Origin of the sequence: Pseudomonas sp. HY7a-MNA-CIBAN-0227, from assembly GCF_040310325.1 — a bacterium.
Classification (GTDB): domain Bacteria; phylum Pseudomonadota; class Gammaproteobacteria; order Pseudomonadales; family Pseudomonadaceae; genus Aquipseudomonas.
The window spans coordinates 173,015-230,685 of sequence record NZ_JBEOPT010000007.1; the positions used below are offsets into that span (position 1 = coordinate 173,015).

Sequence of the window (57,671 nt, forward strand, 5' to 3'; positions counted from 1 at the left end):
AGGCTGACGCGATTTTGCAGGACATCGGCCTCAAACTGCGCGGCGATCTGGCTGGCGCCCTCCCGGGCCAGGTCGTAGATGCGCTGGTGATAGTCGTCGAGGCCGACTTCAGCCAGACGTTCGCTGATGGTTTCGGCCTGCCCTTCCATTTGCACAGCGGCCTGCGCCAGTTGTCGGGTTTGCTGGTCGCTGACGGTCAAATCGCTGCGCATCTGTTCCACCGCATGGAACAAACTGTCGAGTTGCTCGCGGTTGGTGTCAGTGCCCTGGGCGATCTCGCCGACCTGGCCTTCCACATCCGCTGCCAGGGTGGCAATACTCTCCAGTTGCTGGCCAGCCTGTTCCACCTGCTCTACGCCGGACTGCAAATCCGCCGACAGCTGGCGGATCTGCTCCACCACCTGGCCGGTGCGTTGCTGAATATCGGCGACCATCACCCCGACTTCATCGGTAGCGGTGGCCGTTCGACCGGCCAGCCCGCGCACCTCATCGGCCACCACCGCAAAACCGCGACCGTGCTCACCAGCCCGGGCCGCTTCAATGGCGGCATTCAAGGCCAACAGATTGGTTTGGCTGGCGATGGACTGGATCACCAGCGTGACCCGCTGGATTTCTTCACTGCGCAGGCTCAACGCCTCGATCAACTGGCGGCTGTCATTGGCGCGCTGGCTGAGCTGATGCATGCGGGTGATGGACTCGGCCAGCACCATGCGGCCTTCGGTGCTGCGCTGGTGAGCCTGGCTGGCGGCGCCCAGGGCCTGGCGGCTGAGTTGGGAAGTGACCTGCTCGGTGCCGATCATGACTTCGGCGCTGCTGACAATCTGCTGGGCGGCGCTCAATTGCGACTGCAGCCTAGCGGCCAGTTGCTTGACCGAATAGGCCACGCCAGCGGCCGACAGAGCGTTGTGGCTGGTGGTGTAGGACAGATCGCGAGTCAATTCACCCATGGCGTCGTGGGCCACCGCTGGCGCGGCGCTGGGTGTTCGGGTTTTCAGGCGGGGCAGCCAGATCAGCAGCAGGGCCACCGGCAGGCAGAGGTAAATCGACAGGTTGGCGAATGCCAGGCCAAGCAGCAACAGCACCAGGGCGACGCTTTGCAGCAGTGGTGTCACCCAACCGGGCAGATGGCGAGCCACCGTTTGCGGCGGCACCGCTGCGCCTGTCAGAGATCCGTCCCCAGCCATGTTGTCACCCCACTGCTTGTCGTTATTGTGTCTGCATTAAACGCCACTATCCGGCCATTATCCATGGGCCTTTGGTGTTAGGGAGCGCAGCAGATCAATAGACGGGAGAGGGGCAGGGTCTATAGGCCGAACGGTTCTGTAATGAGCGGGCAAGCCCGCTCGCCACGCGCATCAAGCTTGACGCTGATGCTTGTCGATTTGCTCGTGGCGCTCTTGCGCTTCGATGCAGTACTTGGTGGTCGGGCTGATCAGCAGGCGCTTAAGGCCAATAGCCTCGCCGCTGTCGTCACACCAGCCAAAGGAGTCATCATTGATGCGACCCAGGGCCTGTTCCAGTTGCGGCAGCAGGCGCTGGTCGCGATCGATGGCGTTGACCAGCCAGGTGCGCTCTTCTTCCACAGAAGCAGCGTCAGCCGGATCAGCCGGGGTGTCCAGGCTTTCAATGGCGATGCGGTTCTGCTCAATGCGCTCGTGGTGCTCGACTTTCATGGCTTGCAGCAACTTTTCAAAGAAAGCGTGCTGTTCGGCATTCATGTAGTCATCCGCCGGCATGGCCAGCAACTTTTCCTTTGTCATTGATTTCTCTATAAAAAATACGTGCATCAAGGCGAATAAGGGAGCGTTCCGGTCGACCTTTGCAGGTCTCGGAAAGGCGCCGTCCATTTCAAGCGCCTCCCGGCACTCAATTTACGAGGGGCGGCAGTCTAAGGCCGACTTGAGGGCTCAGCAACTGAAATGACAGGCAATTTGTCCGACACTTCCCCAAAAGGCACCAGGACGGGCTCGGCAGGCAGTTATCGGAGTGCGTTTATAGCAAGAAATTCAATCGGGCAGCTATAAGCATTAAGCTGCAAGCGACAAGCTGCAAGCTTCACATGGCTTGCAGCTTATAACTTGCAGCGTGTCGCAGCTCTTCAGCGCTTTAGTTTGCGCTTGTTGCGATACTGGTCGATCACTACCGCCACCACGATGATCAGGCCCTTGATGATGTCCTGGATATAGGCATCCACCCCGACAAAGGTGAACCCGCTGGCCATCACCCCGAGGATCAGCGCGCCGATCACGGTGCCGGTGATGCGCCCTACCCCGCCCGCCAGGCTGGTGCCGCCGATCACCGCAGCGGCAATCGCGTCCAGCTCATAAGACATGCCCATCCCGGCCTGCCCGGTGGCCGCCCGGGCCGATGCCACCACGCCCGCCAACCCGGCGAGCAAGCCGGCGATGCTGTAGACGATGATCAGGTGACGCTTGACGTTGATGCCCGACGTACGCGCCGCCTGCATGTTGCCGCCGATGGCGTAGGTGTATTTGCCGTACTTGGTGTAGCGCAGGGCAATGTGAAAAATCACCGCCACCACCAGAAAGATGATCACCGGCATCGCGCCATGGCCGATGGCGGTGTAGGAATCCGAGAGCATGCTCACCGGCTGGCCTTCGGTGTAATAACGAGCCAGGCCACGGGCCGAGACCATCATGCCCAGCGTCGCAATAAACGGCGGAATGCCGGTGATGGCAATGATGCTGCCGTTGATCGCCCCCGCCAGTAGCCCGACCCCCAACCCCACTACCACCGGAATCCACACCGGCAAGTCGGTCAGCGACGGAAACACCGCCCGGGAAAAATCGGACGTCTGCGCCAGGCTGGCGGCAATCATCGCCGACAACGCCAATACCGAGCCGGAAGACAGGTCAATACCGGTGGTGATGATCACCTGCGTCACGCCAATCGCCAGCAACCCGATGATCGACACTTGCAGGATCATCAGCACCAGGCGCTGGGAGTTCATCAAAAAACTCTGGTCACGGACGATCCAGCCGAACACTTCGAACACCAGGCCGATACCGATCAGCACCAGGAAGATGCTCAGTTCCGTGGGGAACCGCCGACGGCTCTTGACCGGCGCCGTGAGTGGTTTGTTTTCCGCCGGCTTTTTTTCCGAAGATTGGTTTTCCAGTATCGCGTTCATAACCACTCACCTTTTTTATTCCGTTGCGCCAGCCAACCGCAGGCTCGCGCGCTGTGTTCGTTAGTGGACCGCCGTCATACCGGAAGCCAGTTGCATGACTTTTTCCTGGGTCGCCTCAGCGCGGTCCAGGGTGCCCATCAGGTCGCCTTCATGCATAACCATCACCCGGTCGCTCATGCCCAGCACTTCCGGCAGCTCCGAAGAAATCATGATCACTGCCATGCCTTCGCTGGCCAGGTAGGAAATCAGCCGGTAAATCTCGGCCTTGGCGCCAACGTCGATACCACGGGTGGGTTCGTCGAGAATCAGCAAGCGCGGGTTGGTCATCAGCCAGCGGGCCAGCAAGGCCTTCTGCTGGTTGCCACCGGAGAGAGTATCAATGCACTGTTCAAGGGACGGGGTTTTCACCCGTAGCTTCGTACACATGTCTTCGCACAGCGCCCGCAGGGCTTTCTGCTGGATAAAGCCGTTGCCCGAATAATGCGGTATCACGGCCATTTCCATGTTTTCCAGGACCGAGAGGCAAGGGAACAGGCCACTGAGCTTGCGGTCCTCGGTCAACAGCGCAAAGCCTTTCTCGATGGCCATGTGCGGGTCGCTGATGCGCACCACCTGGCCGTCGAGCTGGATTTCGCCACCGCTGCTGGGGGTGATGCCGAAAATGGTTTCTGCCACGTTGGTACGACCCGACCCCATCAGCCCGGCGATGCCGAGGATCTCGCCGGCATGCAGATCAAAAGACACGCCCTTGAACACACCGTCCAGACGCAGGTCGCGCACCGACAACAGCAAATCGCCAATGGGTTTCTCGCGCTCCGGGAACAGCTGGCTCAGCTCACGGCCCACCATCATCGAGATCAGGCTGTCGCCGTTCATGCTGTCGGCCCGCTGCAGGCCGATATAGGCGCCATCGCGAAACACTGCCACTTCATCGGCAATGGCAAACACTTCGTTCATTTTGTGGGTGATGTAGATGATGCCTTTGCCCTGGGACTTGAGGTCGGCAATGATCGAAAACAGATGGGCGACTTCCTTGTCGGTAATCGCCGAGGTGGGTTCGTCCATGATCAGGATGTCGGAGTCGTAGGACACCGCCTTGGCAATTTCCACCATCTGCCGCTCGGCGATGCTCAGGTTGCCGACCTGCTCCTCCGGGTCCAGGTTGATGCGCAGGCGCTCCAGCAACTGCGCGGTGCAGCGGTGCATTTCCCGGTGATTGACCATGCGCAGGCTGTTGAGCTGTTCGCGGCCGATCCAGATGTTCTCGGCGATGCTCATGTGGGGCATCAGGTTGAGTTCCTGGTGGATCATCGCGACCCCCGACTGCAATGCCGCTAGCGGCGTGTCGAAAACGATCGGTTTGCCCCGCAGGCGGATTTCACCGGAGTCCGGCTGGTAGATGCCAGCGATGATCTTCATCAGCGTCGACTTGCCCGCGCCGTTCTCGCCCATCAGCGCCAGCACCGAGCCCGGACGCACCCGCAGTTGCACATCGTCCAGGGCTACGACACCGGGAAAACCTTTGCTGATATTGACGATTTCCAGCAGGTAGGGTTCTTCCAGCGCCGTTGGCTGGATACCGGCCAGCGGGGCCTGCGAAGCAGTCGCTTGAGCGAACATATCGGGTACTCCATCAGCAGGGCTGCCGTGGCGCCCTGCCGGCTTATTGTTGTTATTAAGTGAAGGACTATTTGAAATCTTTAACGTTGTCCGGGGTGATCAATTTGAACGGCACCAAAAGGTTCTGCTCGACCGGCTCGTTCTTGGCCATTTTGACCGCCGCCTCCACCGAACCGACAGCCTGGCCGTTGGCATCCTGGAACACCGAGACCGCCATATCACCCTTGGTGATCGCGTTCAAACCGTCCGGCGTACCGTCGACACCGCCGATCAGCACACTGCCTTTCTCGACACCCGCAGTTCTCAGGGCCATGGCAGCACCGATGGCCATCTCGTCATTGTTGGAAACCACCGCGTCGAATTTACGGCCTTGGGTCACCCAGTCGTTCACCAGCGTCATGCCCTTGTCCCGCAGCCAGATCCCGGTCTGCTCCTGTTCAATCTTGATGCCCGGGTATTTGGCCAAGACTTCTTTTACACCTTTGGTGCGGTTGGTCGTGGCGTTATTCGCCAAGTCCCCCAGCAGAATCACGATGTTGCCCTTGCCGCCCATCTTCTCGGCCAGGTATTGCATTTGCAGGCGGCCAGCCTCTACGTCATCGGAAGCCACGGTGACCACGCCCTTGGGCAGGTCCTTCTGGTCAGGGCGGCGGTTGACATAAATCAGCGGAATACCGGCGTCGACCGCCGCTTTGGTGATTCTTGCGGTGGACGCCGTGTCTACCGGGTTGACCACAATGGCGTCGACCTTCTGGCTGATAAAGTTTTCTACCTGGCTGAGCTGCTTGACCACATCGGCGCGGGCGTCTTCGAACTGCAGTTGTACGCCTTCACCCTTGGGATAGGACTTGGCTTGCTTGTCCATGTCCTCACGCAGGTAGGTCAGCCAGGTGTCGTCGAACTGCGACATGCTCACACCGACCTTGATGTCGGCGGCCGTGGCCACACCACTGGCAAGCATCATGGACAGGGCCAGCGAGGCAAAACGGATATTGGTCTTCATGAACGGTCTGTCTCCAATTTCTTGTTGGTTTTTTGGACGTTGCGTTTTTCAGAGCATTATTTTGGCGACGGCAGCCGAACAATCGGCGCCCCCGGAATGCAGCACACCAGGGCGCCCTTGCTTTCGACGCAAAGGACATTAAGGAAGGAGAAATACAGCGGCCGTGCACGGGGCACATCGCGGGGCGGGAAGGCAGAGTGTAAAACTCGCAGTGCAGCGTTGAAGATTTTCATCTGACGGTACCTGGTTGTTTTTGTGTCTTGTTTTTGTTGAGTCGTCCTCCACCGCCTCAACGGCAGATCGGGACGTCACTATGAGCAACCTGGAAATGACTTTATTGGAAAATAATTTCCACATCAACAAGTTTTAGAATTTTATTCTATTTTTGTTCCATAACCCTCGACAGCGGCCATTTCCACTACTTGTTGACGCTCGGCGCTGAGCCGTGCGGCGTCCAGCACACGGGTGGTCTCCAAGGCATCACGGGCATCCACCGGCAATGGACCCTGGCCTTGAACAGCGGTTTGCAGCTGGCGATAGAATTGGTTCCAGCAACCCTTTTCCGAGGGCACACGCTCACGCTCCGGACCTTGTTCGAACCAGCCCCAGCGTCGGTGTTCTTCCGCGCCCCAGTGCTCACCCTCGGTTTTCGGGGTTTTGCCGGCCATCAACGCGTCTTCCTGACCATCCAGGCCTTCAACGGTGTAACAGCCTGCGCTGCCGTTAACCCGAAAACGCGGCGCCTGGCTGTTTTGCAGGGCGCTGCCCCACAGGTGCGAGATCACCCCGTTGGCGTGGGTCAGGGAAACAAAGAAGCCATGGTCGAGGCTGGGGTGTTCAGCGCTGTAGTGCAATTGCGCGAAGACCCGATCCACCGAGCCAAACAATTGCATCGCCTGGTCCACCAGATGGCTGCCAAGGTCACGCAGGAACCCGCCGCCACTGGCATTGCCCACGGACGCGGGGTTGTAACGCTCCACTCGGGATTCAAAGCGGGTGATGGTGCCCAGGGCGCCGGCGTTGATCAGCTTGCGCAGGGTGAGGAAATCCGAGTCCCAGCGCCGATTCTGGTAGACGCTCAGCAACACGCCCTGACGCTCGGCAGCAGTAATCAAGGCCCCCGCCTGGGCGGCATTGCTGGCGAACGGTTTGTCGCTGACCACCGCCACACCGTGTTCGATCGCTTCCAGTACCAGCGCTGGGCGACCTTTGAGTGTGGTGGAGATCACCAAGGCGTCGACACCGGCCTCAACGATCTGCTCGATGCTGTCGAAGGCCTTGACCTCAGGGTGTTCGGTCGCCAGTTGCTGGCGCCGCTCGGGTGAACGGGTGACAACACCGACAAAGGTTGCTCCCGGCAGACTGGCAATCAGCGGTGCGTGAAAAAAACGGCCACCGTGGCCGTATCCGACTAGTCCGATTCGCATGGGTCGATTCCTTTATTGGCAAAGTTCGCGGGTCACCCGTTCCAGCATCATCCGGTTGGACTCATCCGGCCGGTCTTCCCAGGCGAACACCGAGACCGTGGCGATGCCATCAAACTTGATCTCCCGCAAGGTGCCGAAAAACGCGTCCCAGTTCACCTCGCCCTGGCCGATATCCAGATGTTGATGCACGGTGGCAGTGACGCCCGGCGGGTTGACGATGTAGCGCAAGTTGGAGGACGCCCGGTGGTTGTAAGTGTCGGCGATGATCAGGTGGCTAAGCTTGGAGCCCGCGTACTTGAGCATCGAGGCGATATCACCCTTGCCGTCGTCGTAGAAAAAGGTGTGGGGCGCGGCATACAAGTAGTTGATCCAGTCGCGATCCAGCCCGCGAATGATGTCCACTGACTCGTTGTTGCGCTCGCAAAAGTCATAGGGATGAGCCTGGATATCCAGCTTGATGCTTTCGCGCTCGAACTCGGGCATCAGTTCGTCCATGGAACGCATGAACTGGTTTTCGCACACCAGCGGGTTGTCAGACTGGCCGGTGAACTCGGTATTGACCAGCTCACAGTCCATTTCCACGGCAATCTGAATCGCGCGCTTCCAGTTGCGCACGGCGGCGACGCGCAAGCCTTCATCGGCGGCGGCCCAGTGGTACATCGGCAGCAGGGATGAAAGCTGCACACCGGTGTCGCTCAGGGCCTTGCGAAATTCCTTGATCCGCGCCCGGTCGACCCGAGCGGCTTTGTAGAACGGGAGGAAATCCTCCCGGGGTGAAAGTTCGATGTGCTGGTAGCCGAGTTCGGCGACTTTATCGACCATCTTGCCCAGGGGCAGGTGGCGGTACATGTAAGGGTCCAGGGCGATACGCATGGATAGATTCTCCTATGATCAGCCGTAGAAATGTGGGCGCTCTGGCAGGCCGACTTTCACAATCTGCCCACTGTTTTGCGCCTCGATGCACGCATCCGCCGCCACCGCCGCCGCAAAACCATCCCACGCCGATGGCCCGCCCACCTGCCCAGCGCGCACGCCGTCGATAAATGCCTGCAACTCAACGTCATAGGCCGCAATAAACCGGTCCTTCCAGTCCATCAGAATCGCATTGGACAGCTTGGCGCCGCTGCGCAGTTGCACTTGGGAAGGTTCCGGCAGCCTGGCGATGCCGGTCTCCCCCACCACTTCGCACTGGATGTCGTAGCCGTACTGGCAGTTCACAAACACTTCCACGTCGATGCGCGTGCCCTTGGCGGTTTCCAGCAGGACGATCTGCGGGTCACGCAGATGCCCGTGAGCCTTGCTGGTCTTGCGCGGGAACACCACTTGCACCGACACATAGTCATCGGCCAGCAACCAGCGCAACACGTCCAACTCGTGGATCAAGGTGTCGGTGATCGCCATGTCGGTCTTGTAGTTCTCGCCCACGGTAGGGTTGCGGTGAGCGCAGTGCAGCATCAACGGCTCGCCGATCTGGCCGCTGTCGATCACCGCTTTCAAGGCTTGATAGCCCTGGTCGTAGGGGCGCATGAAACCCACCTGCACCAGACGCTTGCCGTGGGCCACTTCGGCCTCGACGATCTTGAGGCAGCCTGCGGCCGTCACCGCCAGGGGTTTTTCGCAGAACACCGGCTTGCCGGCGGCGATGGCGGCCAGCACGAACTCTTCGTGGCTCGGCCCCCAGGAAGTGACCAGGATCGCTTCGACTTGCGCCGAGTTGATGAGCGCGTGGCCGTCGGGGTAGACCTCGGCGGTGAGTTTCAAGTCGGCGACGACCTTGGCGGCCTGCTCAAGGTTGATGTCGGTGACGGCGACGACCTGGCTGTTGAGCAAGGTCTGGCTGCAACGACGGATATGATCCTGGCCGATGGCGCCAGTACCGATAACACCAAGTTTCAAAGACATGTAAGGACTCCTTTATCAGTACTGCCGGGCTTTGGCCAAGCGTTCATTGAGGGTTTTTGCCACCGCGTCGGTGCGCTCGCTGGTGGACGCCTGCGCCACACCGACCCGCCACCACGACAGGTATTTGTGAATCATGGTTTTGGGCAGAACCTTGATATCAATCAGCGTCGACACGGTTTGCGTACGCGCATCGGCCAACGCCGCCTGTAACTGCTCCACGGTGCTGACCTTGTAGGTTTTGCAGCCATAGGCCGCCGCGCTCATAGCGAAGTCCACCGGCACAAAACCACCGTCGAGCTTGCCGCTCTCGGGGTTGCGGAAACGGAACTCGGTGCCGAAGCTGTCCATGCCGTGCTCCATTTGCAGGTTGTTGATGCAACCAAAGGTCATATTGTCCAGCAGCACCACATTGATCTTGCGCCGCTCCTGGATCGAGGTGACCAGCTCCGAGTGCAGCATCATGTAGGAGCCATCGCCCACCAATGCGTACACCTCACGCTCAGGCTCGGCCAGCTTGACGCCCAAGGCGGCGTTGACCTCATAACCCATGCACGAATAGCCGTACTCGACGTGATAGGTATTCACGCCCTTGCTGCGCCAGCTGCGCTGCAAGTCACCGGGCAGGCTGCCGGCGGCGGCAACGATGATTGCGTCGTCGGCCAGGGTTTCATTGAGCACGCCCAGCACGCGGCTTTGAGTCAGGCAGGAGCCGGTCAGCTCGATAAACTCGCGCAGCACGGCCGGGTCCATGTGGTCGTTGATTTCCGGAACGAAGTTTTCGCTCTGGTATTGGGCCTGGTAGATGCGGTCAACTTCGGCATTCAACTGCGCCTTGGCGTCCCGTGGTTGATCGCCCCAGCTGGAGCGGTAGTCGCCCAAGACTTCGGACAAAGCCTCCAGGCCCACCTTGGCATCCGCCAGCAGCTGCACACCGTCCAGTTTCAACGCATCGCAAGGGCTGATATTGAGGTTGAGAAACTGCACCTCGGGATGCTTGAACAATGACTTCGATGAGGTGGTGAAGTCGGTGTAGCGAGTGCCGATGCCGATGATCAGGTCGGCCTCCGGGGCCAGCAGATTCGCCGCCAGGCAACCGGTTTCGCCGATACCGCCGAGGTTCAGCGGATGGGCTGAGACCACGGCGCTCTTGCCCGCCTGGGTTTCCGCGAAGGGAATGTCAAAGCGTTCGGCAAAGGCTTGCAACGCAGCATTGGCGCCAGAGTACTTGACCCCGCCACCGCAGATGATCAGCGGTTTACGCTTGCCCTTGAAAGCCGCGATCGCGTCGCCGAGCATGGCTTCGGTCGCCGGGCGGCGGTCGATACGATGCACGCGCTTTTGCAGGAAATAGTCGGGGTAGTCCCAGGCTTCAGCCTGCACATCTTGCGGCAAGGCCAGGGTCACGGCGCCGGTTTCGGCGGGGTCGGTAAGCACACGCATGGCGTGGATCGCCGCGCTCATCAACTGCTCGGGGCGGTTGATGCGGTCCCAGTATTTGCTGACGGCGCGGAAGGCGTCGTTGGTGCTGATGCTCAGGTCGTGGAACTGCTCGATCTGCTGTAGCACCGGGTCGGGCTGGCGGCTGGCGTAGACATCGCCGGGCAACAACAGCAACGGGATGCGGTTGGCCGTGGCGGTGGCCGCAGCGGTGAGCATATTGGCGGCGCCGGGGCCAACCGAAGAGGTGCAGGCGTAGATCTTGCGCCGCAGGTGCTGCTTGGCAAAACCGATGGCGGCATGGGCCATGCCCTGCTCGTTGCGGCCCTGATGCACCACCAGGTCACCGCTGTCCTGCTCAAGTGCCTGGCCCAGGCCCAGCACATTGCCGTGGCCGAAAATCGTGAAGATCCCGGCGACGAATTTGCTCTGCACGCCATCGACTTCGATGTACTGGTTGTCGAGGAACTTTACCAAGGCCTGGGCCATGGTCAATCGTGTGGTAGTCATGCTGCCCCCTGCACAAAAAATAAACTGTAGGAGTGAGATTGCTCGCTCCTACAGGGGATCTGGGTCAGGCCAGAGATTGTTTTAGATGGGCCATGCTCGCCCCCAGCGCCTGTTTGATATCTGCCAGGCCGTGCACGCTCTCGGCAAACGGCTCAAACGACAGGTAGCCGCTATAGCCGGTGCTGAGCAAGGTGTCGATCTGCGCCGCGTTGCCGAGGATATCGCCCTCGCCTACCAGCACTCGATGGCCGTCACGAATGGTCGCCAACGGTGCCTCGGCATCTTCCACGCCGGAGATATGCACCAACCCGGTCAATTCCGGGAAAAACTCATGCTCGCTGGCCAGGTGATGGTGAAAGGTGTCATGCACCAGGCGAAACACATCCAGGCCGCCCATGGACTTGATCGCGTCCACCGCCGTCTGTTTGCGCCGCAAGGAACATTCCTCGAAGCCCAAAGGCTCGATGAAGCCCAGAATCCCGTATTCGCGCAGGATCGGCGCCAGTTCGCTCAACGCCGTGCGCAAACCCGCCGCGCGCTGGGCCTCATTGCGCGAATCAGCGCGATCGTTCAGTGGGCACATCACCAGGCCCTGTGCGCCGCATTCGCGGGCATAGGTCGCCAGCTTCACCGCCTGGGCGCGGCGCTCGTCATTCCATACATCGAAGGGGTACAGGGCGTTGATCGACAGCACGGTGATGCCGTGCACCGCGCACAACTCGCGCACGCGACTGGCAGGCGTGCCGTCTTCAATCTCGATGCCCGCAAGGTCGTTGCGGATCTCGATGGCGTCGCATTTCAAGGTCACCGCCAGCTCGATAAACTCCGGCAGGGAAAGGCTGGGGGCGACCATGCGGTTCAGGGCGAAACGTAGAGGCGAGTTCATTGTTGTTGTGCTCCACACTCGAAAAAATTACTTGGCGGTTGGCATGCTGAATTCAGGACCCTTGGCAATGCTGTCAGGCCAACGCTGCATCACGCTTTTGTAGCGGCTGTAGAAACGAATACCTTCTTCGCCATAGGCGTGGTGGTCGCCAAACAGCGAGCGTTTCCAGCCACCAAACGAATGCCAGGCCATCGGCACCGGGATCGGCACATTGATGCCAACCATACCGACCTTGATGTTGCGGGCAAAGGCACGGGCGATGCCGCCGTCGCTGGTAAAGCAGGACACGCCGTTACCGAACTCATGGGCATTGATCAACGCCACGGCGCTGGCAAAATCCGCCACTCGCACAATGCCCAGCACCGGGCCAAAAATCTCTTGCTGGTAAATACTCATCTCGGTCGTGACGTTATCGAACAAGGTCGCGCCGACAAAAAAGCCACCCTCCGCACCCGGCACCTTGAAGCCCCGGCCATCGACAATCAGCTTCGCGCCCTGGGCCACGCCCTGGTCGATAAAGCCTTCCACCTTGGCCTTGTGCTCAGCGGTGACCAACGGCCCCATTTCGCTGTCCTTGTGCATACCGTTGCCGACCTTCAACTGGTCGATACGCGGCAGCAATTTGTCAATCAGCTTGTCACCGACATCGCCCACCACCACGGCAATGGAGATCGCCATGCAACGCTCGCCGGCCGAGCCGTACGCCGCGCCGATCAAGGCATCCGCTGCCTGGTCCAGATCGGCGTCGGGCATCACGATCATATGGTTCTTCGCGCCACCCAAGGCCTGCACGCGCTTGCCGCGCTGGGTGGCCTGCTGGTGGATGTACTCGGCAATGGGCGTGGAGCCAACAAAGGAAATCGCCTCGATATCGGGGTGCTGCAACAGGCCGTCTACCGCGCTCTTGTCGCCCTGGACCACGTTGAATACGCCATCGGGCAAGCCGGCCTGGGTCAGTAATTGCGCCATCAACAAACTGGCGGACGGGTCACGCTCGGAGGGCTTGAGGATGAAACAGTTACCGGTGGCCAGGGCCAGCGGGATCATCCACAGCGGCACCATTACCGGGAAGTTGAACGGCGTGATGCCGGCGCACACACCCAAAGGCTGGCGCAGGTTCCAGTTGTCGATACCACCGCCAATGTTGTCGCTAAAATCGGTTTTCAACAGGTTCGGCGCGCCGCAGGCGTACTCGACAATCTCGATGCCACGGGTCACTTCGCCCTTGGCGTCGGAGAACACCTTGCCGTGTTCGCGGCTGATGATCTCGGCCAACTGGTCATGGTGCAGGTCGAGCAATTCCTTGAACTTGAACAGCACCCGCGAGCGGCGCAGGGACGATTGCTCGGACCAGGCCGGGAATGCCTTCAAGGCCGAGGCCACCGCTTCGTCGACGGTCTTCTGGCTGGCCAGCCCGACTCGCGCCTGCACCTCGCCAGTGGCCGGGTTGAAGACATTGCTGAACCGCTCGCTACCGCTGTCCTGCACCTGGCCGTTGATGTAATGGCCGATCACCTGGGCGTTGCTCATTGTTGTTCTCCGTCGAAGTCGTTAAAGGTCCAGCAGCCAGCTGTGCTGCGGGTCGTTATGGAAGTGCCAGGCGCGCTTGGGCCCAGCCATCACGTTCAGGTAATACGACTCGTAGCCGTAGGGCACGCTGACCGGGTGATAACCCTTGGGCACCACCACCAGGTCGCTGTTTTCCACGGCCATGGCCTGGTCGATGCTGCGGTCATCGGTGTAGACCCGCTGGAACACAAAACCCTGTGGCGGGTTGATCTGGTGGTAATAGGTTTCTTCAAGAAAGCTCTGATGCGGCAAGTCGTCGGTGTCGTGTTTGTGGGGCGGATAGCTCGACGAGTGACCGGACGGCGTGCGAACTTCCACCACCAGCAGGGAATGGGCCGGCTCGGTGTCTGGCAGGATGTCGCAGACGTAGCGCGTATTGGCTCCCTTGCCGCGCACGCTGCGCTTGCACTGTTCGGGGCGGATCAGCCGTGGAACGAGACCGGCAGCCGGGGAACCTGGGGCGGCGCAGACGGCGATTTGCACGTCGCTCAAGGCGCTCACCTGAGCGGTGCTGCCCGGCGGCAGGTAAGCGGCGAACGGTGACTTGTCTTCGAACACCGATTGGCGATCACCGAGGTTTTCCCAGTTGAAGCCTTCGCCCTGGATATTCACGCGACCGCTGAGCAGCACCAGGCACAGCTCTTTATCGCCAGCGCTGACCGGCAGGGTTTCGCCAAGGCTCAAGCGGTAGGCGGTAAAACCCACGTACTCCAGGCGGCCCGGCTCCAGCTCAACCATGGTCTGCCCACGTTGGTTGCTTTTGACTAACAGGCTCATTGTCCGGCACTCCCTTTCACAAGAGCGGCGCTCAGCAGTTCACGCAAGGTGTCGTAGCCCTTTTTTGCGTAGGCGTAGCTGGGCGCCACCGCCGGGTCTTGCTCGGCTTCCACCACCAGCCAGCCGTGATAGTTGGCGGCCAGCAGTACGTCCAGCAGCGCGGCGAAGTCGATGTCGCCGTCGCCCGGCACGGTAAAGGTGCCGTTGATGATACAGTCGGGGAAACTCCACATGTTGTTGCGGGCTAGTTGCACCACCGGCTTGCGCACGTCCTTGAAATGCACGTGGCAGACGCGATCGATGTGCTTGCGCAACACTTCGATGGGCTCGCCGCCGCCCATGTAGCAGTGACCCGAATCAAACAGCAGGCCGACTTCGGGGCCGGTAAGGCTCATCAGTTTGTCGATATCTTCAGGGGATTCGACGTAGGCGCCCATATGGTGGTGGTACGCCAGACGCACGCCCTGGGACAGGGTGAAACGCGCCAATTGCGTGAGTTTTTCGGCGTATTCCTGCCAGGCCTGCTCGCTGTGAAAACGCGGGCGCTCGATCAGCCGGATCGGTGAACCCTGGATTGAGTCGGCGACTTCGCCGTAGACCAGCACTGTGGCGCCATTCTCGCGCAGCAGTTCGACGTGACTGCCGATGGCGTCAATTTCCTCAGCCACCGAACGCCGCGCCAGGCGGCTCGAATACCAGCCGGAAACCAGCGCCAGGTCATAGGGGCGTAATACATCGCCGACGCCCTTGGCGTCCTTGGGGAATTTGCCGTTGAGTTCGAAACCTTCGTAGCCGATTTCCTTGCCTTCGCTCAACGCGGTGCTCAGGGGCGTTTCGCCACCCAGGGCCGGAAGGTCGTCGTTGCTCCAGGAGATCGGGTTGATGCCAATTCGGATAGCGGGCATGGCTGCACCTTTTATTGTTTTCAAATTAACCTGAGAACGGGCTCTTTGTAGGAGCGAGCTTGCTCGCGAAAAACTCAAAGACGCCGCGTTTACTCAGGATGCCAGCGTCATCGTTAACGACCATCGCGAGCAGGCTCGCTCCTACAGTTGAAATCAATTAACCGCGGGAACTACGCCAAGCATTGATCAACTGTTCGAACGTGCCCTGCACCTGCCGGATCAATGTCTCATCATCAATCTCCCCCGCCATCCACGCCCGGCTCGGCTCCTGGAAGATCGTGCGGCCCACGGCAAAACCACAGCAGGTTTGGCTCTGGCTGGCCTTTTGAAAGCCATCCGCCAGGCATTCGGCTGAGGCGTTCAACCCCAACAGCACCACGCCCCGGCAGTAGGGATCGCGCTCCTGAATCAGCTCGTCGAGCTTTTTCCAGTCCTCGGCAGACTGCGCCTCGATCTTCCACCAGGCCGGGTAGATGCCCAGGTTGTACAGGCGCTTGAGGCTGCGGTAGAGCACGTCGGGATGAACGGACGGATGATCCTTGGGGGGGATGATTTCCAGCAGCAGTTCATGGCCGCTGACTTGCGAGGCCTGGTACAGGCCCTTGAGTTGCGCTTCCTGATCCAGGCGCAACAACGGTTCGTCGTCGGGGTGAAACTGCACCAGGCACTTGATGATTTGCTCATGGGGCCAGGCAATCAGATTGCTGCCAATGGAACGCCCATGTTCGAAAGCCAGCGGCCGCGAGCCCTGGACTTCCACCGGTCGCGCAACCCACCAGCCGCGACCGGTGGCGGCGTTGAGGGCGTCCTGGCCGAAGCGCTGGTCAGCCAGCAGGCCTACATCAGCGTCGATGCCTTGCTCGCGCAGTTTGCTTTCAACCCGCTCCACCGCCTTGATAAACAGTTGCTTGATGGCGCTGATCCGCGCGGGGTCCTGTCCACCCTTCTGCGCCAGTTCCACCAATTGCCAGCGATGGTCGAAGGCGAACACGAACAGCTGCTTCCAGGCTTTGCGCGGCACGCTGACCTGATGCAGGCGTTGCAACACCGCGTCCTGATCGGGCCGGGTAATCGGCACTGGGCTGTTAAAGAGGTAGTCGAGTTCGGCGCGAGTCGGCATGGCAGGCGCGCAGGCATGGCGGGAGACCACCAGGCCGCCGCAGGCATTGGCCAACTGGCAGCAGCGCTCGTCGCTGGCGTCTTCGAGCCAACCGCTGAGGAAGCCCGACATAAAGGCATCACCGGCGCCCAGCACGTTAAGCACTTCGACGCTTACGCCGGGGTAGATCGCACCGTCTTCCAGGCGCGCCGGAATGTCGCCGTGAATCACCGTGCAACCTTGCGGGCCGAGCTTGACCACCAGGGTTGCCGGCGTCAGGCGGCGCACGGTGCGCAACGCCGTCAGCAAGTCTTCGCTGCCGCCGGCAATCAGGAATTCTTCTTCGGTGCCGACGATCAGGTCAAAACGCGGGAGGATTTTTTGCACATGCTGGCTGACGTTCTGGTCGGCGACAAAGCGGGTTTCACCGTCAGCCTTGCCGGCCAGCCCCCAGAGAACCGGGCGGTAGTCGATGTCCAGCACACGCTTGACGTTGTGTTTTTCGGCGTAGTCCAGGGCCTGGATACTGGCCTGGTACACGCCGTCAGTGGAGAAGTGAGTGCCGGTGATCAGCAGCGCTTTGCTGGAGGCAATGAAGGCCTCGCTGATGTCTTCGCCGCACAGGGCCATGTCGGCGCAGTTCTCGCGGTAGAACACCAGCGGGAATGTTTCGCGGTCCTTGAGCCCCAGCAAGACCATGGCGGTCAAGCGTTGCGGATCGACCTTGATACCGCTGACATCGCAGCCTTCACGGGCCAGGGACTCCACCAGGAAGCGGCCCATGTGGTCGTCCCCCACCCGGCTCAACATCGCAGACTTGAGCCCCAACCGTGCGGTACCGAACGCAATATTGGCGGAGGAACCGCCCAGGTACTTGGCGAAGCTTGTGACGTCCTCCAACCGCGCGCCCACTTGTTGGGCGTAGAGGTCGACGCCCAGGCGTCCGAGGCAAATCAGATCCAATTGACGCCCACTGGCAAAACGAGTCTGGCCCATGCTGGCTCCTGTTATTTTTATCAGCCTGCGTCTGTCGTCGTGGCGGCGGCAAACGCTCTTGGTGGATGCAGACTAGAACGTCTGACAGCACCAATCAATAATTATTCTATAAATATTTTTTATGGAATATATTTTCCAATACGCCATCATAGAACTGATCCAGTAACAGTGCATCGTTTCAGCAACGGCCACACGCCATGATGCGGGGTATTTTTTTACGCCCACCCTGTAGACTTGCGCCCATCGACCTATTGTCTGGGGCGGCCTCATTCCCCGTAAGCACAAGCCAGAAGGATTCCCTATGCCCCGCACCGATCAGCCGGCTAACCCAGAGAGCGCCCCAGAAGAAGCGCTCGCCAGCCCCCCGATCAATGCCGAGCGCCTGTTGCAGCTGATCACCGACGAATACGAGAGCTTGCCGCGCCAGCTCAAGCGCATTGCCAGCTACATGAGCCAGCAAAGCGACCGGATCATGGTCGACCGCATCAGCGACATCGCCCGGGAATGCGAAGTCCACCCTTCGGCCATCGTGCGGTTTTCCCAGCGCTTCGGTTTCAGTGGCTTCAGTGAGATGCAGGCGTTGTTCCGCGAGGCCTACACCCACAAGACCACCCCGGTACAGAACTACCAGCAGCGCATCCGCAGCATGATCGCCAACAAGTCGCAGAAAGCCAGCGGCGGCGACCTGGCTCGCGAATGTGTCAACGCCACGTTGTCGGGTATCGAACGCTTGGGCCTTGAACTCGATGATGTGGCCTTCGACAAGGCCGTGGACCTGGTGGTCAATGCCGACAATATCTATGTGGTCGGCGTGCGGCGCTCCTTTGCCGTCGCCGACTACCTGGTCTACAACCTGCAGCACACCAACAAGCGCATCCATCTGGTGTCCGGCCTGGGCGGCAGCTACCGCGAACAGATGCGCAGCGTGCGGGCCAATGACCTGGTGATTGCCATCAGCTTCACGCCCTATGGCAAGGAAACGCAGCATTGCCTGCGCATTGCCCAGCATCATCAGGCCAAGACCTTGATCATCACCGACAGCAACCTCTCACCCCTGGCCAAGCGGGCGAATGCGGTGTTGCTGGTCAATGAAGGGTCGTCGTTTGCGTTCAGGTCATTGAGTGCAACGTTGTGCCTATGCCAGGCGTTGTTTATTGCCGTGGCGTATCGGCTGGAGTTGAAGGTCGATGAGATTCATGAGCAGGTTGGGTTTGACGACTGACCCTGCCTTGCGGGACGGCTAACGGGCCATGGCGGGGTTCCTTGCTCAGAGTGGGAACAATCATCAGGAAAATCGTGTTGCTTTTACCAACATGAATTTTTATTTAGGAAGCCGGCTATCATTTCTTGGCAAAATGCCCCGACTTCAGTGTGAATTGTTCACCAGGTACTCCTTATGACCCGTATTTTGACCATCGAAGACGACGCCGTAACGGCCCGCGAGATCGTCGCCGAGCTGAGTAGCCATGGACTGGAAGTAGACTGGGTAGACAACGGCCGCGAAGGCCTGGTCCGGGCCGTCAGCGGCGATTACGACCTGATCACCCTCGACCGCATGCTCCCCGAGCTGGACGGCCTGGCCATCGTCACCACCTTGCGTACCATCGGTGTGTCGACGCCGATCCTGATGATCAGCGCACTCTCCGATGTCGATGAGCGGGTGCGCGGCCTGCGGGCCGGTGGCGATGATTACCTGACCAAACCCTTCGCCTCCGACGAGATGGCCGCGCGGGTCGAAGTGCTGCTGCGCCGCAAGAACACCGTCAAGGAATTCGAAACCGCCCTTCGGGTGGCAGACCTGGAGCTGAACCTGATCAGCCGCGAAGCCAGCCGCGCCGACCAGCCCCTGAGCCTGTTGCCCACCGAATACAAGCTGCTGGAATTTTTGATGCGCAACACCGGGCAAATCCTCTCGCGGATGATGATTTTCGAGGAAGTCTGGGGTTATCACTTCGACCCTGGCACCAACCTGATCGACGTGCACATTGGCCGCCTGCGCAAGAAAATCGATCCGCCGGGCCTTACGCCGTTAATCCGCACGGTGCGAGGTTCGGGTTATGTCATTGCTGAACCCCTCTAAAGGCTGGCGTTCTTCCAGCAGCCGCTTGCTGGCGCTGTACAGCACGTTGTTCGTGGCCTGGAGCTGCATCCTCATGGGGGTGCTGTACTACGAAGTCTCCGGCTACCTGAGCAACCTCTCGCGCCATTCGTTGATGCAGCGCCAGCACCTGTTCCAGCGCTTTGAGGGCGAGCAACTGGTGGAAGCCCTGACCACCAGCATGACCTTCGACATGAAGGGCATCGACGCCTACGGCCTGTTCGATGAGCAATATAAGCCCCTGAGCGGCCCGATCCGACAGATCCCGCCTGACTTGCCCCTGGACGGGCACATCCACGCCCTGGCCAATTGCATCGATTCCGACGACCCGAAACTGCCCCAGGACAGTTGCGACGCCGTGGCGACCCACACCCAGGATGGCCGCTGGCTGATCCTGGTGCGCGATAACGGCTCGCTGTTCGGCGTGACCCGGATCATTCTGCATGCCTTGCTGTGGGGTATTTCCCTGACCATCATTCCCGGCGCTGCCGGCTGGCACTTGTTGCGCCGGCGGCCGCTGCGGCGCATTCGCGCAATCCAGGCCAGCGCCGAGGCAATTGTCGCCGGCGACCTGACCCATCGCCTGCCCCTGTCCAACCGCCGCGACGAGCTGGACATGCTGGCCGCCATCGTCAACGCCATGCTCGACCGCATCGAAAAGCTGATGAACGAGGTCAAGGGTGTGTGCGACAACATCGCCCACGACCTGCGCACCCCGCTGACCCGGCTGCGGGCGCAGTTATACCGGATCAAGCAACAGGCCGACGAAGGCTCGGCTCATGCCTTGCAACTGGATGAAGTGATCAGTGAAACCGACACGCTGATGGCACGTTTTCGTGGTTTGCTGCGCATTTCCGAACTGGAAGACCATCAGCGCCGTTCCGGCTTCCTGGTCCTCGACCCCCTGCCCTTGCTGCAGGAACTCCACGATTTTTACCTGCCCCTGGCCGAAGAAGGCCAGATGGACTTGCTGCTGGAAACTCCCGAGTCGCTGCCGTGGATCACGGGCGACCGGGCGCTGCTGTTCGAGGCCCTGGCCAACTTGTTGAGCAACTCGATCAAATTCACTCCGCCGGGCGGCGAAGTGATTTTGCGGGCGGTCAACGATGCCGGCAGCACGCGAATCGAAGTCCTCGACTCCGGCCCCGGCATCCCGGAGGCGGAACGAGCAGCGGTGTTCCAGCGTTTTTACCGAGTCGATGAAAGCAGTCAGCAAGGCGGGTTTGGCTTGGGCCTGTCGATTGTGGCGGCGATCATCAATCTGCATGGTTTCAAGCTGGAAGTGGGCACCAGCGAACGTGGCGGTGCGCGGCTGGTGCTGGAGTGTCGGCAGCAGTTAATGCCCGAGGCCTGAAGAACAAGCCGGGCTTACTCGCGAAGAACCTGAGGGCACCGCGGTGATTCAGAAAGCCAGCGTTATCGTTAACGACCATCGCGAGCAAGCTCGCTCCTACAGTGGACAGTAGATCCGCTTTTGCTTCTCACCACTCAGGTCGGCTACCAGGCCGCCGTGCTTTTGATCTTGATCTAAGGCGCCCCGTTAACCACGATGGCTGAACGCAGGTATTGAGCCGTGGGTAAACCGGCAGGACGCCGGTTTAGCCGCGCTGGGCCAAGGATGGCCCATCGCGGCGGCCCACGGAGCAATGCCGCAGAGAAGGCATGCCGAGCCACAGCGAGGCACCAAGTGGTGGGGCAAGAGCGCTTTGGTTACTTTGCCGCTTTTGCAAAGTGACACGCCGTAAGGGCGTAACCCTAATCCGCCCTGACCAAAATAACGGATATGCACCCAACCCAACCCAGTCGCACCACCGCCCCCCCACATTCTCAGGCCGGAAAGTTAGCCCGCAAGGCCTCAAGCCCACCGCTGTAAACACCGGAAAACAACTCCTCCACCGCCGCATCCGTCACCCCAGCTACCGGGGTAAACACCCCGGACCAGGTCACTTTCGCGGTGCTGTCCGTCAGCGCCTCAACGCGCAAAGTCGCCAGGTACTCACCCACCGGAAACGGCGACTCGCTGATGGAGTAGCTGTAGGTGCGCGCTGCTTCATCAAAGGCCTGCAGACGTTCAACCACCACGCCACCATCGACGGCTTGCAGGTGGCGCAAGCGACCACCTTCACTCGGTTCGCTTTTGGCGATCAAGGGCAGCCAGTCGGGCAGCGAGTTGAAACCGCCAACCAATTGCCAGACCTGCTCGGCCGACACCGGGATTTCAATTGCAGAGGATGCTTTGGCCACGACAGAACTCCAATCAATAAGTAGGGGAAAACTCAACTCACCATACGCTCACAGCATCGAACCCAGGAGTATTTGATCGCCACCGACCACCGGCAACTCATTGCTTGACCCTTTAGCTCAGCCAATTCCCACCATCGACGTTATAAGTCTGCGCCACCACATACTCGCTGTCCTTCGACGCCAGGAAAATCGCCATCCCCGTCAAATCCTCAGCCGTGCCCATGCGCCCAAACGGCACCTCTTGTCCCACCAGTCGTTTCTTCTCGCCCAAAGGCCGGCCCTCATGCCTGGCGAACATGGCATCGACCCCATCCCAATGCTCGCCATCCACTACACCCGGTGCGATGGCATTCACGTTGATCCCGTGCTTGATCAGGTTCAGCCCCGCCGATTGAGTCAAGCTGATTACCGCCGCCTTGGTGGCGCAGTACACCGCCACCAACGCCTCGCCCCGGCGCCCGGCCTGGCTGGCCATGTTGATGATCTTGCCGCCGTGGCCCTGGCTGATCATCTGTCGAGCGGCGGCTTGCAAGGTAAAAAGCGTACCGGCGACATTGATGGAAAACAGCCGGTCGAAGCTCTCGCGGGTGATGTCGGTGATCGGCGCCAAATCGAACAGCGCAGCGTTGTTGATCAGGATGTCGAGTTTGCCGGTCTGTACCACTACGGCGGCAATCGCGGCATCTATGGAGACCTGGCGGGTCACGTCCATCTCTATCGCGTAAGCGTTGGGGCCCAGCTCTAACGCCGTAGCCTGGGCTCGCTGCAGGTTGATGTCAGCGATGGCGACAGTAGCGCCCTCATTGATATAGGCCTGGGCAAAGGATCGGCCGATACCGCGTGCGGAGCCGGTGACCAGGGCGCTTTTACCTTCCAGTCGTTTCATTGGGTGCTCATCCATTAAGGGCTATTTCGGATAACCGGCGCGTTTCATCTCGCGCTCGGTGGTGGACTGTGCAGCGGCAAGTGCCTGATCCACTGACATCTGCCCGGTGAGCGCCGCCGGGAAGATGTCTTGCACGTCGTAGTCGGCAGGCAGTTGGGTGAGCGGTTCCAGCCAGTGTTTGGCAGCCCACAGCGGGGTTTAGTAAGTGCCTATGGTGAGCACGTCGAATTGGCCGCCCTGGGTGGCGATATCGGTGGTCAGGCGTTGGCGCAGAACGTTTTCTTCCAGCACCACCCAGTTGAGTTTCACCTCGGGATGCTGCTGTTCAAACACTTTTGAAAGCCGCTGCATGCGGATCATGTCGCTGTTGTTGACCGTGGCGATGGTCACCGTTTCTGCCGCATGGCTGGCCATCGCCACACACAGGCCGGTCACCAGCAAAAGCCTCTTCGGGATAGGGGTCATGGTGCTCTCCACCCGCGCCATTGGCGACGGGAGCTATTGTTTTTGTTTTTGACCACTCGATTACAGCAGCTTGGAGAGGCCCGAACAAACGAATGGCGGATGCACGACTGGTACTTTTTTAACTGTCGCTTACAGGGTCAAAAAAGTATCAGTGGCAAGCAAAACACCAGGTAGCCGCCTACCAGGAAAAGGGCGTACTTTGATCGTATTCCAAGAACCCATTAAGGGGCCAAGACATGCCAGACAGCCGCGCAGCCTTGTTCGAGCAGCGCCCCGCCGAACTAGAGGTCATTCTCCCCGAGGCCGAGCATGGCTTTCGCTGGTACGAACATGACTATCCCTACGCGCTGGCGCGCTGGAATCACCACCCTGAATTCGAAATCCACTTGATTCGCCAGGGCAGCGGCAAGCTGGTGGCAGGCGACTATATCGGCGCCTTTGGTGCAGGCCACGTGGCGCTGATCGGGCCAGACCTGCCCCATGACTGGATCGGCGACCTGGCCCCCGGCGAACATCTGCACGGGCGCGACGTGGTGCTGCAGTTCGACGGTGCCGCCCTGCTCGCCCTGGGCAAGACGTTACCGGAGCTGGGCGACCTGCAGCACATGTTCGACCTGGCCCGTCGTGGCCTGGAGTTCACCGGGGCCACCGCCCTCCAGGCCGCCGAACTGCTTGAACAGATCGGCCCGGCCCTGGGGCTCAAGCGCTTGATCCTGTTTCTGCAATTGCTCGACACCCTGATCAAGGCGCCGGCGCTGGAGGTACATGCCCTGGCCAGCACCTGCTACGCACCAACCCTGGATGCCCGCAGCTCAGAGCGTATCAACAAGGCTTTCGACTATCTGATGAGCGAGTTGACCGGTGACGTGCGCCTGTCGGTGATCGCCCAGCGCCTAGACATGAGCGAACCGGGCTTCTCGCGGTTCTTCAAGCGCATCACCGGCCACGGTTTTATCGACCTGATGCGCAAGTTCAGGGTCCAGCGCGCCTGCCGGTTGCTGCTGCAAACCGAGATGTCCGTCGCCGACATCTGCTTTGAAGTGGGCTACGCCAACCTGTCCAACTTCAATCGGCATTTCCGCATCGAAATGGACCAGACGCCCAGCGAGTACCGCCGGGAGACGGCGATGTATCTGTTCACTCGCAACGGTGATCAGGCATTGCCGTTTACCAAGGCCCATTGAGCCAATGCCTGTTGCGCCAGTCGTGCAACTTGCAGGCTTACATCCGCCCGATCCCGCTCCTCATCCTCCAGGAACCAGGCTGCCGACAACCCGGCGTGGGCCACCACCCATTGCAGCAGACCACCGAGTTTTTCTTCAGGCGTATGGGCGATTTTCAGCATCGCGGGCTCTCTGTTCATTGCCCGACAGGATGCCATAAACGCTAAGTCACGTTTCTGACCAAAAGGTCGGCTAATTCGACATTTTTCTATCCGTTTCAAACCATTGACCAAAGTTGGTACAGCCTATGCAAACGTTTGCGGATCGGACTTGACGGCAAATTACCGGCACGTTCGCCCTTTCCCGGCCAGCCGGGTCTAAACCGCACACGAACAGGGATTTTCAATGCAATCGACTTCCAGACGCCCCGCGTCCGCCACAATCTCTGGTGTTTCTCTGCTACTGGCAGCCGTTACGGGAGTACTCAGCGGCCCCACTTTGGGGCAGGAAAAATTCGCCGATGATTCAGCACAAGGCGAAACCCTGAGCGCGGCGGCGGCCCCGAAGAAAGACGGCCCTTACCTCTCCGACTGGTTCAACCAAGACCTGACGATCATTGGCAGCAAAGACATCAGCTTCGGCCCCAAGCCTGCCGATGACATTTACCTGGAGTACGAGTACTTCGGCCGCAAGGGGCCGTTCGAGCTATACGGTTATATAGATGTGCCAAAGATCTTCGGTATTGGTAACAGCAATGACAAAGGCGTCTGGGACCATGGCTCGCCAGTGTTCATGGAACACGAACCGCGCATCTCCATCGATTACCTAGCCGGCCGCAGCCTGGCCGTAGGGCCGTTCAAGGAATGGTACGTGGCCTTCGACTGGGTCTACGACCACGGCAGCAACAAGGCCAACCGCGCCAACACGTTATATAGCGGCCTGGGCACCGACATCGACACCCACTCGCGGGTCAACCTGTCGGCCAACTTCTACGGGCGTTACCAGTGGGAAAACTACGGCGCCAGCAATGAATACTCCTGGGACGGCTACCGCGCCCAAATGAAATTCATCGTGCCCATCGGCAGCTTCGACAACGGCGCTTCGCTGACCTATATCGGTTTCACCAACTACGATTTCGGCTCGGATTTGCACAAGGACAACCCGGCGCGCACTGCCAACTCCCTGGTTGCAACCAATGTACTGTTGTATTCCTTCACGCACCTGCGCTTCACCCTGGTGGGCCGTTATTTTCATAACGGCGGCAACTGGCAGGACGGCAGCGAGCTGAATTTCGGCGACGGCAACTTCCGCGCCCGCTCCAACGGCTGGGGTTACTACGCCGGGGTCGGTTATCAGTTTTGAGCGGCATGTTGGAAGCCGTTCATCATTCATTTCGTAGGGGGATTTTATGCACGTAGTGACTCGTCTTTCTGTAGCCGTTGGTTTGGTCTTCGGCACACTGATAGCCTCCAACACCTTCGCTGCACAGCCTGCACCGATCAAACCCAAAGTGATGCTGATCACCATGTTTGCCCCCGAGGCACAGCACTGGATTGATCGCCTGGAACTCAAGCAGGAAGTCCGCGTGCCGGGCCTGTCGGCCGAGTACCCGGCAATCCGCTGCAACACCCAGGACGTGTGCCTGCTGGTGACCGGCATGGGCCAAACCAACGCCGCCGCCTCCACCCTGGCCCTGGCGTTGTCACCCAAGTTCGACCTGCGCCAGAGCTATTTCCTGATCGCCGGGATTGCCGGCATCAACCCGCACCACGGCACCATCGGCACCGCAGCCTGGGCCCACTACCTGGTGGAGTTCGGCACCCAGTGGGAAATCGATTCCCGGGATGCGCCCAAGGACTGGCCGACCGGTTATATCGGTATCAACACCAAAGGCCCGAATGAGAAACCGCCGCTGGACTACAAGACCGAAGTATTCGAGCTGAACCAGAAACTTCAGGCCAAGGCATTTACCCTGTCGCAAAAGGTCGAACTCAGTGAAAGCAAGGAGTCCACCGCATGGCGCAAACACTATCCGTACGCCCCGGCCAACCAGCCGCCTCAGGTCACCCAGTGTGACACCCTGGCCGGTAATACCTGGTTTTCCGGCACACGCCTGAGCGAACGCGCCGAAGTCTGGACCCAGTTGCTTACCGACAACAAAGGCGTTTACTGCACCACCCAGCAGGAAGACAACTCCACCTACGAAGCGCTGCTGCGGGCCAGTCGTGAAGGTCTGGTGGATATCCAGCGCCTGGCCGTGGTACGCGCAGGCTCCGATTTCGACCGGCCGTATCCGGGTTACAGCGAAGTCGACAACCTGCTGAAGTACGCGGACCAGGGCGGGTTCGTGCCAGCGTTGGAGAACCTGTACCGCACCGGCAACCCGTTGGTGCAGGCGATTCTGAAGAACTGGTCGGCGTGGGAGAACGGTGTTCCCGAGGTGTAAATCCCTCTTGCTGTGGGAGCAACTGTCTTGATGACCTTTATTTGCGCATCGTTTCCATGACCAGACAAACACCCACAGCCCCAGGCCATGCAGTTTTCTTTCTAAGGAAATAACCGTAGTCGACAATCCGAATGAATTTTTACCGCTCTGAGTGATCACTTAAAGACACAAGGAGGGTCAACAGGTCCATGAACAACGCAAATTTTTTCGTGATCGACTACACGCTGCATGGCACGCCCAAGTCTTTCATTATTCGCCTGGAAAAACTCGACACCGCAGAAGCCTGGCATTGGGCAAGCTGCGATGCCGGCATAGGCCGCATCGGCCGATTTGCCCGGGAACAGGTGAAAAAGACCAGCCAGCCCCAGGCCGAGAAATTTGGCATCGAAAATGTGCAATGGCGCCGCTCGGGCGCGCGCTCTTGAACCTGTCAGGGAGGCACAGCCTAGACTGGCACTGGAACCGCAATAACCCTGTAGGGGCCGCTCGCCCCTACAAGCGTTTCACATTTAGCCATGCGCCGACTTGGCACACTCACACCCCGTAGACGAAGCACACGGCTCACCATGGGCATGATGATCGGCACAGCCCTGGCAGCAATAACTCTTACCTTCTTTCATCACCGCCGTTTGCCCCACCAGGCAGTTGCAGTGAGGGCAGGCACAGGTTTTTTCTTGCATGATCAGACTCCTTCGTCATGGTCGTCCCGGTGCGGCGAACGCCGACACCTTAAGCAGTGACTGCCCGACACCACCGTTGGTTCAAAGTCGTTAATCGGCGCGGGTACTGCTGCGATACATGAACACCAGGGCCAGCGCCAGGCAGAGCATCGCCACAATCCGGCTGCCGGACAGTTCGATGGCCGGGTTGCCGAGCCAGCCAAAATTGTCGATCAGCATGCCCATGCCCAATTGCCCAACGATCACCGCCACAGTCGCCACCGCGGTGCCAACAATCGGTACAGCACCGACCATGACCATCATGTACACCACCCCAAACAACGCCCCGGTCAGTTGCCATTTCGGCACATCCAACAGGCTAACCGCGTGAGCCGGCTCAAAGAACAGAACCAGCAGGCCGGTGCTGATCGCCCCGACCACAAAGGTCAGCAGACTGCTGCGCAATACACCCACCGTCTGCCCCAGCCGACCATTGATCGCCGCCTGCACACTCAACACCGCACCTGCGGCCACCACCAATACCAACAACACAATCAGATTCATCGTCTTAACCCCGTGCAATCAAAACAAGTGCCGCCACAATCAACAGCAGCGCAATCCAGCGCTCACCGTTGACCCGTTTGCGCGTGGTGCCGAACCAGCCGAAGTGGTCGATCAACACACTCTTGCCCACTTGGCCGGAGAGAATCGCGATCATGGTCATGGCAATGCCGATATGCGGCGTGGCCAGGGTCAGCACCACCACGTACATCGGGCCCAGGAAGCCGCCGATCAACTGCCAGCGCGGCAGATCGGTGAGGGCCGGGCCTTTTTGCGGGCCACTGAACAGCAATAGCAAAAACAGAATCGCGGAGCCTACGCCGAAAATACTCAAGGTCGCCCACAAGTGCCCGACCTGCACGCCCAACGGCCCCAGCAAACCGGCTTCCACCGACAAGCCCATGCCGGCGAAAATCACCAGCGGCAGTAACAGTAGCCGAAGAAAGGTTTTCGGCTTGGCTTGAGCCAGGCCCGCACCGTCAAGAGAGGAAGTTTGCATAGAACACCTGCGCATTAGAGAGGAGCGATGGCGTGCATTATCCGGTGGCAGTGCCTTGCGATAAATGGGATCATGCCGACAACACCTTTGCGTATTTCGCACAGAACGGAGTCATTATGCAGGGTTTGAGCGAGTTGAGTTTCAAGGCGCTTCGCCTGTTTGTCGCGGTACTGGACTACGGCAGTTTCTCCGAAGTCGCCCGCCGTGAGGGCTTGGCGCCCTCCTCCATCTCCCGGCAAATCCAGTTGATGGAACAGGCCCTGGGCCAACAATTGCTGTATCGCCACACTCGTGCCGTCAGCCCCACCGAGGCCGGGCGTTTGCTGGGCCATCACGCACGCTTGGTGCTGGAGCAACTGGAAGAAGCCGGACAGGCCTTGCAGGAACAGGAAAGCGAGCCCAGCGGCCTGGTGCGGATCAACGCGCCGATGGTGTTCGGCCAGCGGCACCTCTCGCCATGGTTGGGTGAGCTGTGCCGGCGCTATCCCAAGCTGCAACTGGATATCCAGCAGACCGACACCTACGTCGACCCGCTGCAAGGCGGTACAGACCTGCTGTTTCGCATCGGCGTACTCAACGATTCCGGCATGCAGGCGCGCATTTTCGCCCCGCAGCGTTTCCGCATCGCCGCCAGCCCTGCCTATCTGGCGCAATACGGTACGCCACAACACCCCGATGAACTGGTGAACCACCAATGCCTGGCCTACAAAGGCGTCACCGGCCAGCAGCGCTGGTTCTTTCGCCGCGACCAGGGCGACTGGACGCCCTACAGCGTCAAGGGCCCGATCACCGGCAACCACGCCGATACCCTGACCCACGCCGCCGAGCAAGGCCTGGGCCTAGTGGTATTTCCGTCGTGGTTGATCGGCGAAGGCCTGCGTGCCGGGACCTTGCAGGCTGTGCTGACTGACTATGAAGTGGCCACGACCCTGGAGCCGCAACAGATTGCTGCACTGTGGCCCGGAAGCCGACGCCTGTCGGTGAAGGTTCGTACGGTGATCGACTACTTCGTCGAATGCTTCGGGCCGGTACCGTACTGGGATCGCTGATTAGAACAGCCATTGCCCGATCAACCAGGCATTGGCGCCGCTGATCACCGCAAATAGGGTCCAGGCCAACAGCTTTGTGGGCAGGCGATTGACGAACGGTCCCATCAGCTGTTTGTCGCCAGTCATGCGAATCAACGGGTACAAGGCAAACGGCAACTGCAGGCTCAACACCACTTGACTGAGGATCAGCAACTTGCCAATGGCATCGTCCCCCATCAGCCACACCCCGAGGAATGCAGGAATCAGCGCCAGCCCACGGGTGATCAGGCGCCGCTGCCAGCAGGGAATCCGCAGGTTGAGGTAGCCCTCCATGATCACCTGGCCGGCGATGGTGCCGGTAAAGGTGGAGCTTTGCCCGGACGCCAGCAAGGCAATGCCGAACAGGATACTAGCGAAGGCGCCGCCCACCAGTGGGTCCAGCAGGTGGTAGGCGTCCTGAATTTCCACGACCTCGGTGTGGCCGGTCTGGTGGAAGGCAGCTGCCGCCAGCACCAGAATCGCCGCGTTGACCAACAAGGCCAGGGCCAGGGAACCAATGGTGTCGATGCGCGCCAGCTTGACCGCGTCCTGGCGGCTGGCTAAATCCTTGCCGAACAACCGAGTTTGCACGATGGAGGTGTGCAAATACAGGTTATGGGGCATCACCGTCGCCCCTAGAATGCCGATGGCCAGGTACAGCGGCGCGGCATCGCTGATGGCCGACAGCGACGGCGTAAAGCCACGGAGCACGTCCGGCCAGTAGGGTTTGATCAGCACTAGTTCGATAAAGAAACACACGCCAATGGTCGCCACCAGTGCCAGCATGATTGCTTCCAGGCGGCGGAAACCACGGTTTTGCAGAGCCAGGATCAGCAGCGTATCGAAGGCAGTGATGACGATGCCGGTGGTCAGGGAAACCCCCAGCAGCAAGTGAAAAGCCAAGGCGCAGCCCAGGACTTCGGCGAGGTCGGTGGCGATGATCGAGATTTCCGCCAATACCCATTGCGTGCGCGCCGAGCGTTTGCTGTAGCGCTCACGGCACAGCTGCGCCAGGTCCTTGCCGGTGGCGATACCCAACCGCGAACACAAACACTGCACCGCCATCCCGGCCAAACTGGCCAGCAACACCACGAACAACAGGTTGTAACCATAGCGTGAGCCGGCCTCGATGGCCGTCGCCCAGTTACCCGGGTCCATGTAGCCGATGGAGATCAGCAAGCCGGGGCCAGCGAATTTCAGCAACCGTTTGAAAAATGAGGCACTGGGATCGACTGCAATGGAGCCGGCGACTTCCGGGGGGCAGAACGGAGCAGTAGCGATTTTCGGCAAGCTAAATTTCACGCGGGGTACCCGGTAAACACACAGAACAAGGGCGCAGTTTATCAGTCAGACGAGACCGTACGCATCACCGTCTCCCTGGGCAGATCAAACGCCTCCACCACCTTTACCACCAGGTCCATCTCTTGATTCAGCGCCTCGCGCTCCAGGCGCTGACGAATCACCCCGAGCACCAGCACCGCCAGGGTAGTGATGGAATACGCTGGCCCAGAAAACGCCCGCACCCCACTCACCAACAACATCGCCGCCGCCAGCGCCTGCCCCACCACCGGAATCGCCGTGGCCGCGCCCCGGCGCAGGATAAAGCCGGTCAACCCGGCCAGCGCCGTACCACTCAAGGCCGTGGTGGCCGAGCGCCCGACATCGAAGCGATTGAAAAAACCCTGTTCCTTTTGCGCAGCCGCCTGGAGTTCGGCCTCGAAGACCTTGCGGTCGGCCAGGCTGAGCTTGTCCTTGTACTGCTCGATCAAGGTTTCGGCGACCCGTTCTTCAAGGGCCGTGAGCGCCACGCTGTCGAGGGGCTGGTCAAACTTGATCCCCACGCGCTGGACCACGTCCTGGGCCATTTCGCGATAGCTGACGCCATGGCCCCGCGCCAGGTTCATAAAGCTGTCGCCGCCCATGCGTTGCAACTCCACGGCCAGTTTCAGCGGCTCGCGCACGCTGACATCGATGGACGCACTGTGTTTTTGAGCCATTAATTCGGCAAGGAACTTCAGTTCATCCGGCCGCGCCTGCACCAGCAGCGGGAACAGGTCGACATCATCCTCGGCAAACCGCACCTCGCTACTACGCTGATCGGCGCGGATCATGCCCCGGCGCTCCTGCAGCAGGTCGGTGTATTGCACCACCGTCTTCAATTGTGGCCAGTAGGCAGCGTGATCAAAGGTGGTCAAGTGCACGTTGGCCACCTTGTCCTTGAGGGACGGGGTCAACGGGATCGCATAACGGCCGATGCACCGCTCGGCATCCGGCTTGAGCGCCAGCGCCCAGTCCTTGCTGGAGTGGCAGTTGATCACCCGGCCCTTCAACGGCGCCGACACCTGGTCCCAGGGGCTGGAGGTGCAGATCGCACCGCCCATCAACAGGAGGTTGTTCAACGGCAGTTCACGAGCCAGTTCGGGGCTTGCCAACAAACTCTTGACCAACAACCGCGCGCCCAGCGAATGGCCAATCAGGTTGATTTTCTGCACCTGGATAGACTCGCCGTGCAGGTAGTTAGCTAACTCGGGCAGCAGGCTTTTGGCGACTTCATCAACCCGGGCTTCGACGCTTTTGTAGTGGTCGAGAAAATAGGCAATCGCCTTGCCCAGGCCAATGGTCGCCGCGCCCAGGGTGCCGCCGCCGAGCATTGAAGCGATGACGTCCTTGAACGGCGCAAACAGGTTTTCCAGGAAATGCCCCGCCGGCCAGAACAGCATCAGGTTGGTCGAGCCTTCGATGGTCGCCAGTTGCGCCTTGAAGTTGCCCAGCTGTTGCTGATTGAAGAAGGCCGAGTAACCGTGGACGTAGAGATTGAGCACTTTCCCTTGGGGCTCGCCGCACAGGACGAACGTGGGCTTGCGGGTGCGGTGCATTTCATCCCACTGGTGTTGCATGGGGCGGTGACTCCTGATGACGGTGGAGGGCGATAGTAGCAAAGGGTGGGTTGAGGCAATGTAAAAACCTCGGTGGGTTAAGGAACCCTCTGTCCATACACATGGACAGGCATGCCCTAAATCAGGGATTTTGTTCCGATATTCAGTTCTCTAGCATCCTCCACTGATGCTGAGAGACGCCGGTAACGCTGAACGACTCAACTGGCGAAGTTCTCGATCTTTACCTGACCGTCAGGAAAGGTCGCGACAATCTCCAACTCGCCACCCATGGCCCGGATGTAGTTACGCAGGGTGCTGATGTACATGTCGGTGCGCCGTTCCATTTTTGAAACGGCCGCTTGGTTGATATTCAGTACCTTGGCCAGACTCTCCTGGCTCATCTGCTGAGCTTTACGCAGTTCATGCAGAGGCATTTCTTTCAAGTGCTGCTGGAAAACCCGCTCGGCGTCGGCGCGTGCCTCGAGGGTCATGCGAGCTTGAAGTTCAGCAAATTTTTTAGCCATGATTACGGCCCTCTTTACGCAGTGTTTCCAAATGTTCGTCAGACAGCTTTTCCGCCACAAGGACGTGTTCGTCGTACCACCGGTGCTGTCCGGTTTTATCGCCGCCGATCAACAATAAAGCGCATCGGCGCGGATCGAACGCATACAGCACGCAATAAGGTCGCCCCCTATGCTGCACCCGTAACTCTCGAAGATTGCCATGCCGAGAGCCTTTGATATCGCTGCTGTGGGGAAAGCGCAGGCCCGGCCCCAGGAGGCCTAACAAATCTACGCTAGCTGATACCGAGGATTGCGCCTTTGCATCCAAGCCACCCCACCAGTTACCGAATTCGTCCGTGTATTCAATATCCCAGCCCATGGAAATATGCCACCCAAGGAATATAAACTCAAGGGCATAACTTTATTTGCTTTAGCCGTCATAGGGCCCGCCAGGTTTTCCGACAAATTGTTTTCAGTTCGTGCACTGCATGCCTGCACGTCGCCCGCAGCCTGATCACTACCCAGTCCCCCGGACCACTGTCGCCAGGGTGTGCTTCAGGATGCCAGCGATGTGTTTGCAGTGATAACAGAGCAGGACAGTCCCCAGCGAACACTGGCTACCCATGTATTTTCTCTGCAAAAATTCAGATTTCAAAATGTAAAAAAGCGTTCTAATAGCGCTCTGTTGATTCGAAAAAGATCCTGGAGTAAGCAATGCCCCATGAAGGCAACCTGTTACAAGCGGCCGTGGTGTTCCTGTTCGCCGCAGTGCTCACCGTACCCTTGGCCAAGCGCCTGCAATTGGGCGCGGTACTGGGCTATTTGCTGGCTGGGGTGATCATCGGCCCGTCGGTACTGGGGCTGGTGGGCAACCCGCAAAGTGTCAGCCAGTTTTCCGAGTTAGGGGTGGTGTTGCTGCTGTTCATCATTGGCCTGGAGCTTTCGCCCAAACGTTTATGGGTGATGCGCAAGGCGGTGTTCGGCGTCGGCCTGGCCCAGGTGATGCTCACCGGGACGGTTATCGGCGTGCTAGCGCTGTGGGTATTTGGCCAGTCGTGGAACAGCGCCATTGTGCTGGGTCTGGGCCTGGCCTTGTCCTCCACTGCCTTCGGCCTGCAAAGCCTGGCCGAACGCAAGGAACTGAACCAACCCCATGGCCGCCTGGCGTTTGCCATTCTGCTGTTTCAGGACATCGCGGCGATCCCGCTGATCGCCATGGTGCCGCTGCTCGCTGGCAGCAATCACACCACTACCGCCGCCCAGGACCTGAACCACGGCTTGCAGGTATTGGGCAGCATCGTCGTGGTGATCATTGGCGGTCGTTATCTGTTGCGACCGGTGTTTCGCATTGTCGCCAAGACAGGGCTGCGAGAAGTGTCCACCGCAACGGCCCTGCTGGTGGTGATCGGCACGGCATGGTTGATGGAGCTGGTGGGCGTGTCCATGGCCTTGGGTGCGTTCCTCGCAGGCCTCTTGCTGGCTGACTCGGAATACCGCCACGAACTGGAATCCCAGATCGAACCGTTCAAGGGGCTGTTGCTGGGGCTGTTTTTTATCAGCGTCGGCATGGGCGCCAATATCAGCCTGTTGTTCAGCGCGCCGATCGTCGTGCTGGGGCTGACCCTGCTGCTGATCGCCATCAAGCTGCCGCTGCTGTTTTGCATCGGCCAACTGGCGGGTGGTCTCAATCGCGAAAGTGCACTGCGCCTGGGCGTGGTGCTGGCCGCAGGCGGTGAGTTCGCCTTCGTGGTGTTCAAGATCGGCCGCGACCAGGGCCTGTTCGAACCGCGGCTCTACGACATCCTGGTGCTGACCATCACCCTGTCCATGGCCCTGACCCCGTTGCTGTTGCTGCTGTGTCCGAAACTGTTCAAACCCAAGAGCAAAACCGTCAAAGTACCCGAGGAATACCGCGCCATCCAGAGCGATGCGCCACGGGTGGTGATCGCCGGCATGGGCCGCATGGGGCAGATCGTGGCGCGTATCCTGCGAGCACAAAACATTTCGTTTATCGCCCTCGACACCTCGGTGGAAACTATCGAGCTGACCCGCAGTTTTGGCGGCATGCCGGTATTCTACGGCGACCCACAGCGCCCGGAAATCCTCCATGCGGCCAAGGTCGACCGGGCGGAGTTTTTCGTGATTGCCATGGATGATCCCGAGATCAACATCAAGACCGCCGAACTGGTGCGCAGTCTGTACCCGCACATGAAGATCATCGCCCGCGCCCGTAACCGCCAGCACGTCCATCGCCTGGTGGACCTGGACGCGTCACCAGTGCGCGAGACGTTCTACTCCAGCCTGGAAATGAGTCGTCGCACCCTGGTGGGACTGGGCCTGAGCCAAAACCAGGCCGATGCGCGGATCAACCGCTTCAAGAACCACGACCTGCAACTGCTGGCCGCCCAGCATGCGGTGTACGACGACGCGGCCAAGGTCATGCAGTCCGCCCAGGAGTCTCGCACGGAACTGGCGCGGTTGTTTGAGATGGATCGGTTGGAGGAAGAGTCCGACAAGACGTGAGGATGGACATGAACGATATTGCGAATATCTGACAGAATACGGCGCAATTTCGTTCTTTCCTGGAGAGCTTCATGGCCACCCTCACCAAGACCGCAGCCCTCTTGGCGCTCATGCTGACCGCAAGCTTGGGCGCCAGCCAAGTGTTCGCCGCCGACAAGCCAGCCGGCCAGACCATCTCCACCCTGGACGGCAAATTCACCTTCAGCCTGCCCAAGGCCTACACCGCCGATGCACTGCCGGCCGGCGATGAAGCCCACGGCACCGCTGGCGCCAGCGGCACGATGTACACCAACCAGGTGGGCAAAAGCGTGGTGATCGTGGCTGAGACCCTGCGTAATGACGGTATCACCATCAAGGACAACGACCCGCAATTTCTCGACGGCGCAGTGACTGGGTTCGTCAAGGAGCAAAGCGCCACCCTGCCAGACTTCAAGAAACTGGGCGAAAAAAAGCTGGTCCTCAAGGGCTTGGGCATGCGTCAGGTTGACAGCACGGCGACCATGGGTGGCGGCAAGACTCTGACCTCGACATTCTTTGCCGGCTCCGGCAATCACCTGCTGGTAATCCAGGCGATTTCCCGGGCCGATGATGCCAAGGGTCATGGCGTGCTGGTGAAGCAGATTACGGGCGGCAAGTAAGCCGTTTTCCACGGGTATAGCTTTGTTTAGGGCAGGCTCTTTTGGAGCCAGTTCTTCAGGTCCTGCACTTGGGCATTACTGATGGTATGGGTCATGCCCGGATAACCATGAAACTCCGGTTTCAGCCCCAGGCCCGACAACACCTCATTGGCCCGCGTGGCCGAGGCATACGGCAACGCTTGGTCCAACGTGCCATGGCCGATAAAAATCGCCAGCTTGCCCAGTTGCTCATCCGGCTTGAGCTGGGCCTTGAACTGAGCCTTGAGCTGAGCCTGGAGCACCGGCAACACGCTGCCACTCAACGCCGCGATCCCCCGCAGCATTTGCGGCTGCCGTAAGCCCACCTCGTACGACATGATCGCTCCCTGGCTGAACCCCACCAGGAATACTCGGTCGCTCTGGGTGTGGTACTTGGCCGTGGCCTGGGCGACAAAGTCCTCGATCAGCCGTGCGCTGCTCTGCAAATCGACGGTCTCGCCATCGTAGTCGCCATTGCCGGGCGTCTTGCGAAACCAGCGATAGCCATCCTCATCCACCGTTCCCGGTGCTCGAACTGACAGGTAGCTCCAGGCCGACGGCAGTTCATCCCTGAGACCGAAAAGGTCCTGCTCATTGCTGCCAAACCCGTGGAGAAAAATCACCAGGGGCTGGTTGCGTGAATCACTTTGAGTCTGCTCCAGGTACGACAGCGGCAAATCCGTGTGCAGGGCAGATTGGGCGTGGGCGACACCCGCATACAACGTCAGCGCCAAGACGATCAGTTTGAACATGGGGATCAACCTCAAGGCTTGCGCAGCAAATAAGTGTCCATGATCCAGCCGTTGGCCTGGCGCGCCGCCTTGCGCACACGCTCAATCTCATCGGCAACCTCAGCCACCTTGCCGCTGATGAGTATCTCGTCCGGCGTACCAAGGTAGGCGCCCCAATAGATATCCAGGTCCTTATCCGCCACGGTGCGGTAGGAGTCCTCGGCATCGAGCATCACCACCAACGTATCGGCGTCACTGACCTTCCCCGCCGCCAACCGGCGGCCGGTGGTGATCTCGATGGACCGGCCGATACGGTTCAGCGGCACTTTGTGCTGGGCCGCCAGGGCCTGGACGCTGGTGATGCCGGGGATGACTTCGAACTCGAATTCACAGCGGCCAGTGGCGAGGATTGCCTGGAGGATGCGGATGGTGCTGTCGTACAGCGCCGGGTCGCCCCACGCCAGGAATGCGCCCACTTCACCGTCGGCCATTTGTTCGTTGATCATCCGCTCAAAGGTCTGCTGCTTGTCGCGATTCAGGTCCTGCACAGCGGTGGTGTAGTCGATTTCACCGCGCACCCGCTCGGGGCAATCCGCCTCGACAAAGCGGTAGTCGTGATCGGTGATATAGGTCTCGCAGATTTCCCGACGCAGGTCGATCAGCTTGTCCTTGCTCTGGCCCTTGTCCATCAGGAAAAACACGTCGGTGCGGTTGAGCGCCTTGACCGCCTGCATGGTGATGTAGTCGGGGTTGCCGGCGCCAATGCCGATGATCAGGATGCTCTTCATGGGAAAGTCTTCATGAGGTGTTCTCAATGCGGGGCGGCGATTTTGCCATGTTCCGGCTACGAGGCGTGAGTTTCCAGGCGCAGGCGCCAGACACCGTTGAAACGCAGCTCGGTGGATGACAGCGGCTCCACGTCGATCAGGTAGAACATCGCGACCGGGCATTGCATGACGTGCAGCAAGGCAGCACGGATGATGAGGGGATGGGTCACCGCCACCACGTGTCCTGGATTAGCTTCGAGGGTTTGCATCCACTGCCCTACCCGCTTGCAGACCTGTTGCACCGATTCGCCACCATGAGGGGCGCTGGTGCTGTCGGTAAGCCAGGTCATCAACTCGTCGCGGTCGACCTCGTCAATATCCTGGCCCTGCCAACTGCCGAAATCACCCTCGCGCAAGGCTTCATCGACCTTTGCGCCGTTGCCAAACAACGTTGCCGTTTGCCGGGTTCGGGCTTCAGGACCACAGAGCAGGCGCAGGTTTTTCTTGAAACGCCCGGCCAGCGATAACGGCACCTGCTGCCAATCCATCTCCAGAGACTGGTCGACAGGGAATTGACCGCGTTTCTGATACGGCGTCGTGGCGTGGCAAACAAGGGTCAAACGTGTGGCCTGCATCCCCTTCTCCTCTGATGTGGGAATCACGTGTGCAGTCAATACTGCGCCACCCCCTTGTCTGACAAGCCAATTGTTCACAAACTTCCCCGGCAAGTTGACCAACGGTCACGGGATTATTCAGATGCCGCCCTGTTTCAGGTGCCACTACTGTCGCCGACATGGCGCAATACGGCAGTAAGGTCGAGATTGTCACTCGCGAATAGATCGAACTGTACCCGTACCGGCAAAACCGCTGCTGGCAGCAAGGCCGGCATTGCTCCACCTTGACGCAGGAGTTACCCCCAACTCTCTGAACGACTGAAAACCAGGTTCGCATACCAGTCAATGCTGATTGCAATAGGTCAATAGAGTGTGAAGCAGGTGGTCGATAGCCTCAGATACACCTTCAACCGCAGGCGCCAGTGCCTCACGATCCTGCTGTTCACAGGCCTTCTCCAACACCTCACAGCAGCGCGTCAATGCCTGCGCGTTGACCATACGAGCACCGCCCTTGGCCCTGTGGGCCAGGTCATGCAACCTGGGGAAATCCTGCGTGCGCAGCAGTTGCGGCAGTAACCCGTGGTCCACCTGCAAACTGTCGAGCAATGGGGCCAGCAGCTCTTTAAGCGCCTGGGTGTCAGCGCCTGTCAACTTTACCAGGTGGCTCAAATCAATATTCGCTAGCGGCTCGGGCTCAAAGGGCTCGGCAACCGAGGGCATCCCGGTACGTGACGCCAGCGCCGCGCGCAGGTCCTCAAGGCCGGAAGGTTTAAACAGGCAATCGTCCATTCCGGCCTGCAGGCACAGGTCCACTTCCTCAGGCTGAGCGTTGGCGGTAAAGCCCAATAACAAACAGGGGGCCAGGCCCTTGGCCTGCTCTTGCCTGCGAATGTCCCGCGCCAACTCGTAGCCATTTTTAAACGGCATGTTGCAATCGGTGATGACGCCATCAAAGCGCTCCGCTTGCCAGCGTTCAAGGCCCTGAATGCCGTCCTCGGCAGTACTGATCCGATGCCCGAGAAAGCTTAGTTGTCGGGCGAGCAGCAAGCGGTTGGCGGGATAGTCGTCCACCACCAGAATATTCAACGCATGGGCCGCAGATGTTTGCGGGGTAGCCGATACCACCGGGGCGGGCGGTGAAACGGTAGCTGCCAACGATAACGTCACGTCGACCCGCGTGCCCTGCCCAACGACACTGCTCAGTTGTAGTTGACCGCCCATCATCTCGCACAGGCTGCGGCTGATCACCAGGCCCAGGCCAGATCCGCTGCGGGCCGCCTGCTCGGTATTGCGACCCTGGACAAAGGGGTTGAACAGCCGCGCCTGGTCGTCGACGCTGATGCCAATCCCGGTGTCTTCCACCCATAATTTCAGGCTCAGGTAACCGTTGGTAACGGCCGGCGCCCCCTGGGCACTGAGCCGAACCTGGCCGCTGCTGGTGAACTTGATGGCGTTGCTCAAGAGGTTGGATACCACCTGTTTGAAACGCTGCGGGTCAATCAGCACATGACGATCAATCAGCGGATCTAGCTCCACCTGCAGCGACAAGCCTTTGGCCCGCGCCAGGCCCTCGAAAATCCGCGCCGTTGACTTCAGCAATTCATGCAAGTTCGAGGGCTCCAGGGTCAAGGACAAGTGCCCGGATTCGATGCGTGCAATGTCGAGAATATCGCCGATCAACTCCAGCATGCCCCTCGACGCATCGGACGCCACTTCCAGGGCATCGCGGTCTACCCGGCCCTGTTCGGCATTTTTCAGGGCCAGTTCGATCATGCCAATAACCGCATTCATGGGGGTGCGAATCTCGTGGCTCATGGTTGCCAGGAAGGTGGTCTTGGCTCGGTTGGCGGCGTCGGCGTCTTCCATGGCCTCCTGCAATTTCCCCAGTAAACGCTGACGTTCACTGACATCCACCCAGCCAGCAATCATGCCCACCACCTTTTCGTCACCGTCACGGTACGGCAGCATCCAGTGGTAAATGGTCAAGGTCGCGCCGCCTGGAGCCTTGAGTACACGGTCGTGTATCTGCGGCTCTCCCCGCTCCATCAGCCGCAGGTAGTCCTCATGATAGGACTGGGCCTGGGGCGGATTGCCCGTATCGGTCTCAACTACCGTCTTGCCGATCACGTTTTCAAGCTTGAAGCCGAACACCTCAAGGTAAGCGCTGTTACAGGCCATCAGCCGCCCCAGGCGATCACGAACATAAATCGGATGCGGGGTGCCGTCGATCAGTACGCTCATAAAACGCATCTGATCACTCAGGGCTCGCTCGGCCTGGGCTCGCTTGCGAATCAGGCTGCGCAGGTAGATCACCCAGCCCAACGTCACCAGCAAGAGTAGTGCAGCCAGGGAAAAAACCTGGATGATCGTATTACGGTGCTGTGACCAGTAGCCGTCTTCGATGACTACTTCAGTGCGCCAGCGATTGGTCAACTCATCCATTTCCTGAGGTGTAATGCTCAATAGCGCCTTGTCAAGGATCGAGTACAGCTCCAGTTGGCTGCGGTTGACCCCAAAGGTGATGCGGGCAGGCTGCGAGCCAACCGTGCTGGTCACGCGCAAACGATCACGGTACTGACGGGCAATTACGTAGCGGGCGCTGATCAGCGAGTTGAGCGCCGCATCAGCCTCGCCGCTGGCCACCAGCTCCATGGCCTGCACGGGACTCTGCACCTCCACGAACTTGATGCCGGGATAATCCTGGGTAATTCTTTCACGCAGGACGTTGCCACCAATCATCGCAAGGCGCTTGCCCGGCATGTCCTCCAGTGTGAGCGGATTGCCCGTGCCGCTGCGACTGACCAGCACGAAGGGGTTGGTCAGGTACGGGCGGGTAAAACGTATCTTCTCTTCGCGCTCCATGCTGGGGGTGATAACCCCCATCATCTCGACAGCGCCAGCGTTGACCTGATCAACTTGCCAGGGAAGCGAGCCGCCGCGCACCACATCGAACTTGAGCCCGGTACGCAAGCTGACCTGGGCCAGGACCTCCGCACTCAAGCCCTGAAACTGGCCCTGTTCGTTGAAAAATGAAATCGGCACAAACTCGTCGAGCACCGCTACCTTTACCCGCGGATGCTTGTCCAGCCAGCGCTGCTCACTGGCACTCAGACGCAGGCGTACCTTGCCGATGAAACCGAGATTGCCAGCGCTCCAGCGGCGCAAGATCTCCATTTTCTCGCTGACCGGGATCACTTGCAACGCCGCATTGACGATGCCCAGCAGACGGGTGTTGTCGCGCGAGAATGCGAAAGCGAAAGGATTGACCTCCAGTGTAGAAAAGTCGGCCATGCGTACGTTATTGAGGTGGTTTTTAATGATCAGGTAATTGGTGCTGATCGCATCCCCCAGGTAGACATCCGCCTGGCCGAACGCAACAGCGCCAATGGCTTCGAAGGTCGACGGGAAAAGTTGCAACCGGGCGTTGGGGTAAAACGCCTCTACCGCCGCCGGTTGCATGTAGTGATAGAGCATCGCCAAGCGCTTGCCCGCCAAGTCGGGGCTCAGGGCCTGGCTGTCATCCATGCGCGTCACCAGCGTCGGTTGGTCGTTGGCATACGAACGCGACAATACAAGCTGCGGGTCCGCCGCCTCGTAACCGTTAGCCGATCCCAGAAAGTCCACCTCGCCACGCTTGAGCGCCGCGATCACCTCATTGCGATTGTCGTAGCACCGAACCAGGACCGTGACGTTCAAGGCCTGGGCGATCAGCCCTGCGTAATCGGCAGTAATGCCCTCTAGGTCACCATTATTATTAGTCAAATCAAACGGCGCATAATCGGGGCCGGAGACCCCCATCACCAACGTGCGCCGCTCTCGCAACCAACGCCAGTGCGGCTCACCCAGGGTCACCGGCTGACCGTCAAAGTGGGAGTGCCCCAGCAAATGCAGGGACCGTGGTTCGCCAAAGGCCAAGCCCGCCGTGGATAACAGGCTCATCAACAAGAATGCTGTGAACCTCTGGCCCAAGGAAACTGACATTTCAGATCAAATGGTTGCGCTGGGCGAACTTGGACAAGTGCACCACCGACGACATGTGCAGTTTCTCCTTCAATCGGGTTTTATAGGTGCTGATGGTCTTGTGGCTCAACAGCATATCCTCAGCGATATCCTTGTTGCCCAGGCCAAGGGCCAATTTCTGCAACACCGTCAACTCACGGTCCGACAATGCAGCCACCAGTTGTTGCTCGGTGGATTGCAAGTCATCCCGGCGCACAGAGCTTGTGGGCAGGCTGGGAAAGCAACTGTAGTTGGACATGACGGCCTTGATGGCTTTTTGTAGCTCATCCAACTCGCCGGTTTTTGCGACAAAGCCCATCGCACCGGCACGCATGCAGCGCGTTGAGAAAAACACTGCCAGGTAGGAGGTCAACACCAGGATTTTGCACGGCAGGCCCAGCGCCTTGATCCGGCTGATCACCTCCAGCCCTCCCAGCTTGGGCATGGCCAAGTCGAGGATGACCAGGTCGGGCCGCTCCTCCCTGGCGATCTGCATGGCGTCAGCACCATTGCCCGCCTCAAAAATCTTGTCGAAGCCTTCCTGCTTCAACAGATATTTAACGGTTGCACGAATGAACGGATGATCATCCACTATTAACGCTTTGCTCATGCGACTCCCCTGGGAAGACACCACCCTGATTGATTCCATTACCGACGACTCGATCATTTCATCAAGGTGTCAGTACCCTTGCACATCACGCGAGGCCTATCTACCTGTGAGAAATCACAGTTCCGACGAGCGGCGCTGTGTAAACAGGAACAACTCAGATATGCCTGGCCCCGGTTCTTGAAAAAACAGCACCTTCAATCCCCGCTAGGCGCAAGGGCGCAACATTAGCAATGAAAGGACGCTTCAACTGAAGGGCAAGTCCTAGTGTCTTGTAGGACTTATCCTCATAAAAACATAGTCAACGTTGCTGACTCACTGGGTGGGAGGCAGGGCGCGTGGCCCCGCGACATGGCAAAAAACTGCTGTGGGGTTGGGTTGAGGGACGAAGGCTACTCGGTGGTACTGGGGCTCCAGAACGCTTGAACTACCAGTGTCGACGTGGAAATGCGCGCTACCAGCGCATCCAGCTCATCCCCGTCTACCGACGTCACCGCCAGGGTGGCTTCGATTTCCACCTCATCACTACCAAATGGCCGCACGTCGACATCACTGGCCGGGTAGTTACAGCGCGCCAGTTCCGCCTCCAGCAACGCCAGTACGGCCTTTTGCTGAGTACGCCGGGCGATCACGTAAAGAACGTTGGTGACCTCGGCAGACACCACATCCAGCGGCTGGCGGTTGATATTGTTGACGATCGGCCGCAACAAGGTATTGGCCGCCAGTACAAACAACGTGCCGAGCAACGCTTCAAGGATCAGGTCGGCACCGGCGCAAGCCCCGACGGCCGCCGAGGCCCACAGCGTGGCTGCGGTATTGAGCCCACGCACATTGCCTTCCTCGCGCATGATGACCCCGGCGCCAAGAAAGCCGATGCCGGACACCACGTAGGCGACCACCCGTACCGCGCCTTCGGCACCGCCCAGGCGGTTGGCCATGTCAACGAAAATTGCCGCCCCCACCGCCACCAGCACGTTGGTGCGCAGGCCCGCGGTGCGCTGGCGGTACTGACGTTCAAAACCGATCAGCCCGCCGAGGATGAACGCGGCACTGAGGCTGACCAGGGTATCGATCAGGGAATTGAGGTTAATGTTGTTGATGGCTTGCATCAGAAATCTCCATTTATTGCCAGCCAAACCGGCGGATGTAAAAGCCTTTTACCGCCTGGGTCAGCGCCATGTAGGCCAACAGAATCAGCGGCAGGAACACGAAGTACAGCGACGGCAGCGCCTGCAGCTTGAAGTAATGGGCCAATGGCCCCATCGGCAGGAAAATCCCCACGGCCATGATCAAGCCGGTCATCACCATCAACGGCATCGCCGCGCGGCTTTGCAGGAACGGGATTTTCGGCGTGCGGATCATGTGCACGATCAGCGTCTGGGTCAGCAGCCCCACCACGAACCAACCCGACTGGAACAAGGTTTGATGGTCCGGGGTATTGGCATCGAATACGTACCACATCAAGGCGAACGTGGTGATGTCAAACACCGAACTGATGGGGCCGAAAAACAGCATGAAGCGCCCGACTTCACCCGGCTGCCAGCGCTGGGGGGTGCTCAACATCTCCTGATCGACGTTATCGAACGGAATGGCGATCTGCGAAATGTCATACAACAGGTTCTGCACCAACAGATGCATCGGCAACATCGGCAAGAACGGGATAAAGGCACTCGCTACCAGCACCGAGAACACGTTGCCGAAGTTGGAGCTGGCAGTCATCTTGATGTACTTGAGCATGTTGGCGAAGGTGCGACGGCCTTCCAGCACGCCCTCCTCCAGGATCATCAGGCTCTTTTCCAGGAGGATGATATCGGCCGCTTCCTTGGCGATGTCCACCGCGCTGTCCACCGAAATGCCGATATCGGCGGTGCGCAGGGCCGGGGCGTCGTTGATGCCGTCACCCATGAAGCCCACCACATGACCGTTGGCCTTGAGCAGGCGCACGATGCGCTCCTTGTGGGAAGGCGTCAGCCGGGCGAACACGTTGGTGGTTTCCACCGCCTCGGCCAGTTGCGCGTCGCTCATAGATTCGATGTCGTTGCCCATCAACAGGCCTTGCTGCTCAAGGCCCACCTCGCGGCAGATCTTCGCCGTCACCAATTCGTTGTCACCGGTCAGGACCTTCACCGCCACGCCGTGAGCGGCCAGGGCTTTGAGAGCCGGGGCTGTGCTTTCCTTGGGCGGATCGAGAAACGCCACATAACCGATCAGCGTCAAATCACACTCATCCGCCACGCTGTAGATGTCGCCCGCTACCGCGACCGGTTGCGCCGCCACCGCTACCACTCGCAAGCCTTCCTCGTTGAACGCGGCGGTGACCTGGCGAATCCGCGCCAGCAGTTCATCAGTCAGTGCTTCATTGACGTCGCCATGGCGTACGTTGTTGCAGACCGCCAGGACTTCCTCCACGGCGCCCTTGCAGATCAGCAAATGAGGCAGCCCTTGCTCGGCCACCACCACCGACATGCGCCGGCGGTTGAAGTCAAACGGGATCTCGTCGATTTTCTGGAACGCGGTGCCGACCTTCAGCTCGCGATGGACTTCAACGTGCTCCAGCACAGCCACATCCAGCAGGTTTTTCAGGCCAGTCTGGTAGTAGCTGTTGAGGTAGGCCATCTCCAGCACGTCGTCGGACTCTTCGCCCCAGACGTCCACATGGCGCGCCAGGAAAATCTTGTCCTGGGTCAGGGTGCCGGTCTTGTCGGTGCACAGCACGTCCATCGCGCCGAAGTTCTGGATCGCGTCCAGGCGTTTGACGATGACCTTCTTGCGCGACAGGAACACCGCGCCCTTGGCCAGGGTCGAGGTGACAATCATCGGCAGCATTTCCGGGGTCAGGCCCACGGCAATGGACAGCGCGAACAGCAAGGCTTCGGTCCAGTCGCCCTTGGTGAAGCCGTTGATGAACAGCACCATCGGCGCCATCACGAACATGAAGCGGATCAACAGCCAGCTGATTTTATTGACGCCGTGCTGGAACGAGGTCGGCGTTCGATCCGTGGCGCTGACCCGCTGGGCCAGGGCGCCAAAGTAGGTGCTGTTGCCGGTGGTGAGGATCACCGCCGTGGCCGCGCCGGACACCACGTTGGTGCCCATAAACAGAATATTTTCCAGGTCCAGGGGGTTACGGGTGTTGGCGTCCCGTTGCAGGGCGAACTTCTCCACCGGCATTGACTCACCCGTCATCGCCGCCTGGCTGACGAACAGGTCCTTGGCAGTCAGTACGCGACAATCGGCGGGAATCATGTCGCCGGCCGACAGCACAATCAGGTCACCCGGTACCAGTTGCTTGATCGGCAATTCGATGCGCTTGCCTGCGTCCCGACGCAACACCGTGGCGGTGTTGCTAACCATCGCCTTAAGGGCATCGGCGGCCTTGTTCGACTTGGCCTCCTGCCAGAACCGGAGCAAGGTCGACAGCACCACCATGGAGAAAATCACCGTGGCAGCCTTCATGTCTTCAGTCAGCCAGGAGATCACCGCCAGTAAGGTCAGCAGCAGGTTGAACGGGTTTTTGTAGCAGTGCCACAGGTGCACCCACCACGGCAGCGGCTGCTCGTGTTCGACTTCGTTGAGGCCGTACTGAACCCGTAGGGCGTCGGCTTCCTGCGTGCTCAAGCCATCGACGTGACTGGCCAGGGAGCCCAGCAGTGCCTGGGCCTCACTGTTGGCCCCATTGACCAGGGTTTGCGCCAGGGTCGGCGGCACTTCGCGGCTGACGCTGGAATCGGTCAGGGTTTCGAGCAGGGCCAGGCGCCGGAAGTGCCGGGTGATATGCCGGGTCCGCACGAAGCCGGCGAAGAACTCTTTCAACAGGGTGAGTTTCATGGTGTTACTCCTGCGCGAGGAAGCCTTCGTGCAGGTACGGCCCGTCTATACCGCGCCCGAATCACGGGCACGGCAGGCTTGGCCCGCCTGTCGCAAACGACAGGCGCGTCCGTAGTCCCGTGAGATGAGTCACGGACTGTTCAGCGTCGATGAGAGGGACGTCGGGGTGCAGGCCTGGAATGGCCGCTACCGGGATGCCGCTGCTCGCTTATTCGGCGAGACAACGGCATGGGATATGCGCGTTATCTTGCCGAGAATGTGCCGGTTACCGAGACCGGCCGACAACTGTCACTCGAACAAGTACCCACTGAGGGTCTCCGCTATTGATGAAAACGCGCGAAGCTTACGCCCCGTTTTCTGGAGAGTAAACCGTAGGAAAGTTTCCGTATGGGGAATAAGAAGATTCTTCAGGAAGGGTTCAGGTAGCACGTCTGCAGGAACCAGGCGCCCTCCTGGTTCCTACAGTTTTCGCTATCAGCTGGCCGTCGCGAGCAACAAATCCCGCATCGACCGCCCCTGCCCGCGACTACGATCATGCTCATACAGCGAAGCCGCAATCTCATCCGCCCGAATCGGCAATATCGACAGCAACGTATCACTCAAGCCATGACTGGCCTGGCTAAACCCCTGCATGTAGATCCCCGCCTTGCAGCACTCATCGGTCAACACCCGGTAATCACGACTGACCTCAAAGTCACCCATGTACGTCTCAAGCGGCGCCAGCAACTGGCGATGCATCTGCCGCTCATACCCGGTCGCCAACACCACCGCATCATAGTGATTCAGGCTGGTTTCCCCGGTCGCGTTATGACGCAACACCAACTCGACACCCAAAGGCCCGGCGCTGGTTTTTTCCACGGTGGTGAGGGTACGGAACGCATGGCGGGCAATGCCAGAGACTTTTTGGCGATAGAAAATCCCGTAGATCCGCTCGATCAAGTCCAGGTCCACCACTGAATAGTTGGTGTTGTGGTACTCATTGACCAGGCGCTCACGCTCACTGCTGGCCTGCTGGAACACCAGGTCAGTGAACTCCGGGGAAAACACCTCGTTGACGAACGGACTGTCATCCGCCGGTTTCAACGCCGAGCCGCGCAGGATCATGTCGACTTGCACCGACGGGAAGCTGTCATTGAGGTCGATAAAGGCCTCGGCCGCGCTCTGCCCGCCGCCGATGATCGCGATACGCATCGGCTTGCCGTCGACACACGGCTGCTGGGCCATACGCGCCAGGTATTGGGAGTGATGGAACACCCGCCCGTCATCCTTGAGCGCCTTGAACGCCTCGGGAATTCGCGGTGTACCGCCGGCACTGACCACCACCGAGCGAGCGGTGCGAACCAGCTGTTCGCCCTGGGCATCACGGGAGATCACTCGCAGCGCTTCAACCTGCTGTTGGTGCAGGATCGGCTCGATGGCCAGCACTTCCTCGCCATAGCGGCTTTGTTCGCCAAACTGCCCGGAGACCCAGCGCAGGTAGTCGTTGTACTCCATGCGGCATGGGTAAAACGTGCCCAGGTTGATGAAGTCCACCAAGCGGCCGTGAGCCTTGAGGTAGTTGACGAAGGAATAGGGGCTGGTGGGATTGCGCAGGGTGACCAAGTCCTTGAGGAAGGAAATCTGCAGTTCACTCTGGCTTACCAGGGTATTGCCGTGCCAGCGGTAGTCAGCCTGCTTGTCGAGAAACAGCACGTCCAGCTTGCCCTGGGCCTTCTCGCGCTCTTGCAGGGCGATGGCCAGCGCCAGATTCGAAGGGCCAAAACCGATACCGATCAGGTCGTGAACCGCGGGCGATGAAATTGCCTGTGTCATTCCAGTGTCCTCTGGATAAGCCCCGGAGCAGTGGGGCGGGAAAACCTCAGAGACCTGTAGGCAGAACAACAGGTCGTGTGTTGATAGGAAACGAGGACAATGAAAAGAAATTTAACAGCGACGGTTCAGTGGCTGTCCCACTCGCGCATCCGTACCCGGCAATGCTTCATGGCGTTGACGATATGTTTTTCCACCACGCTGCGGGAAAGGTTGAGGCGTTCGGCGATTTGCAGATGGGACAAGCCCTCAAGCTTGCGCAAAAGAAAACTGTCGCGACACGGCGGCGACAACTCGGCCAGGGCGCTGCCGAGCATGTCCAGGCGTTGACGGTGGTCGAGGCTGACTTGTGGAGAGGGACTGAAGAAGCGCTCTTCACTGTCCAGCACCTCCAAAGGCTCTGCCTGGCGCAGGGTGTTGCGCCGATGGCCGTCGATCACCAGGTTCAGGGCGGTGCGATAAAGGAAGGCGCGGGGTTGCTCGATCGGTGTATCGCTGGCGCGCTCAAGTACCCGCACATAGGCGTCATGCACCACATCCTCGGCCACCTGACGGTTGCCCAGCTTGGCGTTGAGGAAACATATCAGCTCGCGATAGTAGCTTTCCAACATGACTCCCAACCGCATTGATGGCGGCTTATGACCCTTTAAGCGTGAAGACCACTGTCAATGCAATGCAGTGATGGCAGTTTGAACATGCGTAATTTATAGTAATTCTCATATAGATTTAAAGAAGACTTGCACTAACAGTCAAAAATTGTTCCCCCCAGAGCTGTAACCGCATATGTAAGCAACTAAATTTCAGGGCGAATTTCTCGTTTACCTGACAGCTTCCCGCGCCTGTCGCCCTCTCGACAGCACTCAAATCTACCCGTTTGAGCCGCGGCCCGATCTTCCCTGGCTGGAACCTGTGCATGAAACGTCCTCGACACACCCGTCGCGCCCTGCTTGCAGCACTTTGCCTGATCCCCGTTGCAGCCTTCGCGGCCTGGCAGCTCATCCCCCCAGGACGGGATAAATTTGCCACCCTGCAAGTGCAGCGGGGCGATATAGAAAGCAGCGTTACCGCGCTCGGCACCCTGCAACCGCGGCGTTACGTCGACGTGGGCTCACAGGCCTCCGGGCAGATCCGCAAGATCCATGTCGAAGCGGGCGACCAGGTCAAGGAAGGCGCCCTGCTGGTGGAGATTGACCCTTCCACCCAACAGGCCAAGCTCGACGCCACGCGCTTTTCCATCGCCAACCTGCAAGCACAACTGCAGGAGCAACGTGCGCAGAACCAGTTGGCCCGGCAGAAATACCAGCGTCAGCAACGCCTGGCTGCCGGCGGCGCCACCCGTGACGAAGACGTACAAACGGCCCAGGCCGAACTGGACGCCACACAGGCGCGCATCGACATGTTCAAGGCCCAGATCAGCCAGGCCCAGGCCAGCCTGCGGGTTGACCAGGCAGAACTGGGCTACACGCGCATCTATGCGCCCATCTCCGGCACCGTGGTCGCCCTCGACGCCCGTGAAGGCCAAACCCTAAACACCCAACAACAGACGCCGCTGATCCTGCGCATCGCCAATCTGTCACCGATGACCGTTTGGGCCGAAGTATCCGAAGCCGACATTGGCCATGTCAAACCCGGCATGCAGGCCTATTTCACCACCCTCAGCGGCGGCAATCGGCGCTGGACCAGCACCGTACGCCAGATCCTGCCGGTACCGCCCAAGCCCCTCAACGAAGCCAGCCAGGGCGGCGGTAGCCCCAGCAGTTCCGGCAAGAGCGGCAGCGGCCGCGTGGTGCTCTACACCGTGCTGCTGGACGTGGATAACGCCGACAACGCACTGATGGCGGAAATGACCGCCCAAGTGTTTTTTGTCGCCAACCAGGTCACCGGTGTACTGACGGCTCCGGTTGCAGCCTTGCAAGGCAGCAACCGCGCCGACACCCAGATTGCCAGGGTCGTGACCCAGGACGGCCGTATCGAAGACCGCGAAGTCCGGGTCGGTATCAGTGACCGTCTGCGGGTCCAGGTCCTCGATGGCCTCAATGAAGGCGATCACCTGCTCATTGGCCCGGCCGACGGCAGCGGAGGTTGAATGTTGACGCCGCTGATCGAACTCAAGGACATCCGCAAATCCTACGGCGGCGGTGATACACCGCAAGTCGATGTGCTGCGGGGCATCGACCTGTCGATCCACGCAGGCGAATTCGTGGCGATCGTCGGTGCCTCCGGCTCCGGCAAGTCCACCCTAATGAACATTCTGGGCTGCCTCGACCGCCCGACGATGGGCGAGTACCTGTTCGCCGGGGAAAACGTTGCCCAACTGGACAGCGACGAACTCGCCTGGCTACGGCGCGAGGCTTTTGGTTTCGTGTTCCAGGGCTATCACCTGATCCCGTCCGGCTCGGCCCAGGAAAACGTCGAGATGCCGGCGATCTACGCCGGCACGCCCGCCGTCGAGCGCCACGCCCGCGCCGCCGCCCTGCTCACTCGCCTGGGGCTGGCGGGACGCACCGAAAACCGCCCCCACCAGCTTTCCGGCGGCCAGCAACAACGGGTGTCGATTGCCCGGGCATTGATGAACGGCGGCCACATCATCCTCGCCGACGAGCCCACTGGCGCCCTCGACAGCCACAGCGGTGCCGAGGTGATGACCCTGCTGGACGAGCTGGCGAGCCAGGGCCATGTGGTGATCCTGATCACCCATGACCGGGAAGTGGCGGCGCGGGCCAAACGCATCATCGAAATCCGCGACGGCCTGATCATCAGCGACACACCCAACACCGCCGATAAAACACTCACCAACGCCAATCCAGGAGGTTTGCAAGCCGTGGACCTGCGCCAGCGGCTGGCCGACGGCGCCGAACACAACGGCGCCTGGAAGGCCGAACTGCTGGACGCCGTGCAGGCCGCCTGGCGAGTCATGTGGATCAACCGTTTCCGGACCGCGCTGACCCTGCTGGGGATCATCATCGGCGTCGCCTCGGTGGTGGTCATGCTAGCCGTGGGCGAAGGCAGCAAGCGCCAGGTGATGGCACAAATGGGCGCCTTTGGCTCCAATATCCTCTACGTCAGCGGGTCGGCGCCCAACCCGCGCACACCTCCTGGCGTGATCACCCTCAGCGATGTCGCCGCCATCGCCGCCCTGCCCCAGGTCAAGCGCATCATGCCGGTCAACGGCGCCGATGCTGGCATACGCTTCGGCAACATCGACCACACCGCCTATGTCGGTGGCAACGACACCAATTTCCCGACGATCTTCAATTGGCCAGTGGTCGAAGGCAGTTACTTCACCGAAGTCGATGAGCGTGCTGGCGCCACCGTGGCAGTGATCGGCAAAAAAATTCGCGACAAGTTGTTCAAAGACATTCCCAACCCCATCGGCCAATACATCCTGATCGAAAACGTACCCTTCCAGGTGATCGGCGTGCTGGCGGAAAAAGGCGCCAGCTCCGGCGACAAGGACAGCGACAACCGCATTGCCATCCCCTACAACGCCGCCAGCATTCGCCTGTTCGGCAACTACAACCCCGAATACGTGGTGATCGCCGCCGCCGATGCGAGCAAGGTGCACGATGCCGAACAGGCCATCGACCAGTCGCTGCTGCGCCTGCACAACGGCAAGCGCGACTATGAGCTGACCAACAACGCCGCGATGATCCAGGCCGAAGCCCGGACCCAGAACACCCTGTCGCTGATGCTCGGTTCCATCGCCGCGATCTCACTGCTGGTGGGCGGTATTGGCGTGATGAACATCATGCTGATGACCGTGCGCGAACGCACTCGGGAGATCGGCATCCGTATGGCCACCGGCGCACGTCAGCGGGACATCCTGCGTCAGTTCCTGACCGAAGCAGTGATGCTCTCGGTGGTCGGCGGAGTCACCGGGATCGCCCTGGCGCTGCTGGTGGGCGGCGCGCTGATCCTCAGCAGCGTCGCAGTGGCCTTCTCGTTGTCGGCGGCTATCGGTGCCTTTGCCTGCGCCCTCGTCACCGGAGTCATCTTCGGCTTCATGCCGGCCCGAAAAGCTGCCCGGCTCGACCCCGTCACGGCCCTTACCAGTGAATGATCGCCCTATGAAAGCGCACCTGACCCTCCTCGCCGCCAGCCTGCTGCTGGCCGCCTGCGCCAGCCCCCCTCCGCGCCCGGACAGCGGCCTGCAAGCGCCATCCGCCTGGCAGATGGCAAGCAAAGCCGGCGCCCTGCAGGACAACCAGCAATGGTGGACGACCTTTGCCAGCCCGCAGCTCAACCACCTGATCGAGCAGGCCCGCAGTGGCAGTTACGACCTGGCCAGTGCGGTCGCCCGGGTACGCCAGGCCCAGGCCAGCGTCGTCATCGCCGGCGCACCGTTGCTGCCTGAACTCAAGGGAGGGCTCAACGCCAACCGCCAGAAACTGCTGCGGGGCAACGGCTACAGCCAGCTGGATGCCGACAGCGACAACAAGGCGGTGGACTATTTCGATGCGAGCCTGACCGCCACTTACGAAATAGATTTCTGGGGCGGCAAACAGGCGGCGCGGGACAGCGCCGAACAAGCGGTTCGCGCCAGTGAGTTCGACCAGGCGACCGTGGAACTTACCCTGCTCAGCGGCGTAGCCACGGCCTATACCCAACTGCTGTCCCTGGGCGAACAGCAGCGCATTGCCGAGCTGAACCTGGCCAATGCCCAAAGCGTCCTCATGCTGGTACAGACTCGTCACGACGCAGGGTCGGCCACCCGCCTGGAACTGGCGCAACAGAAAAGCCTGGTGGCGGCCCAACAACGACAATTACCTGAAGTCCAGCAACGGGCCGAAGAAGCCCTGATCACCCTGGCCGCCCTGCTCGGCCAACCAGTGCAGGCACTGCGCCTGAGCCCGCAGTCGTTCGATGAACTGCGCTTTGCAACCATCGCCGCCGGCATTCCCAGCAACCTGCTCAGCCGCCGCCCAGACATCGCCAGTGCCGAAGCGCAACTGGCCGCCGCCCAGGCCGACATCATCGTAGCGCGCGCAGCCATGCTGCCCAGCGTCACGTTGACCGCGAACCTGGGGTCTGGGGCCAACCAGGCTTCGGACATCCTGCGCAACCCGTTCTACAACCTCACAGGCGGGCTGATCGCGCCGATATTCAATAACGGACGCCTCAGTGCCGAGCGGGACAAGGCCACGGCACGTCAGGAAGAGCTACTGCAAACCTATCGCGGGGCGATCATCAATGGTTTTGCCGATGTGGAAAAAGCCCTGAGCAGTATTCGTCGCCTGGATGAACAACGTCAGTGGCAGCATGAGGAATTGACGCAGGCGCAAACCGCGTTCCAGATCGCCCAGAGTCGCTATGAGGCGGGGGCTGAAGACTTGCTTACCGTGCTGGAAACCCAGCGCACGCTGTATGCGGCGCAGGACCTGAATGTGCAACTGCGCCAGGCGCGGATTGGGGCGAGTATTGCGTTGTATAAGGCGCTGGGCGGGGGGTGGCGGGAGGGTTGAATGTGGAACATTGGCGGCCAGGTAGCCAACACCCCAGCCATCAAGGCACCCGTTCCTTAACCTTCAAATGCCGCGCATACCAAGGCCGTTTGGGCACCTTGCGAAACAAATCCTCAAGCTTATCCTCAGCCCCAAAGGTAATCCGCAACGCCAACTTCATAGTCTCCGGGTCCATCTCCACCGACTTGCCCATCTGCAACCCCGGCGTAGTACTGCAACCATGAGTCACCGGCCCCAGCCAGGGGTCCCCCACCTCGACCCAACGCCCCGGCGCAAACCACTGCACCCCGTTGACCTCAAGACGACTCACCTCCCCCGGATGAAACCGCTCATGAGCCCGAAACCAATCCTCAAGCCGATCATCAATCCAGCCATGAAAATGCCAGAACACCGGATTTACATGGGAAGAAAACGGATCACCGAGAAAGTCGTTCTGCGCCGTATACCAACGCGCGGCAAAGTCCGCCGGATCACGGGCGAAAGGCACCGGCGCGCCATTGGATGGATCTCGCGGCACCGACGCCCAGCGCATGTGCAGCCAGTCATGCAGACCCAACTCAACCTCTGAACCAAACTGCCCCAAGGTCAACCGGGCCAAATAACGCGGGTCGCGGTACTGCGACTCCCAGACCTGAAAGTTGCCGTGATAAGTCTCGGCCGCCTTGATGTCACTGACCCACTGCGTGTATTCGCTGTCATCGGCAGCCAGCCAGGTCGGCGGCAAGGCGAAACCGTCGTGGTTGTCGAAATACCGGGCAAATCCCCGGCGGTCACGCTCAAGGGCGGGTTGGGGCTCGGGGAAGCGCGGCCAGGATGGCAGGTCCTGCATCGAGCGCGCCGCGCCGAGCATGTGCCGGTGCATGAAGAAAAAGTCGATCCCCGAGCCGTTGCGGTCCTTGCGCGGGCCACGGGCATCGCGCTCTTGGTCCCGTGGGCCGGGCTGCCAGCCGATCCCGCGCAACGCGTTGCGCTTGTCTTCGGACAGGTTGTGCCACTGGTCCCGAGAGGCGTGCCAGAGCTGATGAAACAGGCGGTGTTCGGGTGAAATCAGCCAGGCCAGCAACGTCGAGTTCAAGCCGATACGTTCCCGAGCCTCGGGAAACAGTTGCTTGGTGGCAATAAAACGACTGTCCCGCTCGGGCAAGGCCAGTGGCCTGTCCAGTGGCAGGATTTGCCCGCTAAGGGTGCCACTGCCGGCGTTGCCAAATTCAGCCCAGACCTCATCGAGGGTCATCTTGAATTCGTAGGTGGGCGAGCCGTCTGGCGACTCCCGGTCAATCAGGCGCCAATACAGCAGGGCCGCATTGCCCGGCGCCAGATCACCCAATACCTGATAACGCGGCTCACCGTCAGAGCGCAGTTGCTCAGAGGTGTCCAGGTAACCGCGCAAGCCTCGACCCCGCGGGGCAATATCGAGAAACAACTCCAGGCCATTGACGGGCAGGCCTTTCAGGCCGGCGTCGCGCCCTTCCAAACGCAGGCTCCAGACGCCACGCAGGGTGTCGGCCAATTGCTGGCCGGCGGTGTCCGCCAGATCCACCGTGGCCTCCCCCGGAGTGATCGGGAACTCTTCACGCGTCAACTCGCGATGGGCATAAAAGGCTGCGGGCACTGCGGCGCCCGTCAGCGCCAGGCCTGCGATGAACCCTCGTCGAGAAATCGTCATTGTCCTACCTGTGTCAGCCCTGAAGCAGGCTTTATCCAAGCTAGAACGTTTGCATCGACGGGAAATTTACCAGCCCTGGTGCCTAATGCCGATCAGTTAAGCCAACTACTGTAGGAGCGAGGGGGACGCCTAGTTCTTGCTCGCGAAGAACCTGAGGGCACCGCATTCATCCAGGAAACCCGCGTCATCGTTAACGACCATCGCGAGCAAGCTCGCTCCTACAGGGGGGCTCGTTCGCTTAACTGATCGGCATTAGCCTTGGTGCCCCGCCTAAATTTCCCAGCCCACCGCTCGTTCTTCCCAGATAGCAAAGGGCCCTTGTGCCTGCACCTCGACAGCGAACCGACTGAGATGGCAATGACAAAACCACGTTCAAAAAAGGCGCTTTACATCGGCCTGCCGCTGGCCCTGGCCATTGGCGCCGGGGCAGGTTTCCTGGTCTGGGATTACTGGTTTCGAGGTAACGCCGGCTACCCTCTTGAGGTGATCAAGCAGGCTGATGAGTTACAAGAGCGCCTGCTGTCTTTCGACAGCCATATCACCGTGCCCCTGGACTTCGGCACCGCTGGCAATGAAGCGGACAAGGATGGCAGCGGCCAGTTTGACCTGGCCAAGGCCAGCCGCGGACGACTGTCCGGCGCGGCACTGACCATCTTCGGCTGGCCGGAAATGTGGAACGGCCCCAACGCCCCGCACAAACCCACCGAAGGCTTTGTCGAAGAAGCGCGCCATCAGCAGGAGGTTCGCTACCAGATCATCTCCGGTATGGTCCGCGACTTCCCCAATCAGGTCGGCATTGCCTACACCCCGGATGACTTTCGGCGCCTGCATGGCGAAGGTAAGTTCGCGGTTTTTATCAGCATGCTCAACGCCTACCCGCTGGGCAATGACCTGAACCTACTGGACCTGTGGACGGCGCGGGGCATGCGCATGTTCGGCTTCAGCTATATCGGCAACAACGCCTGGTCGGACTCATCGCGCCCACTGCCGTTTTTCAATGACTCGCCGGACGCTCTCGACGGGCTCTCGGACATCGGCAAACAGGCCGTTCATCGCCTCAATGACCTGGGGGTGATTATCGATGTTTCACAAATGTCGACCAAGGCCCTGGAACAGGTCGCACACCTGAGCCGCACACCCATGGTCGCCTCCCACTCGGCACCGCGCGCCGCCGTGGACATCCCGCGCAATCTCAGCGACAAGGAAATGCAACTGATCAAAAACAGTGGCGGCGTGGTCCAGGTGGTGGGCTTTTCGGCTTATCTGAGGCCCCTCAGCCAGCCTACTCAAGACAAGCTCAACACCCTGCGCACCCGCTTTGATTTGCCACCACTGCCCAACCTGGCCATGGCGTTGATGCCCGGCGATCCGATCATTGCGGCCTGGCCCGAACAAAAGTTCGGCCAATACGCCCAAGGGCTCTACGCCATTCTCGAAGAAGAACCCAAGGCCACCCTCAAGGACCTGGGCGACGCTATCGACTACACCGTGGGCAAGATCGGTATCGACCACGTCGGCATCGCCTCGGACTTCAACGAAGGCGGCGGCGTCAAGGGCTGGGAAAACGTCAGCGAGGTGCGCAACGTGACCGCCGAACTGATCCAGCGTGGCTACTCCGAAGCGGACATCGCCAAGCTGTGGGGCGCCAACTTCCTGCGGATCTGGGACCAGGTGCACAAAGCCGCCAAGCCAGTGGCCAGTCGTTGACGCCTGCCCTTTTTCAATTGATCGAGATCTCCCATGAACAGTGATATCCCAAGCCTCCATCGCCAACGCCTTAAACCACTGGCAGCCCTGGCCCTGACTGCGCTGTGCGGCGCTCTGCTGCCCGGTATCGCCCAGGCCGCTGCACCTGCACCGGGCAAGGTGTTCAAGGACTGCAAGGATTGCCCGGAAATGGTCGTGCTGCCGGCTGGCACCTTCACCATGGGCACGCCGGAAGATGAAGTCGGCCGCGAGCCCGATGAAGGACCGATGCACGAGGTGACCTTCGCCAAGCCCTTCGCCATGAGCCGGTTCCAGATCACCGCTGCCGAGTGGGACAGTTATGTGCGCCAGACCGGGGTCAAGATCGCCAATGGCGATGAGCGTCCCGGCCGCGAATGCATCGCCAGCAAGCCACGCTACCCTCAAGGCCCGCGCCAGCCGGCGGTGTGCATGGACTTTGACGACGTGAAAAACTACGTCGCCTGGCTGTCGAAAAACACCGGGCAACGCTACCACCTGGTCAGCGAGGCCCAGCGCGAATACGCCGCCCGCG

49 protein-coding genes and 1 pseudogene (2 of these 50 running past the window's edge) are annotated in these 57,671 nt (G+C 60.1%); 15 read left to right on the forward strand and 35 right to left on the reverse strand.

What is annotated here, in order from left to right; all coding sequences use genetic code 11:
* The 14 genes from AAEZ06_RS14325 to AAEZ06_RS14390 all read right to left on the reverse strand — a co-directional run.
* Positions 1-1,184, reverse strand: partial view of a methyl-accepting chemotaxis protein gene (locus tag AAEZ06_RS14325; protein WP_149412702.1) — the 5' portion only. The gene continues 421 nt to the left of window position 1, outside the view; 1,184 of the gene's 1,605 nt are visible here — the first part of the coding sequence; the start codon lies at positions 1,182-1,184; its stop codon lies off the left edge, out of view.
* A gap of 171 nt (positions 1,185-1,355) precedes the next feature.
* Complete coding sequence (locus tag AAEZ06_RS14330) at positions 1,356-1,760, reverse strand: TraR/DksA family transcriptional regulator (RefSeq protein WP_149412703.1); 405 nt, start codon at positions 1,758-1,760, stop codon at positions 1,356-1,358.
* 338 nt (positions 1,761-2,098) lie between these two features.
* Positions 2,099-3,151: an ABC transporter permease gene (locus AAEZ06_RS14335; RefSeq protein ID WP_178114411.1), complete on the reverse strand. Its 1,053-nt coding sequence runs from the start codon at positions 3,149-3,151 to the stop codon at positions 2,099-2,101.
* A gap of 60 nt (positions 3,152-3,211) precedes the next feature.
* On the reverse strand, positions 3,212-4,771 hold the full coding sequence (locus AAEZ06_RS14340) for a sugar ABC transporter ATP-binding protein (protein ID WP_149412704.1): 1,560 nt from the start codon (positions 4,769-4,771) through the stop codon (positions 3,212-3,214).
* Positions 4,772-4,838: 67 nt separating this feature from the next.
* Entirely contained in the window at positions 4,839-5,774 is a 936-nt protein-coding gene (locus AAEZ06_RS14345) for a sugar ABC transporter substrate-binding protein (RefSeq protein WP_149412705.1), read from the reverse strand.
* 374 nt (positions 5,775-6,148) lie between these two features.
* On the reverse strand, positions 6,149-7,201 hold the full coding sequence (locus tag AAEZ06_RS14350) for a Gfo/Idh/MocA family protein (protein WP_149412706.1): 1,053 nt from the start codon (positions 7,199-7,201) through the stop codon (positions 6,149-6,151).
* A 12-nt stretch (positions 7,202-7,213) separates the two neighbouring features.
* Positions 7,214-8,074: a sugar phosphate isomerase/epimerase family protein gene (locus AAEZ06_RS14355; protein ID WP_149412707.1), complete on the reverse strand. Its 861-nt coding sequence runs from the start codon at positions 8,072-8,074 to the stop codon at positions 7,214-7,216.
* 18 nt (positions 8,075-8,092) lie between these two features.
* Entirely contained in the window at positions 8,093-9,103 is a 1,011-nt protein-coding gene (gene iolG, locus AAEZ06_RS14360; RefSeq protein ID WP_149412708.1) for a bifunctional inositol 2-dehydrogenase/D-chiro-inositol 1-dehydrogenase, read from the reverse strand.
* Between the two features lie 15 nt (positions 9,104-9,118).
* Positions 9,119-11,050, reverse strand: a complete 1,932-nt coding sequence (iolD, locus tag AAEZ06_RS14365; protein WP_149412709.1) for a 3D-(3,5/4)-trihydroxycyclohexane-1,2-dione acylhydrolase (decyclizing) — start codon at positions 11,048-11,050, stop codon at positions 9,119-9,121.
* A gap of 64 nt (positions 11,051-11,114) precedes the next feature.
* Positions 11,115-11,936, reverse strand: coding sequence for a TIM barrel protein (locus AAEZ06_RS14370; protein WP_149412710.1), 822 nt, complete (start codon positions 11,934-11,936; stop codon positions 11,115-11,117).
* A 27-nt stretch (positions 11,937-11,963) separates the two neighbouring features.
* Positions 11,964-13,466, reverse strand: coding sequence for a CoA-acylating methylmalonate-semialdehyde dehydrogenase (locus AAEZ06_RS14375; RefSeq protein WP_350614897.1), 1,503 nt, complete (start codon positions 13,464-13,466; stop codon positions 11,964-11,966).
* Positions 13,467-13,487: 21 nt separating this feature from the next.
* Complete coding sequence (iolB, locus tag AAEZ06_RS14380; protein WP_149412712.1) at positions 13,488-14,282, reverse strand: 5-deoxy-glucuronate isomerase; 795 nt, start codon at positions 14,280-14,282, stop codon at positions 13,488-13,490.
* Positions 14,279-15,187 carry a myo-inosose-2 dehydratase gene (gene iolE / locus AAEZ06_RS14385; RefSeq protein WP_149412713.1) on the reverse strand — a complete coding sequence of 303 codons (909 nt, stop codon included), beginning with the start codon at positions 15,185-15,187 and terminating at the stop codon, positions 14,279-14,281. The genes iolB and iolE overlap by 4 nt, the downstream gene beginning before the upstream one ends.
* Positions 15,188-15,344: 157 nt before the next feature.
* Positions 15,345-17,282, reverse strand: a complete 1,938-nt coding sequence (locus AAEZ06_RS14390; protein ID WP_350614900.1) for a bifunctional 5-dehydro-2-deoxygluconokinase/5-dehydro-2-deoxyphosphogluconate aldolase — start codon at positions 17,280-17,282, stop codon at positions 15,345-15,347.
* Between the two features lie 301 nt (positions 17,283-17,583).
* On the opposite strand from AAEZ06_RS14390, the gene AAEZ06_RS14395 reads away from it, so the two are divergent.
* From AAEZ06_RS14395 to AAEZ06_RS14405, 3 genes are all read left to right on the forward strand, one after another.
* Positions 17,584-18,504 carry a MurR/RpiR family transcriptional regulator gene (locus tag AAEZ06_RS14395; RefSeq protein WP_149412715.1) on the forward strand — a complete coding sequence of 307 codons (921 nt, stop codon included), beginning with the start codon at positions 17,584-17,586 and terminating at the stop codon, positions 18,502-18,504.
* 174 nt (positions 18,505-18,678) lie between these two features.
* On the forward strand, positions 18,679-19,362 hold the full coding sequence (locus tag AAEZ06_RS14400; protein ID WP_133101168.1) for a response regulator transcription factor: 684 nt from the start codon (positions 18,679-18,681) through the stop codon (positions 19,360-19,362).
* A complete protein-coding gene (locus AAEZ06_RS14405) occupies positions 19,340-20,734 on the forward strand; it encodes a sensor histidine kinase (protein ID WP_350614903.1) in 1,395 nt (464 codons plus the stop codon). The genes AAEZ06_RS14400 and AAEZ06_RS14405 overlap by 23 nt, the downstream gene beginning before the upstream one ends.
* A gap of 473 nt (positions 20,735-21,207) precedes the next feature.
* Here the strand turns inward: AAEZ06_RS14405 and AAEZ06_RS14410 are convergent, their stop codons facing one another.
* The 3 genes and pseudogenes from AAEZ06_RS14410 to AAEZ06_RS14420 form a co-directional block, all read right to left on the reverse strand.
* Entirely contained in the window at positions 21,208-21,624 is a 417-nt protein-coding gene (locus tag AAEZ06_RS14410) for an SRPBCC family protein (protein WP_149413639.1), read from the reverse strand.
* A gap of 112 nt (positions 21,625-21,736) precedes the next feature.
* Positions 21,737-22,510 (reverse strand): L-iditol 2-dehydrogenase, encoded by a 774-nt coding sequence (locus AAEZ06_RS14415; RefSeq protein WP_149413640.1) that lies wholly within the window; start codon positions 22,508-22,510, stop codon positions 21,737-21,739.
* A 72-nt stretch (positions 22,511-22,582) separates the two neighbouring features.
* Positions 22,583-22,975: pseudogene (locus tag AAEZ06_RS14420) on the reverse strand (extracellular solute-binding protein); the annotation flags it as partial.
* A 236-nt stretch (positions 22,976-23,211) separates the two neighbouring features.
* Between AAEZ06_RS14420 and AAEZ06_RS14425 the strand changes: the two are divergent.
* A complete protein-coding gene (locus AAEZ06_RS14425; protein ID WP_149413641.1) occupies positions 23,212-24,159 on the forward strand; it encodes an AraC family transcriptional regulator in 948 nt (315 codons plus the stop codon).
* Here AAEZ06_RS14425 and AAEZ06_RS14430 read toward each other — a convergent pair.
* Positions 24,129-24,320, reverse strand: a complete 192-nt coding sequence (locus AAEZ06_RS14430) for a hypothetical protein (RefSeq protein WP_149413642.1) — start codon at positions 24,318-24,320, stop codon at positions 24,129-24,131. The genes AAEZ06_RS14425 and AAEZ06_RS14430 overlap by 31 nt on opposite strands.
* A 223-nt stretch (positions 24,321-24,543) precedes the next feature.
* Between AAEZ06_RS14430 and AAEZ06_RS14435 the strand changes: the two genes are divergently transcribed.
* The 3 genes from AAEZ06_RS14435 to AAEZ06_RS14445 all read left to right on the forward strand — a co-directional run bounded on the left by AAEZ06_RS14435 (position 24,544) and on the right by AAEZ06_RS14445 (position 27,009).
* Positions 24,544-25,500 carry a nucleoside-specific channel-forming protein Tsx gene (locus AAEZ06_RS14435; protein ID WP_350614906.1) on the forward strand — a complete coding sequence of 319 codons (957 nt, stop codon included), beginning with the start codon at positions 24,544-24,546 and terminating at the stop codon, positions 25,498-25,500.
* Positions 25,501-25,546: 46 nt separating this feature from the next.
* Positions 25,547-26,584 carry a purine-nucleoside phosphorylase gene (locus AAEZ06_RS14440; protein WP_350614908.1) on the forward strand — a complete coding sequence of 346 codons (1,038 nt, stop codon included), beginning with the start codon at positions 25,547-25,549 and terminating at the stop codon, positions 26,582-26,584.
* Positions 26,585-26,772: 188 nt separating this feature from the next.
* Entirely contained in the window at positions 26,773-27,009 is a 237-nt protein-coding gene (locus AAEZ06_RS14445; RefSeq protein ID WP_149413645.1) for a DUF6555 family protein, read from the forward strand.
* Positions 27,010-27,093: 84 nt separating this feature from the next.
* On the opposite strand, the gene AAEZ06_RS14450 is transcribed toward AAEZ06_RS14445, so the two are convergent.
* The 3 genes from AAEZ06_RS14450 to AAEZ06_RS14460 form a co-directional block, all read right to left on the reverse strand.
* On the reverse strand, positions 27,094-27,264 hold the full coding sequence (locus tag AAEZ06_RS14450; protein ID WP_149413646.1) for a metallothionein: 171 nt from the start codon (positions 27,262-27,264) through the stop codon (positions 27,094-27,096).
* Between the two features lie 90 nt (positions 27,265-27,354).
* Positions 27,355-27,807 carry a DMT family transporter gene (locus tag AAEZ06_RS14455; protein WP_133101180.1) on the reverse strand — a complete coding sequence of 151 codons (453 nt, stop codon included), beginning with the start codon at positions 27,805-27,807 and terminating at the stop codon, positions 27,355-27,357.
* A gap of 4 nt (positions 27,808-27,811) precedes the next feature.
* On the reverse strand, positions 27,812-28,303 hold the full coding sequence (locus AAEZ06_RS14460) for a DMT family transporter (RefSeq protein ID WP_133101181.1): 492 nt from the start codon (positions 28,301-28,303) through the stop codon (positions 27,812-27,814).
* A gap of 116 nt (positions 28,304-28,419) precedes the next feature.
* Here AAEZ06_RS14460 and AAEZ06_RS14465 point away from each other — a divergent pair, with 116 nt between their 5' ends.
* Positions 28,420-29,352, forward strand: coding sequence for a LysR family transcriptional regulator (locus AAEZ06_RS14465; RefSeq protein ID WP_149413647.1), 933 nt, complete (start codon positions 28,420-28,422; stop codon positions 29,350-29,352).
* Here the strand turns inward: AAEZ06_RS14465 and AAEZ06_RS14470 are convergent, their stop codons facing one another.
* The 4 genes from AAEZ06_RS14470 to AAEZ06_RS14485 all read right to left on the reverse strand — a co-directional run bounded on the left by AAEZ06_RS14470 (position 29,353) and on the right by AAEZ06_RS14485 (position 33,128).
* Entirely contained in the window at positions 29,353-30,672 is a 1,320-nt protein-coding gene (locus AAEZ06_RS14470; protein WP_149413648.1) for an Nramp family divalent metal transporter, read from the reverse strand. It lies immediately after the preceding gene.
* 41 nt (positions 30,673-30,713) lie between these two features.
* Complete coding sequence (locus tag AAEZ06_RS14475) at positions 30,714-32,267, reverse strand: DUF726 domain-containing protein (protein WP_149413649.1); 1,554 nt, start codon at positions 32,265-32,267, stop codon at positions 30,714-30,716.
* A 197-nt stretch (positions 32,268-32,464) separates the two neighbouring features.
* A complete protein-coding gene (locus AAEZ06_RS14480; protein ID WP_149413650.1) occupies positions 32,465-32,770 on the reverse strand; it encodes a helix-turn-helix domain-containing protein in 306 nt (101 codons plus the stop codon).
* Complete coding sequence (locus tag AAEZ06_RS14485; RefSeq protein WP_350614913.1) at positions 32,763-33,128, reverse strand: type II toxin-antitoxin system RelE/ParE family toxin; 366 nt, start codon at positions 33,126-33,128, stop codon at positions 32,763-32,765. Before AAEZ06_RS14485 ends, AAEZ06_RS14480 begins: the two co-directional genes overlap by 8 nt.
* Before the next feature lie 335 nt (positions 33,129-33,463).
* Between AAEZ06_RS14485 and AAEZ06_RS14490 the strand changes: the two genes are divergently transcribed.
* On the forward strand, positions 33,464-35,272 hold the full coding sequence (locus AAEZ06_RS14490; RefSeq protein ID WP_149413652.1) for a monovalent cation:proton antiporter-2 (CPA2) family protein: 1,809 nt from the start codon (positions 33,464-33,466) through the stop codon (positions 35,270-35,272).
* A 71-nt stretch (positions 35,273-35,343) separates the two neighbouring features.
* Complete coding sequence (locus AAEZ06_RS14495) at positions 35,344-35,910, forward strand: DcrB/PsbP domain-containing protein (RefSeq protein WP_149413653.1); 567 nt, start codon at positions 35,344-35,346, stop codon at positions 35,908-35,910.
* A 26-nt stretch (positions 35,911-35,936) separates the two neighbouring features.
* Here the strand turns inward: AAEZ06_RS14495 and AAEZ06_RS14500 are convergent, their stop codons facing one another.
* The 9 genes from AAEZ06_RS14500 to AAEZ06_RS14540 all read right to left on the reverse strand — a co-directional run bounded on the left by AAEZ06_RS14500 (position 35,937) and on the right by AAEZ06_RS14540 (position 48,891).
* On the reverse strand, positions 35,937-36,680 hold the full coding sequence (locus AAEZ06_RS14500; protein WP_149413654.1) for an alpha/beta hydrolase: 744 nt from the start codon (positions 36,678-36,680) through the stop codon (positions 35,937-35,939).
* An 11-nt stretch (positions 36,681-36,691) separates the two neighbouring features.
* A complete protein-coding gene (gene cobF / locus AAEZ06_RS14505) occupies positions 36,692-37,447 on the reverse strand; it encodes a precorrin-6A synthase (deacetylating) (protein ID WP_149413655.1) in 756 nt (251 codons plus the stop codon).
* A gap of 56 nt (positions 37,448-37,503) precedes the next feature.
* Positions 37,504-38,061 (reverse strand): histidine phosphatase family protein, encoded by a 558-nt coding sequence (locus tag AAEZ06_RS14510; protein WP_350614916.1) that lies wholly within the window; start codon positions 38,059-38,061, stop codon positions 37,504-37,506.
* Positions 38,062-38,382: 321 nt separating this feature from the next.
* A complete protein-coding gene (locus tag AAEZ06_RS14515) occupies positions 38,383-41,979 on the reverse strand; it encodes a transporter substrate-binding domain-containing protein (protein ID WP_502948032.1) in 3,597 nt (1,198 codons plus the stop codon).
* A gap of 43 nt (positions 41,980-42,022) precedes the next feature.
* Entirely contained in the window at positions 42,023-42,649 is a 627-nt protein-coding gene (locus AAEZ06_RS14520) for a response regulator transcription factor (protein ID WP_149413658.1), read from the reverse strand.
* 389 nt (positions 42,650-43,038) lie between these two features.
* Positions 43,039-43,755, reverse strand: coding sequence for an MgtC/SapB family protein (locus AAEZ06_RS14525; protein WP_149413659.1), 717 nt, complete (start codon positions 43,753-43,755; stop codon positions 43,039-43,041).
* Between the two features lie 13 nt (positions 43,756-43,768).
* Positions 43,769-46,474 carry a magnesium-translocating P-type ATPase gene (gene mgtA, locus AAEZ06_RS14530; protein ID WP_350614921.1) on the reverse strand — a complete coding sequence of 902 codons (2,706 nt, stop codon included), beginning with the start codon at positions 46,472-46,474 and terminating at the stop codon, positions 43,769-43,771.
* A gap of 474 nt (positions 46,475-46,948) precedes the next feature.
* Entirely contained in the window at positions 46,949-48,286 is a 1,338-nt protein-coding gene (locus tag AAEZ06_RS14535; RefSeq protein WP_350614923.1) for a lysine N(6)-hydroxylase/L-ornithine N(5)-oxygenase family protein, read from the reverse strand.
* 125 nt (positions 48,287-48,411) lie between these two features.
* On the reverse strand, positions 48,412-48,891 hold the full coding sequence (locus AAEZ06_RS14540) for a sigma-70 family RNA polymerase sigma factor (RefSeq protein ID WP_149413694.1): 480 nt from the start codon (positions 48,889-48,891) through the stop codon (positions 48,412-48,414).
* A gap of 305 nt (positions 48,892-49,196) precedes the next feature.
* On the opposite strand from AAEZ06_RS14540, the gene AAEZ06_RS14545 reads away from it, so the two are divergent.
* The 3 genes from AAEZ06_RS14545 to AAEZ06_RS14555 are packed head-to-tail and all read left to right on the forward strand — an operon-like array spanning position 49,197 to position 53,745.
* Complete coding sequence (locus AAEZ06_RS14545; protein WP_350614925.1) at positions 49,197-50,369, forward strand: efflux RND transporter periplasmic adaptor subunit; 1,173 nt, start codon at positions 49,197-49,199, stop codon at positions 50,367-50,369.
* Positions 50,370-52,343 (forward strand): MacB family efflux pump subunit, encoded by a 1,974-nt coding sequence (locus AAEZ06_RS14550; protein ID WP_350614927.1) that lies wholly within the window; start codon positions 50,370-50,372, stop codon positions 52,341-52,343.
* 7 nt (positions 52,344-52,350) lie between these two features.
* Positions 52,351-53,745, forward strand: a complete 1,395-nt coding sequence (locus AAEZ06_RS14555; protein ID WP_350614929.1) for an efflux transporter outer membrane subunit — start codon at positions 52,351-52,353, stop codon at positions 53,743-53,745.
* Between the two features lie 40 nt (positions 53,746-53,785).
* Here the strand turns inward: AAEZ06_RS14555 and pvdP are convergent, their stop codons facing one another.
* Entirely contained in the window at positions 53,786-55,411 is a 1,626-nt protein-coding gene (gene pvdP, locus AAEZ06_RS14560; RefSeq protein ID WP_350614931.1) for a pyoverdine maturation tyrosinase PvdP, read from the reverse strand.
* Positions 55,412-55,768: 357 nt separating this feature from the next.
* Between pvdP and pvdM the strand changes: the two genes are divergently transcribed.
* Positions 55,769-57,118, forward strand: a complete 1,350-nt coding sequence (gene pvdM / locus AAEZ06_RS14565; protein WP_350614933.1) for a pyoverdine-tailoring dipeptidase-like protein PvdM — start codon at positions 55,769-55,771, stop codon at positions 57,116-57,118.
* Positions 57,119-57,151: 33 nt separating this feature from the next.
* On the forward strand, positions 57,152-57,671 hold the 5' portion of the coding sequence (gene pvdO / locus AAEZ06_RS14570; RefSeq protein WP_350614935.1) for a dihydropyoverdine dehydrogenase. It continues 374 nt past the right edge of the window; 520 of the gene's 894 nt are visible here — the first part of the coding sequence; its start codon is at positions 57,152-57,154; the stop codon falls past the right edge of the window.

Coding starts and splice junctions, on each gene's coding strand:
- AAEZ06_RS14330 (WP_149412703.1), bottom strand. CDS start 1,760: ATGACAAAGGAAAAGTTGCTGGCCATGCCGGCGGATGACTACATGAAT.
- AAEZ06_RS14335 (WP_178114411.1), bottom strand. CDS start 3,151: ATGAACGCGATACTGGAAAACCAATCTTCGGAAAAAAAGCCGGCGGAA.
- AAEZ06_RS14340 (WP_149412704.1), bottom strand. CDS start 4,771: ATGTTCGCTCAAGCGACTGCTTCGCAGGCCCCGCTGGCCGGTATCCAG.
- AAEZ06_RS14345 (WP_149412705.1), bottom strand. CDS start 5,774: ATGAAGACCAATATCCGTTTTGCCTCGCTGGCCCTGTCCATGATGCTT.
- AAEZ06_RS14350 (WP_149412706.1), bottom strand. CDS start 7,201: ATGCGAATCGGACTAGTCGGATACGGCCACGGTGGCCGTTTTTTTCAC.
- AAEZ06_RS14355 (WP_149412707.1), bottom strand. CDS start 8,074: ATGCGTATCGCCCTGGACCCTTACATGTACCGCCACCTGCCCCTGGGC.
- iolG (WP_149412708.1), bottom strand. CDS start 9,103: ATGTCTTTGAAACTTGGTGTTATCGGTACTGGCGCCATCGGCCAGGAT.
- iolD (WP_149412709.1), bottom strand. CDS start 11,050: ATGACTACCACACGATTGACCATGGCCCAGGCCTTGGTAAAGTTCCTC.
- AAEZ06_RS14370 (WP_149412710.1), bottom strand. CDS start 11,936: ATGAACTCGCCTCTACGTTTCGCCCTGAACCGCATGGTCGCCCCCAGC.
- AAEZ06_RS14375 (WP_350614897.1), bottom strand. CDS start 13,466: ATGAGCAACGCCCAGGTGATCGGCCATTACATCAACGGCCAGGTGCAG.
- iolB (WP_149412712.1), bottom strand. CDS start 14,282: ATGAGCCTGTTAGTCAAAAGCAACCAACGTGGGCAGACCATGGTTGAG.
- iolE (WP_149412713.1), bottom strand. CDS start 15,187: ATGCCCGCTATCCGAATTGGCATCAACCCGATCTCCTGGAGCAACGAC.
- AAEZ06_RS14390 (WP_350614900.1), bottom strand. CDS start 17,282: ATGGGCCAGACTCGTTTTGCCAGTGGGCGTCAATTGGATCTGATTTGC.
- AAEZ06_RS14395 (WP_149412715.1), top strand. CDS start 17,584: ATGCCCCGCACCGATCAGCCGGCTAACCCAGAGAGCGCCCCAGAAGAA.
- AAEZ06_RS14400 (WP_133101168.1), top strand. CDS start 18,679: ATGACCCGTATTTTGACCATCGAAGACGACGCCGTAACGGCCCGCGAG.
- AAEZ06_RS14405 (WP_350614903.1), top strand. CDS start 19,340: ATGTCATTGCTGAACCCCTCTAAAGGCTGGCGTTCTTCCAGCAGCCGC.
- AAEZ06_RS14415 (WP_149413640.1), bottom strand. CDS start 22,510: ATGAAACGACTGGAAGGTAAAAGCGCCCTGGTCACCGGCTCCGCACGC.
- AAEZ06_RS14425 (WP_149413641.1), top strand. CDS start 23,212: ATGCCAGACAGCCGCGCAGCCTTGTTCGAGCAGCGCCCCGCCGAACTA.
- AAEZ06_RS14430 (WP_149413642.1), bottom strand. CDS start 24,320: ATGCTGAAAATCGCCCATACGCCTGAAGAAAAACTCGGTGGTCTGCTG.
- AAEZ06_RS14435 (WP_350614906.1), top strand. CDS start 24,544: ATGCAATCGACTTCCAGACGCCCCGCGTCCGCCACAATCTCTGGTGTT.
- AAEZ06_RS14440 (WP_350614908.1), top strand. CDS start 25,547: ATGCACGTAGTGACTCGTCTTTCTGTAGCCGTTGGTTTGGTCTTCGGC.
- AAEZ06_RS14445 (WP_149413645.1), top strand. CDS start 26,773: ATGAACAACGCAAATTTTTTCGTGATCGACTACACGCTGCATGGCACG.
- AAEZ06_RS14450 (WP_149413646.1), bottom strand. CDS start 27,264: ATGCAAGAAAAAACCTGTGCCTGCCCTCACTGCAACTGCCTGGTGGGG.
- AAEZ06_RS14455 (WP_133101180.1), bottom strand. CDS start 27,807: ATGAATCTGATTGTGTTGTTGGTATTGGTGGTGGCCGCAGGTGCGGTG.
- AAEZ06_RS14460 (WP_133101181.1), bottom strand. CDS start 28,303: ATGCAAACTTCCTCTCTTGACGGTGCGGGCCTGGCTCAAGCCAAGCCG.
- AAEZ06_RS14465 (WP_149413647.1), top strand. CDS start 28,420: ATGCAGGGTTTGAGCGAGTTGAGTTTCAAGGCGCTTCGCCTGTTTGTC.
- AAEZ06_RS14475 (WP_149413649.1), bottom strand. CDS start 32,267: ATGCAACACCAGTGGGATGAAATGCACCGCACCCGCAAGCCCACGTTC.
- AAEZ06_RS14480 (WP_149413650.1), bottom strand. CDS start 32,770: ATGGCTAAAAAATTTGCTGAACTTCAAGCTCGCATGACCCTCGAGGCA.
- AAEZ06_RS14485 (WP_350614913.1), bottom strand. CDS start 33,128: ATGGGCTGGGATATTGAATACACGGACGAATTCGGTAACTGGTGGGGT.
- AAEZ06_RS14490 (WP_149413652.1), top strand. CDS start 33,464: ATGCCCCATGAAGGCAACCTGTTACAAGCGGCCGTGGTGTTCCTGTTC.
- AAEZ06_RS14495 (WP_149413653.1), top strand. CDS start 35,344: ATGGCCACCCTCACCAAGACCGCAGCCCTCTTGGCGCTCATGCTGACC.
- AAEZ06_RS14500 (WP_149413654.1), bottom strand. CDS start 36,680: ATGTTCAAACTGATCGTCTTGGCGCTGACGTTGTATGCGGGTGTCGCC.
- cobF (WP_149413655.1), bottom strand. CDS start 37,447: ATGAAGAGCATCCTGATCATCGGCATTGGCGCCGGCAACCCCGACTAC.
- AAEZ06_RS14510 (WP_350614916.1), bottom strand. CDS start 38,061: ATGCAGGCCACACGTTTGACCCTTGTTTGCCACGCCACGACGCCGTAT.
- AAEZ06_RS14515 (WP_502948032.1), bottom strand. CDS start 41,979: ATGAGCCTGTTATCCACGGCGGGCTTGGCCTTTGGCGAACCACGGTCC.
- AAEZ06_RS14520 (WP_149413658.1), bottom strand. CDS start 42,649: ATGAGCAAAGCGTTAATAGTGGATGATCATCCGTTCATTCGTGCAACC.
- AAEZ06_RS14525 (WP_149413659.1), bottom strand. CDS start 43,755: ATGCAAGCCATCAACAACATTAACCTCAATTCCCTGATCGATACCCTG.
- mgtA (WP_350614921.1), bottom strand. CDS start 46,474: ATGAAACTCACCCTGTTGAAAGAGTTCTTCGCCGGCTTCGTGCGGACC.
- AAEZ06_RS14535 (WP_350614923.1), bottom strand. CDS start 48,286: ATGACACAGGCAATTTCATCGCCCGCGGTTCACGACCTGATCGGTATC.
- AAEZ06_RS14545 (WP_350614925.1), top strand. CDS start 49,197: ATGAAACGTCCTCGACACACCCGTCGCGCCCTGCTTGCAGCACTTTGC.
- AAEZ06_RS14550 (WP_350614927.1), top strand. CDS start 50,370: ATGTTGACGCCGCTGATCGAACTCAAGGACATCCGCAAATCCTACGGC.
- AAEZ06_RS14555 (WP_350614929.1), top strand. CDS start 52,351: ATGAAAGCGCACCTGACCCTCCTCGCCGCCAGCCTGCTGCTGGCCGCC.
- pvdP (WP_350614931.1), bottom strand. CDS start 55,411: ATGACGATTTCTCGACGAGGGTTCATCGCAGGCCTGGCGCTGACGGGC.
- pvdM (WP_350614933.1), top strand. CDS start 55,769: ATGACAAAACCACGTTCAAAAAAGGCGCTTTACATCGGCCTGCCGCTG.